Annotated in this window: 54 protein-coding genes; 28 read left to right on the forward strand and 26 right to left on the reverse strand. The window is 25.6% G+C overall.

What is annotated here, in order from left to right:
* The 11 genes from CRU93_RS09245 to CRU93_RS09295 all read right to left on the reverse strand — a co-directional run.
* A partial coding sequence (locus CRU93_RS09245; RefSeq protein ID WP_164967661.1) for a hypothetical protein occupies window positions 1-3510 on the reverse strand: 3510 nt, incomplete at its 3' end.
* A gap of 71 nt (window positions 3511-3581) precedes the next feature.
* Window positions 3582-4985, reverse strand: coding sequence for a CCA tRNA nucleotidyltransferase (locus CRU93_RS09250; protein WP_129103919.1), 1404 nt, complete (start codon window positions 4983-4985; stop codon window positions 3582-3584).
* The gene (locus CRU93_RS09255) at window positions 4957-5772 is read right to left on the reverse strand and encodes a mechanosensitive ion channel family protein (RefSeq protein ID WP_129103920.1); all 816 of its coding nucleotides are present in this window, start codon (window positions 5770-5772) and stop codon (window positions 4957-4959) included. The genes CRU93_RS09250 and CRU93_RS09255 overlap by 29 nt, the downstream gene beginning before the upstream one ends.
* An 8-nt stretch (window positions 5773-5780) precedes the next feature.
* Window positions 5781-7484: a proline--tRNA ligase gene (locus tag CRU93_RS09260; protein ID WP_129103921.1), complete on the reverse strand. Its 1704-nt coding sequence runs from the start codon at window positions 7482-7484 to the stop codon at window positions 5781-5783.
* Between the two features lie 7 nt (window positions 7485-7491).
* Window positions 7492-8799, reverse strand: a complete 1308-nt coding sequence (hemA, locus tag CRU93_RS09265) for a glutamyl-tRNA reductase (RefSeq protein ID WP_129103922.1) — start codon at window positions 8797-8799, stop codon at window positions 7492-7494.
* 1 nt (window position 8800) lies between these two features.
* Entirely contained in the window at window positions 8801-9697 is an 897-nt protein-coding gene (locus CRU93_RS09270) for a polyprenyl synthetase family protein (RefSeq protein WP_129103923.1), read from the reverse strand.
* A gap of 9 nt (window positions 9698-9706) precedes the next feature.
* The gene (locus CRU93_RS09275; protein ID WP_129103924.1) at window positions 9707-10006 is read right to left on the reverse strand and encodes a DUF2018 family protein; all 300 of its coding nucleotides are present in this window, start codon (window positions 10004-10006) and stop codon (window positions 9707-9709) included.
* A 2-nt stretch (window positions 10007-10008) separates the two neighbouring features.
* Complete coding sequence (gene hisD / locus CRU93_RS09280; RefSeq protein ID WP_129103925.1) at window positions 10009-11307, reverse strand: histidinol dehydrogenase; 1299 nt, start codon at window positions 11305-11307, stop codon at window positions 10009-10011.
* Window positions 11308-11315: 8 nt separating this feature from the next.
* Window positions 11316-11792: a shikimate kinase gene (locus tag CRU93_RS09285; protein ID WP_129103968.1), complete on the reverse strand. Its 477-nt coding sequence runs from the start codon at window positions 11790-11792 to the stop codon at window positions 11316-11318.
* A gap of 111 nt (window positions 11793-11903) precedes the next feature.
* Entirely contained in the window at window positions 11904-14777 is a 2874-nt protein-coding gene (locus CRU93_RS09290) for an ABC transporter substrate-binding protein (protein WP_164967662.1), read from the reverse strand.
* Between the two features lie 74 nt (window positions 14778-14851).
* Window positions 14852-15742 carry a 1-aminocyclopropane-1-carboxylate deaminase/D-cysteine desulfhydrase gene (locus CRU93_RS09295; protein WP_129103927.1) on the reverse strand — a complete coding sequence of 297 codons (891 nt, stop codon included), beginning with the start codon at window positions 15740-15742 and terminating at the stop codon, window positions 14852-14854.
* 64 nt (window positions 15743-15806) lie between these two features.
* Between CRU93_RS09295 and CRU93_RS09300 the strand changes: the two genes are divergently transcribed.
* Both CRU93_RS09300 and CRU93_RS09305 read left to right on the forward strand, forming a co-directional pair.
* Window positions 15807-16289 (forward strand): MotA/TolQ/ExbB proton channel family protein, encoded by a 483-nt coding sequence (locus CRU93_RS09300; RefSeq protein ID WP_129103928.1) that lies wholly within the window; start codon window positions 15807-15809, stop codon window positions 16287-16289.
* A gap of 2 nt (window positions 16290-16291) precedes the next feature.
* On the forward strand, window positions 16292-16675 hold the full coding sequence (locus tag CRU93_RS09305; protein WP_129103929.1) for a biopolymer transporter ExbD: 384 nt from the start codon (window positions 16292-16294) through the stop codon (window positions 16673-16675).
* A 9-nt stretch (window positions 16676-16684) separates the two neighbouring features.
* Here CRU93_RS09305 and fbaA read toward each other — a convergent pair whose 3' ends face one another.
* Together fbaA and CRU93_RS09315 are read right to left on the reverse strand one after the other, a co-directional pair.
* Window positions 16685-17752 (reverse strand): class II fructose-bisphosphate aldolase, encoded by a 1068-nt coding sequence (gene fbaA / locus CRU93_RS09310; protein WP_129103930.1) that lies wholly within the window; start codon window positions 17750-17752, stop codon window positions 16685-16687.
* A gap of 10 nt (window positions 17753-17762) precedes the next feature.
* Window positions 17763-18572 (reverse strand): peptidylprolyl isomerase, encoded by an 810-nt coding sequence (locus CRU93_RS09315; protein ID WP_129103931.1) that lies wholly within the window; start codon window positions 18570-18572, stop codon window positions 17763-17765.
* A gap of 224 nt (window positions 18573-18796) precedes the next feature.
* Between CRU93_RS09315 and hsrA the strand changes: the two genes are divergently transcribed.
* Both hsrA and CRU93_RS09325 read left to right on the forward strand, forming a co-directional pair.
* The gene (gene hsrA, locus CRU93_RS09320) at window positions 18797-19480 is read left to right on the forward strand and encodes a homeostatic response regulator transcription factor HsrA (RefSeq protein WP_129103932.1); all 684 of its coding nucleotides are present in this window, start codon (window positions 18797-18799) and stop codon (window positions 19478-19480) included.
* Window positions 19481-19523: 43 nt separating this feature from the next.
* Window positions 19524-20816: a HAMP domain-containing sensor histidine kinase gene (locus CRU93_RS09325; protein WP_129103933.1), complete on the forward strand. Its 1293-nt coding sequence runs from the start codon at window positions 19524-19526 to the stop codon at window positions 20814-20816.
* Here the strand turns inward: CRU93_RS09325 and CRU93_RS09330 are convergent.
* The gene (locus tag CRU93_RS09330) at window positions 20813-21241 is read right to left on the reverse strand and encodes a CoA-binding protein (protein WP_129103934.1); all 429 of its coding nucleotides are present in this window, start codon (window positions 21239-21241) and stop codon (window positions 20813-20815) included. The two genes, CRU93_RS09325 and CRU93_RS09330, sit on opposite strands and share 4 nt — an antisense overlap.
* A gap of 117 nt (window positions 21242-21358) precedes the next feature.
* Here CRU93_RS09330 and CRU93_RS09335 point away from each other — a divergent pair, with 117 nt between their 5' ends.
* The 4 genes from CRU93_RS09335 (at window position 21359) to CRU93_RS09345 (ending at window position 22811) form a co-directional block, all read left to right on the forward strand.
* A complete protein-coding gene (locus CRU93_RS09335) occupies window positions 21359-21808 on the forward strand; it encodes a cache domain-containing protein (RefSeq protein WP_258238883.1) in 450 nt (149 codons plus the stop codon).
* A gap of 196 nt (window positions 21809-22004) precedes the next feature.
* Window positions 22005-22280 carry a hypothetical protein gene (locus CRU93_RS09340; RefSeq protein WP_129103936.1) on the forward strand — a complete coding sequence of 92 codons (276 nt, stop codon included), beginning with the start codon at window positions 22005-22007 and terminating at the stop codon, window positions 22278-22280.
* Between the two features lie 19 nt (window positions 22281-22299).
* Window positions 22300-22455: a hypothetical protein gene (locus tag CRU93_RS14410; protein ID WP_375153648.1), complete on the forward strand. Its 156-nt coding sequence runs from the start codon at window positions 22300-22302 to the stop codon at window positions 22453-22455.
* Window positions 22456-22463: 8 nt separating this feature from the next.
* On the forward strand, window positions 22464-22811 hold the full coding sequence (locus tag CRU93_RS09345) for a hypothetical protein (RefSeq protein WP_258238881.1): 348 nt from the start codon (window positions 22464-22466) through the stop codon (window positions 22809-22811).
* Here the strand turns inward: CRU93_RS09345 and CRU93_RS09350 are convergent, their stop codons facing one another.
* The 3 genes from CRU93_RS09350 to rpsO form a co-directional block, all read right to left on the reverse strand.
* Window positions 22812-23867, reverse strand: a complete 1056-nt coding sequence (locus tag CRU93_RS09350) for a DHH family phosphoesterase (RefSeq protein ID WP_129103937.1) — start codon at window positions 23865-23867, stop codon at window positions 22812-22814.
* Complete coding sequence (locus CRU93_RS09355) at window positions 23864-24265, reverse strand: Rrf2 family transcriptional regulator (protein WP_129103938.1); 402 nt, start codon at window positions 24263-24265, stop codon at window positions 23864-23866. Before CRU93_RS09355 ends, CRU93_RS09350 begins: the two co-directional genes overlap by 4 nt.
* Before the next feature lie 163 nt (window positions 24266-24428).
* Window positions 24429-24701, reverse strand: a complete 273-nt coding sequence (gene rpsO / locus CRU93_RS09360; protein ID WP_129103939.1) for a 30S ribosomal protein S15 — start codon at window positions 24699-24701, stop codon at window positions 24429-24431.
* A 118-nt stretch (window positions 24702-24819) separates the two neighbouring features.
* On the opposite strand from rpsO, the gene CRU93_RS09365 reads away from it, so the two are divergent.
* Both CRU93_RS09365 and CRU93_RS09370 read left to right on the forward strand, forming a co-directional pair.
* On the forward strand, window positions 24820-25611 hold the full coding sequence (locus tag CRU93_RS09365; protein ID WP_129103940.1) for an ABC transporter ATP-binding protein: 792 nt from the start codon (window positions 24820-24822) through the stop codon (window positions 25609-25611).
* 12 nt (window positions 25612-25623) lie between these two features.
* Window positions 25624-26460 (forward strand): hypothetical protein, encoded by an 837-nt coding sequence (locus CRU93_RS09370; protein ID WP_129103941.1) that lies wholly within the window; start codon window positions 25624-25626, stop codon window positions 26458-26460.
* Between the two features lie 21 nt (window positions 26461-26481).
* On the opposite strand, the gene moaA is transcribed toward CRU93_RS09370, so the two are convergent.
* The 3 genes from moaA to CRU93_RS09385 all read right to left on the reverse strand — a co-directional run bounded on the left by moaA (window position 26482) and on the right by CRU93_RS09385 (window position 29072).
* Window positions 26482-27450 (reverse strand): GTP 3',8-cyclase MoaA, encoded by a 969-nt coding sequence (moaA, locus tag CRU93_RS09375; RefSeq protein WP_129103942.1) that lies wholly within the window; start codon window positions 27448-27450, stop codon window positions 26482-26484.
* Window positions 27451-27515: 65 nt separating this feature from the next.
* The gene (locus CRU93_RS09380; RefSeq protein ID WP_129103943.1) at window positions 27516-28142 is read right to left on the reverse strand and encodes a Crp/Fnr family transcriptional regulator; all 627 of its coding nucleotides are present in this window, start codon (window positions 28140-28142) and stop codon (window positions 27516-27518) included.
* A gap of 12 nt (window positions 28143-28154) precedes the next feature.
* The gene (locus CRU93_RS09385) at window positions 28155-29072 is read right to left on the reverse strand and encodes a glycosyl transferase (RefSeq protein ID WP_129103944.1); all 918 of its coding nucleotides are present in this window, start codon (window positions 29070-29072) and stop codon (window positions 28155-28157) included.
* 100 nt (window positions 29073-29172) lie between these two features.
* On the opposite strand from CRU93_RS09385, the gene CRU93_RS09390 reads away from it, so the two are divergent.
* Entirely contained in the window at window positions 29173-29838 is a 666-nt protein-coding gene (locus CRU93_RS09390; RefSeq protein WP_129103945.1) for a Crp/Fnr family transcriptional regulator, read from the forward strand.
* The gene (locus CRU93_RS09395) at window positions 29835-30824 is read left to right on the forward strand and encodes a type IV pili methyl-accepting chemotaxis transducer N-terminal domain-containing protein (protein WP_129103946.1); all 990 of its coding nucleotides are present in this window, start codon (window positions 29835-29837) and stop codon (window positions 30822-30824) included. Before CRU93_RS09390 ends, CRU93_RS09395 begins: the two co-directional genes overlap by 4 nt.
* Before the next feature lies 1 nt (window position 30825).
* On the opposite strand, the gene CRU93_RS09400 is transcribed toward CRU93_RS09395, so the two are convergent.
* Window positions 30826-31392: a bifunctional precorrin-2 dehydrogenase/sirohydrochlorin ferrochelatase gene (locus CRU93_RS09400; RefSeq protein ID WP_164967663.1), complete on the reverse strand. Its 567-nt coding sequence runs from the start codon at window positions 31390-31392 to the stop codon at window positions 30826-30828.
* Window positions 31393-31566: 174 nt separating this feature from the next.
* Here CRU93_RS09400 and napA point away from each other — a divergent pair, with 174 nt between their 5' ends.
* Genes napA through CRU93_RS09440 form a run of 8 tightly spaced genes read left to right on the forward strand, consistent with a single transcriptional unit; the run spans window position 31567 to window position 38918 of the window.
* The gene (napA, locus tag CRU93_RS09405; protein ID WP_129103948.1) at window positions 31567-34368 is read left to right on the forward strand and encodes a nitrate reductase catalytic subunit NapA; all 2802 of its coding nucleotides are present in this window, start codon (window positions 31567-31569) and stop codon (window positions 34366-34368) included.
* 14 nt (window positions 34369-34382) lie between these two features.
* Complete coding sequence (gene napG, locus CRU93_RS09410; RefSeq protein WP_129103949.1) at window positions 34383-35183, forward strand: ferredoxin-type protein NapG; 801 nt, start codon at window positions 34383-34385, stop codon at window positions 35181-35183.
* Window positions 35176-35988: a quinol dehydrogenase ferredoxin subunit NapH gene (napH, locus tag CRU93_RS09415; RefSeq protein WP_129103950.1), complete on the forward strand. Its 813-nt coding sequence runs from the start codon at window positions 35176-35178 to the stop codon at window positions 35986-35988. Before napG ends, napH begins: the two co-directional genes overlap by 8 nt.
* A 1-nt stretch (window position 35989) precedes the next feature.
* Window positions 35990-36595 (forward strand): nitrate reductase cytochrome c-type subunit, encoded by a 606-nt coding sequence (locus CRU93_RS09420; protein ID WP_129103951.1) that lies wholly within the window; start codon window positions 35990-35992, stop codon window positions 36593-36595.
* Between the two features lie 42 nt (window positions 36596-36637).
* Entirely contained in the window at window positions 36638-37114 is a 477-nt protein-coding gene (locus CRU93_RS09425) for a ferredoxin-type protein NapF (protein ID WP_129103952.1), read from the forward strand.
* A gap of 1 nt (window position 37115) precedes the next feature.
* On the forward strand, window positions 37116-38078 hold the full coding sequence (locus CRU93_RS09430; RefSeq protein ID WP_129103953.1) for a WD40 repeat domain-containing protein: 963 nt from the start codon (window positions 37116-37118) through the stop codon (window positions 38076-38078).
* Between the two features lie 2 nt (window positions 38079-38080).
* Window positions 38081-38467, forward strand: a complete 387-nt coding sequence (locus CRU93_RS09435) for a chaperone NapD (RefSeq protein ID WP_129103954.1) — start codon at window positions 38081-38083, stop codon at window positions 38465-38467.
* Between the two features lies 1 nt (window position 38468).
* On the forward strand, window positions 38469-38918 hold the full coding sequence (locus CRU93_RS09440) for a PAS domain-containing protein (RefSeq protein ID WP_129103955.1): 450 nt from the start codon (window positions 38469-38471) through the stop codon (window positions 38916-38918).
* 35 nt (window positions 38919-38953) lie between these two features.
* On the opposite strand, the gene CRU93_RS09445 is transcribed toward CRU93_RS09440, so the two are convergent.
* A complete protein-coding gene (locus CRU93_RS09445; protein WP_129103956.1) occupies window positions 38954-39583 on the reverse strand; it encodes a LysE family translocator in 630 nt (209 codons plus the stop codon).
* Between the two features lie 80 nt (window positions 39584-39663).
* Between CRU93_RS09445 and CRU93_RS09450 the strand changes: the two genes are divergently transcribed.
* Window positions 39664-40047, forward strand: a complete 384-nt coding sequence (locus CRU93_RS09450; protein WP_129103957.1) for a hypothetical protein — start codon at window positions 39664-39666, stop codon at window positions 40045-40047.
* A 391-nt stretch (window positions 40048-40438) separates the two neighbouring features.
* Here the strand turns inward: CRU93_RS09450 and serS are convergent, their stop codons facing one another.
* Window positions 40439-41683, reverse strand: coding sequence for a serine--tRNA ligase (serS, locus tag CRU93_RS09455; protein WP_129103958.1), 1245 nt, complete (start codon window positions 41681-41683; stop codon window positions 40439-40441).
* A gap of 142 nt (window positions 41684-41825) precedes the next feature.
* Between serS and CRU93_RS09460 the strand changes: the two genes are divergently transcribed.
* From CRU93_RS09460 to CRU93_RS09485, 6 genes are all read left to right on the forward strand, one after another.
* A complete protein-coding gene (locus CRU93_RS09460) occupies window positions 41826-42146 on the forward strand; it encodes a hypothetical protein (RefSeq protein WP_258238882.1) in 321 nt (106 codons plus the stop codon).
* A 2-nt stretch (window positions 42147-42148) separates the two neighbouring features.
* Window positions 42149-43711, forward strand: a complete 1563-nt coding sequence (locus tag CRU93_RS09465) for a PepSY domain-containing protein (RefSeq protein ID WP_129103959.1) — start codon at window positions 42149-42151, stop codon at window positions 43709-43711.
* A gap of 10 nt (window positions 43712-43721) precedes the next feature.
* Complete coding sequence (locus CRU93_RS09470) at window positions 43722-44210, forward strand: hypothetical protein (protein ID WP_129103960.1); 489 nt, start codon at window positions 43722-43724, stop codon at window positions 44208-44210.
* Window positions 44211-44260: 50 nt separating this feature from the next.
* Window positions 44261-44950, forward strand: a complete 690-nt coding sequence (locus tag CRU93_RS09475) for a response regulator transcription factor (RefSeq protein ID WP_129103961.1) — start codon at window positions 44261-44263, stop codon at window positions 44948-44950.
* Entirely contained in the window at window positions 44947-46650 is a 1704-nt protein-coding gene (locus CRU93_RS09480; RefSeq protein WP_129103962.1) for a sensor histidine kinase, read from the forward strand. The genes CRU93_RS09475 and CRU93_RS09480 overlap by 4 nt, the downstream gene beginning before the upstream one ends.
* A gap of 95 nt (window positions 46651-46745) precedes the next feature.
* On the forward strand, window positions 46746-48845 hold the full coding sequence (locus CRU93_RS09485; RefSeq protein WP_129103963.1) for a TonB-dependent receptor: 2100 nt from the start codon (window positions 46746-46748) through the stop codon (window positions 48843-48845).
* A gap of 9 nt (window positions 48846-48854) precedes the next feature.
* Here the strand turns inward: CRU93_RS09485 and CRU93_RS09490 are convergent, their stop codons facing one another.
* From CRU93_RS09490 to CRU93_RS09500, 3 genes are all read right to left on the reverse strand, one after another.
* Complete coding sequence (locus CRU93_RS09490; RefSeq protein ID WP_129103964.1) at window positions 48855-50558, reverse strand: sensor histidine kinase; 1704 nt, start codon at window positions 50556-50558, stop codon at window positions 48855-48857.
* Complete coding sequence (locus CRU93_RS09495; protein WP_129103965.1) at window positions 50558-51241, reverse strand: response regulator transcription factor; 684 nt, start codon at window positions 51239-51241, stop codon at window positions 50558-50560. The genes CRU93_RS09490 and CRU93_RS09495 overlap by 1 nt, the downstream gene beginning before the upstream one ends.
* Before the next feature lie 96 nt (window positions 51242-51337).
* Complete coding sequence (locus tag CRU93_RS09500; protein ID WP_129103966.1) at window positions 51338-53464, reverse strand: TonB-dependent siderophore receptor; 2127 nt, start codon at window positions 53462-53464, stop codon at window positions 51338-51340.
* Between the two features lie 179 nt (window positions 53465-53643).
* Here CRU93_RS09500 and CRU93_RS09505 point away from each other — a divergent pair, with 179 nt between their 5' ends.
* Window positions 53644-54222 carry a hypothetical protein gene (locus tag CRU93_RS09505; protein WP_129103967.1) on the forward strand — a complete coding sequence of 193 codons (579 nt, stop codon included), beginning with the start codon at window positions 53644-53646 and terminating at the stop codon, window positions 54220-54222.
* Window positions 54223-54244: the final 22 nt, after the last annotated feature.

Here is a 54244-nt window from a genome sequence, read left to right on the forward strand (position 1 = left end):
AAAAGTATTTAAAATAAAATAAGAATTCATTTGTGGAAAGAAATTAAAAATTCCATAATTACCACTTTTAGTTAAATATTTACGATTAAATTCTAAATATTCATCTTTATAAGGAGAAAAATATAGTTTAAACTTCTTATCTTCTACAATGACTTTTGGTATTTTTAATCCTTCATAAGCATAAAAATCAATCTCATATCCATTTATTGTTTTTACTTTTTGATGACTTTTTATTCTACCTTTTTCTAATTTATATCCAAATAATAATGATTTAAAAAAGCTTAGTTCATTTCTTAATGCAGTATCAAAATATTCTCTATTTTTATCATAATTTTTACCAATAAAATCTATTAAATATTTTGGTTTATTAAAACCATCAGAATTTATTGCTCTCAATTTTTCATTTTTATTTGTTATTTCAAATAAATATGGAGCTTGATACATCTTATCTTGAGGAATACCTCTCAAATTTTTCCACAATGAAAAATCAACTGTTTTATATAAAATTGATTTTTTTAAATATAAATCCAAATCACTATCAATAAATTCATTTAATATAAATCCCATAGCTATTTGCAATAATACACCAACAATAAGTATTGGCAAAGATGGTGAAGCTAAAATAATTGCTAAATTAAATGAACCAATAAATAAAGTAAGTGTTAAAGCATCATAATCTTCTCTTTGATACAGCCATACAATATCATATGAAGTTGTTATCACTACTGTTAATACTGCAACTTTTGTTACTACTTTTTTTTCTATAAAAGAGAGTAATCTTTTGCTTGAATTACTTATTTCTTTAGTAGCACTTTCTTTAAAAAACAACTCCAACACATGCATAGGTGTTTTTGGATATTTACTAATTAATAAACCTATATTTACAGTGACATCTGTCAAATCTTTTACAAACCCAATATGATTTTTAATATTTTTTTTACTATCATCAAAAAAAAGATAATCTGAAATATTTGCTATTGCTATTAGAGTGGAATATGTTTTAGAAGACATAATCAAATTTTTATTTAAACCTTTAATATCTTCTATAGAACTATCTTTTTGCTTTTCTAAAATTTTTTCTAAACTAGAAGTTACACCTTCTATATTTTTTAGTGTTTCAAAATATTCTCTTGATAAACTCTTTATATTTTGGTCACTGTCATTTATATATTTATATTTACTATCTTCTCTTGCATCTTCATCAATTTTTATTTTAAAAGTATTTAAAAAATTTAATGCTTTTTTACTAGAATTACTAAATATAATATCATTTAATATTAATCTAGTTTGCATATACGAATATGATTTTGCAATTTGATATTTTTTGTTTATTATATTTTTTTCATTATCTTCTAAAGCTATTCTCTTTTTTGTTAAATTCACAACAAATTCATAGATATGATTTAAAGTTTCATTAAAAAATGAAGTTTTATCACTCTCTTCATCTATAAAGACTCTAGGTGCAGATAATAAATATACAATATTCATACAAGATATTACATAAGATAAATTATCTTCTATGCTTATATTTTCATAAGTTTTTAAAAGTTTTTTTAGTTTATCATCTTGCAGTTGTTTTTCTATTTTTTCTAAAATCTTTTCAGGAGTTTCAATACTTTTATCTTTAAAATACGTTAAGTTATCATAATATAAATATTTTGAATTAAATTTTGTATTATCACCCTTTTGTTCAAAAGATTTGATTCTTTTTATATAATCTAAGTTTTCAAATTCCTCTAAAAACTTATCTCTAGAATTTATAGGTTTTACCATCATTTCATGATAAACTGTTTGATTTTCAACTATATCTTGTATATCTTCAATGGAATCATCATTAATATTTGGCTTTGGCACTATTTGTCTTAATTTTAAAAAGAAATTATTTCTCAAACTATTTAACTTTGAATACTGTTTTTTTAACTTTAATTCATCTTCAAACTTTTCACTGTAAAGTAATGTAAAAATAGTATTTGCCAAAACGTATGAAGCATTATCTTTTATTTTAGTAAAATCATCATTATTACTATTAAAAGTAAATTGTTTAAATCCCATCCTTGGTAAATTAGCTACATACCTTCTATTTGTTTTCTTAATAATATTTGTTAAATATATATATCTTACACTTAAATTATTTCCACTTGTTTTAAAATTTGTCTTACTATAATAAACATCGCCTAGTGTTTTACTTTTTTCTTCATCATTTAATTCTTTTGAAAAAAAATCTTTTTTTAAAAATTGAATTTGTTGAAAATATGATTGACCAACTTTTTTATCATCTTTTTCTATTATTTGAGATAAATCTTTATAATTTTTTAATAGTGTAATAAACTCTGAATCAGTTAAAACTAAAGAAACAATTTCGTTATATATCTTTTTTAATTCTAAAATTGTTTTTTTATAAGAAGTACTTTCTTCTTTTGAAAAATAAAAATAATCAACCATATTTGCAATTGTATATGTATAATTATTTTTCTTTCTTATATCTTCAATAATACTATTATTATAAGCATATGCAAGTTTATAGTTTGTATAGTATCTTTCGTACATATCTTCTATTTGAGCTAAAATATCTTCTATTATACAAAGAATATTTAATCTTTTATTTTTATCTTCTTCATTTACTTTATATTTTTTTTCAGTCTTTAAATCATCATCTGTCAATACTATTTTATTTATACTATTTGAGTCTTTAAAGTAAAAACTATTTTTATTATCTGGTTGTTTTGGATCTATTATTTGTCTTTTTAGTTTTAGAATATCTGCTTTATTTGTAAGTTTTATACTACTATATGAAATAGTTGTTTGTGTATCATCATACAGTGGAATATAGTTATATTTTATTTTTGTTTTTGTATTTTCAAAAAATATCTCTTGAAGTTTTTCACTATACAAAGTTCCCCTACTTAGTACTTTATACTCTTTTATTTTATCATTTTGAATAATATATACATATGCAAATGTATGTACATGCACATTATCTTTTATTTGAACAAACTCTTTTTTACCTACATATGTATCATCACTTTTTAAAAATGCTCTTGTTGGTCTAAGTGGTCTATATATATCTTCACTTTTTCTTATTAAATATAAAGAGTATTTCTCTGTTTGTTTTATCTGTTCTTCTTGTTTTATAGCCTCTTCTAGTGGTTCTTCTTCTTTTACTACACTACTTTCTATACTTGGAGGCGAGCTTATTTGAGATGTCCCTTGTCCTGGATCTACTAAAACTACTGCTCTTCCTTTATCTGTTTTAAATCCATCTGTTCTTAATAAAAAATATTTTGATGTTGATTTTACATTTGTTTCTGTTCCTGCAGTTGATACTGAAGCTACTTTTGTACAAGGATTTTTACTTCTTGGGCAATCTACTGGTGCGCCTATTATGTCAGTTAAATATAATGGCTTTGCTCCTGCTATTCTTTCTACTTTTGCTGTTGATGTAAGTGTTACTTTACCTCCACATGCACATTGTATTACTCCTGCTTCTATAACATTATATTTATTGCCCATTTTTATAACCTAATTATAATTTTTGATATTTTATACAAAAATAATTTAATTGGTTATTAAGTAATGATATTTTATTTGTATTTATTATTTATTGTTACTAATATTTCATCTTTTGTTAAGTTTTCATCTATTTGTAAATCCATTGCAAAATCCAAAATTTCTTTGAACTTTTTTGATGGTTTAAATCCTAGATTTATCAAGTCTTTTCCTTGAACAAGAGGTTTTAAAGCACTATTTTCAATATTTAATTCTTTTGCTTTATTTAGTAACCAATCTATTGCTTTTAGGCATTTTTCTTTATCTTTTATATCTCGCCCCAAACAATCTGCCAAACATACAAAACACAAATCTTCAATATTTACTTTTAAAGATAATCTTTTTACTGCTTTTAGTGAAGAATCTGCTAAATACAATTGAAAAGGTGCTAAATGAGATTTAACTAATGGCAATATCTTCTCCACAAATTTCTTTTCATTTGTAATTTTTGATAAAAAAGTTTTTGTAGGTTCAATACCTAAAGACTCATGTTTATGAGAAGTTATTCTTCCTTTTATCTCTTTAGTACAAAAAGGTTTTCCTAGGTCATGGCATAAAATAGCATAAAATAGATATAGTTTTCTATACTCATCTATTATATTTTTTTCTTTTAAAATTTTTGCTAATTCATCAATACACATCAAAGTATGAATCCAAACATCTCCTTCAGGGTGATATTGTTTATCTTGAATACAACCTATTAAGTTTTTTATTTCTGGGAAATATTTTAATATATCTATTTTTCTTAAAAGTTCAAAACCAATTGAAGGTTTAGTTGATTTTAAAAACAGTTTTTTAAACTCTTCAAAAACTCTTTCTTTTGGTAACTCTTGAAACTCTTGTGTATCAACAATTCTTTGACATAAAGTAAAAGTTTTTTCTTCTATTTTTAAGTTAAACCTTGAACAAAATTGTACTGCTCTATAGACTCTTAATGCATCTTCTTCAAAAGTATTTTTATTTACATATCTTAAAATACCATTTTTTAAATCATTTAGTCCATTATGAGGATCAAGTATTTTGTCTTCAAAATAATCATATCCAATAGAATTTATAGTAAAATCTCTTCTTAAACTAGCTTTTTCAAAGCTCATATTTTTACTTGTAATTACTTCAAAACCTTTATGTCCAGAAGATACTTTTTTTTCTTCTCTTGCTAGTGCAAAATCAAATTCAAAGTTATCAACACTTAAAGTTAATACTCCAAAAGATTTACCTACTAATTTTACATTTCCATATTTACTAAGTACACTTTGAATTTTTTCTAATTTATCAATATTAAAAATTTCAATATCATAATCTTTAGAATTAATATCTAAAAAATAGTCTCTAATACACCCTCCTACAAGAATTGGTTTTGCACCAATTTCTTGTAAAGAGTGTAATATCTTTATAAGAATTTTGGGAAGTTTAGTTTTTATGTTTGTAAACGTGTACATCTCTTTGAGGGAAAGGAATTGATATTCCTTCATTATCAAAAGTAGTTTTTATCTTTTCAGTTAAATCAAATTTAACAGTCCAATAATCAGGTGTATTTACCCAACCTCTTACTACAAAATTAACTGAAGAATCACCAAGCTCAGAAACTGCAACTGTATTTGCTTTGTCTTGTAATATTAATTCATTTGATTTTAATATAGATTCTAAAATCTCTTTTGCTTTTTTAATATCATCATCATAACCAATTCCAACAACTAAATCTACTCTTCTAGTAGGATTAGCATTTACATTTGTTATTGTATTTTGAGTAATTGAACCATTTGGAATAATTAACTTTTGATTATCTGGTGTTTTTAAAATTGTATTAAAAATTGAGATTTCTTCAACTGTACCACTTGAACCACCTGCAGTAACATAATCTCCAATTTTAAATGGTCTAAATAAAATAATCATAACCCCTGATGCAAAGTTACCTAATGAGTCTTTAAGTGCTAGACCTATAGCTAAACCAGCAGCACCTAATATTGCAAAAAATGATGTTGTATCAACCCCTAATTGTTTTAATGCTGTCAATGCAACAACAACCATCAAAATGTAATAAATTATGTTTCTAAAAAAACTTAAAAGAGTAGCATCTACTCTTTTAGTTTTAGTTAATATTTTTATACAAATATCAGTTAATTTTGAAGCTAGCCATTTACCAACAATAAAAATAACAATTGCAATTGCAATATTTAAAGCATAAGTACCAATTAAATCTGATACTGTCTGAACACTCTGATTCATAATAACTCCTATTTTATAAGTTTAATTAGCTCTGCTACAACTTCATCAATTAAAACATCAGTTTTTTCTAATGTTTTTCTATTTACTATTTCAACCATTCCATCTTTAAGTTTTTTCCCAATAACAACAGCATATGGGAATCCAATTAATTCAAAATCTCCCATTTTAAAACCAAATCTTGCATTTTTTCTATCATCTAAAATAGCTTCAATTTGATTATTTTTTAATTCATTATAAATTTTTTCACCAACTTCTAATTCATCATCTTTTTTAGCATTTGATACAATAACATCTACCATAAATGGTGCTGTGGATTTAGTCCAAATACAACCTTTTTCATCATGGTTTTGTTCAATAACTGCTGCTACTAATCTACTAACACCAATTCCATAACATCCCATTATGAATGGTTGAGCTTTTCCATTTGCATCTAAAAATGTTGCATTCATAGCACTTGAATATTTTGTTCCAAGTTGGAAAATATGCCCAGCTTCTATGCCTTTAGTATAAGATAATTTACCATCACAATGAGGACAATTATCACCTTCTTGTACTAAAATCAAATCTTTAAAAGTTAACTCTAATGAAGTTAAATCTACACCTGTTAAATGATATTCTTCTTCATTTGCACCACAAACTACATTATTATCATCTTTAAGTTCACTATCAACTACTACTTTAATATCTTTTGGTAAATCAATAACTCCACAATAACCACCTACTAAATTTGCACTTTGTAAATCTTCAGGTGTAGCATCTAATAACTCTAAAGCTTCAACTGCATTACAAGCTTTAGTTTCTTCTAATTCATCTGTTCCTCTTACAAAAAATACAACAACTTCAGAAGAGTCTTCATATAAAGCTTTTTTTATAACTGCTTTAATTGAATAATATGGATCAACATTTAAAAAGCTACTTACTTCATCTATTGTTTTACAATTAGGAGTATGTACTTTTTCTATCTGTTTTGTTTGCAATGATTCTTTTTTATTTGGTTTTCTTTTTGCAGCTTCTACATTTGCTCCATAATCACAACTATCACATACAGCAATTGTATCTTCTCCTGAATTTGCTAAAACCATAAACTCTTTTGAACCACTTCCACCAATAGCTCCACTATCTGCTTCAACAATTCTAAATTCTAAACCTAATCTTTCATAAATTTTTTTATATGTTTTTTCCATTAGGTTAAATTCTCTTACTAAATCTTCATGTGAAGAGTGAAAAGAATAACCATCTTTCATAAGAAATTCTCTACCTCTCATAAGTCCAAATCTAGGTCTAGCTTCATCTCTAAATTTTGTATTTATATGATAAAGATTTATTGGTAAATCTTTATAAGAAGTAATTCTGTTTTTTACAATATCAACTACAGTCTCTTCATTTGTAGGAGAAAGTACAAATCCTGCACCTTTTCTATCTTTAAATTTTAATAACTCTGGTCCCATTTGTGTTGATCTTCCAGATTGATCCCAAAGTTCAAGAGGAGTTACAAAACTCATAAGAAGTTCATTTGCTCCTGCATTATCCATCTCTTCTTTTACAATTGCTTTTATTTTATCTAATACAATTTTTCCAAGTGGCATAAAGTTATAAATACCTGCACCTGTTTGGTTTATAAATCCACCTCTAACTAAAAATTGGTGAGATGCTAAAGTTGCATCTTTTGGTGCTTCTTTTGTAGTTGGTATAAACATTCTTGAAAATTTCATTAATTTATTATCCTCTTTCATTTATATTCATTGCATGTTCGCATTTATATTTATTTAACATATTAGAATCATTTTTTAGTTCAAACATTGATTGAACTGCTCCTAATACTATATCACATTCCATATTTTTTGATAAATGTTTAATTTTTTTTGATGGTTGATGAAGATATTCATTTAGAACTGTTTGGCATAATTTTCTAATATTTTCTTCATTTTCCTTGTCAATAAATCCTTTTTTAATAGCATTATTAACTTTTTTATCAATTACAGCTTCACCTCTTAAATGAAGATGTTTTATAACTGGTTCTACTTCTAATGTTTTTAACCACTCAAAAAACTCTTTTGACATTTTACCTACAATACCAAATGCAGTTTTTGCTTGTTTTGCTTTTAGTTCCATATTTGCATTTACAATAAATTGTAAATCATCAACTGTAAAGATTTTCAAATCTGGTGATTCAATATCATCAATATCTCTTGGAACTGCTATATCAAACCAATATCTATCAAAATTACACTCTTCAACCATATTTTCTGTAATTATTGGATAAGGAGCAGATGTTGCAGTTATCATTACTGGAATTTCATTTAACAGTTTTTTTAAGTTTGCATAATCTTGAACTTCTACACCTGTTTCAAAAGTTTGTGCAAGCATAGTCGCTTTTTTTATATCTCTACTTGTTAAAACAACTTTAAAACCTTTTGAAAGTAGATGCTTAACTGTTAATTCACTCATTTCTCCTGCACCAATAACTAAAGCTTTTACACCTTCTTCATTCCCAATCTCTTCTTTTGCTTTTAATACAGCTGTACTAGCAACAGAAACAGAACCTGTTCCTAAAGTTGTTGCAGTTCTTACTGCTGCTGCACACTTAAATGCATAATGAAGTGCTCTTGGTAAGTTTTGGTGACAATAACCTTTTCCTAAAGAAAATCTAAAAGCATCTTTTAATTGTCCAACAATTTGCGTTTCACCAATCACTAAAGAATCAAGTGCTGAAGCAACTGAAAACAAGTGATGAATTGCACCATCATTATCATATACATCTGCTCTTTGCATTAAATCTTCAAATTCAATTGCAGAATATGAAGCTAATCTTTCTAAAATAAATTCTGTAGCATATGAGACACTTGAAGTAGAGATAATTATCTCTACTCTATTACATGTTGATAATAAAATTGCCTCTTTAATCGCTTTTTCTTTTGTAATTTGATTTAGAAATCTATCTTTATCCGCTTCATGGGGAAAAGCTAATTTTTCTCTCATTTGAATATCAGTATTTTTATGTGAAAAACTAATTACTAAATAGCTCATATCAAAACTCTCTTTCTATCATTGCAGTCATAATTTGAACTAAAGAATCATCATTTTCATTTTCTACTGCTTTTATAGCTTCATGACCCAATTCTTTTGCTTGTTTTATACTATCTTCTAATGCATTTGTTTCAAGCATCTGCTGTTTAATCCATAAAGCATCTTCATTTGATAATTGTTTTTTATATAATGATTTTAATTTATCTTTATGTTCAGTTCTTTCAAATAATAATAAATAAGGAATAGTAACTTTTCCTTCAACAAAATCTAACATTGCAGGTTTTCCTAGTGTTGTTGAATCTTGAGTGATGTCTAAAATATCATCAATCATTTGAAAAGCAAGTCCTAAATTTTTACCATATAATGCAAATTTATTCTCATCTTTTTGTGCTAAAAGAGCAGCAGCTTTTGCAGCAGCCTCAATTAATGATGCAGTTTTTTTATAAATCATATCAAAATATTTATCATATGAAGTGTTGAACTCTTCAGTTAAATCTACATCAAACATTTCACCAATACTTAAAAGTGTAACTGCATTTGAAATTGTATATGCAATATCTTTTGGCATTTGTGTTAACTCTGTGAAAGCTTTTGAATATAAGACATCTCCAAACATAATTGATGTTTTATTATCATAAAGTGCATTAACAGAAGGTTTTCCTCTTCTTGTATCAGCTTCATCAATTACATCATCATGTAAAAGTGAAGAGGCATGAATCATTTCAACAATAGCGCAAAGTTTTATTGACTCTTTATTTACACCTGCAATTTTTAAAATCAATTTACTTCTTAACATTTTACCTGTTGCAAGTTTTTCCAATAACTCAACACACTTTGCATCATTACATTCAACTATAAATTTTTGTATTTGTTCTTTTACTTTTTCTAACTCTATCAATTTAAAACCTTACGAGTCTAATCTTTGTATTACTTCACCAGTAAACTCAATATATAAACTCTTTTTCATTTCTTCAACTTGTTGACTATTTTTTAAACTATATTGTTCTAAAACTCTGTTTATGTCAAAGTCATCACCTTTGTTTTCACTCAAAAGTAATTCCATAATTGCATATTTTTCTATTATTCTATCTAATTCTTCGTCCACTATTTGTGTATTCGCATTTTTTATTGCATCTAAAAACTTGGATTTAGGTGTACCTGCAAATAAATCATCTTCATCTTCAAATAAAGCTTCATAATTAGGCATTACTATTTTTCCCTTCTTAGTCTAACCCTAACTGATTCTGCATGAGCTGTTAGACCTTCAGTATCAGCTAATATTGCACAAGCTTCACCTAATTCATCAATTGCATCTGAAGAGAAATTAATAATTGATGATTTTTTCATAAAATTCTCTACATTTAAAGGACTATAAAATTTTGCTGTACTTCCAGTTGGAAGAGTATGGTTTGGTCCAGCAATATAATCTCCAATTGGTTCAGGAGTATTCTCTCCTAAAAATATTGCACCTGCATGTTTTATTTTAGGAAGTAATTCAAAGGGATTTGAAGTCATAACTTCTAAATGTTCAGGAGCAATTTCATTCATTAATTTACATGCTTCATCCATATCTTTAGCAATTATAATTGCTCCTCTATCATTTATTGATTTAGAAGCTATTTCTTTTCTACTAAGAGTTTCTAAGTATTTATCTACTTCCATTGATGTTTGAGTAGCAACTTCTTCATCTACTGTAATCATAATAGAACTTGCCATTTCATCATGCTCTGCTTGTGAAAGTAAATCTATTGCTAAATATTTTGGTTTTGCACTACTATCACTTAATACTCCAATTTCACTTGGACCTGCAATCATATCAATATTTACTTCACCAAATACAAGTTTTTTGGCAGTTGCCACAAAAATATTTCCAGGACCAGTTATTACATCAACTTTAGGAATAGTTTCAGTTCCGTAAGCCATCGCTGCAATCGCACTTGCACCACCTACTTTAAATGCTTTTGAAATATTACAAATATAACAAGCTGCAAGTAATAATTCATTTACTTCGTTATTTGGAGTTGGAGTACATACAACAATCTCTTCAACTCCTGCAACAATTGCTGGGATTGCATTCATTAGTAAACTACTTGGATATGCTGCTTTTCCACCAGGAATATATAATCCTGCTTTATCAACTGCACTTACTTTTTGTCCTAATACAGTTCCATTTTTTTCAAAATCAATCCATGATTTTGGTAATTGTTTTTCATGGTAAGTTTTAATTCTATCATATGCAGTGTGTAGAGCTTTTTTTAGATCATCACTTATATTTTCATAAGCTTGTTTCATATCTTCTTTAGAAATAAGTAATTCATCATCATTACTAACTTCCCATTTATCAAATTTTAAAATATGTCTTTTTAAAGCTTCATTTTTCTCTTCAACTATTTCACTAATAATATTAGAAACAATTGTTGAAACACCTTTTATATCACTCTTTGCTCTTGCTAAGATTGAATCAAATTCTTCTTTAAAATTTTCTTGTTCTGTATTAATAATCTTCATTATGCCCTCTATATCTTTTCTAATATTTCTTTTGCAATATCAGTAGTATTTCTATTCTCCACATTAACTACAATATCGGCAACTTTTTTATATTCATGTATTCTAATATCATAAAGTTTTTTTGCTTCTTCTAAATTATTTAATAGAGGTCTTTTTTTAAGTTTTCTTTGAGCATTCTCAGAATTGTAAATTCTATTTAAAATACCCTCAAAGCTAGATTCTAGATAGATAACTTTTCCTATTTTATTCAAGTTTTCTTGTTTAAAAAAACCACCACCTGTAGAAATTAAAGTATTAAAAACATTATTTTCAAGCCAAATTGCGCATTTTTTTTCTAAATTTCTGAAATATGATTCTCCATCTTGTTCAAAAATTTTTTTTATTTTTCTGTTATCCATACTTTCAATTAAATCGTCAGTATCAATAGCAAATAAAGATGAATCTTTTACTATTTGCCTTGCAATAGTTCCTTTACCTACACCCATAAACCCTACAAGTATAATATTACCCTTCTTCAAAAAAATATCCCTTATGATTTTTATAGGGTAAGATTATAGCTAAATTTAAGTAAAACTCTAAATGATTAAAATCAATTTTTAATCTATTGGAATAGATATTTTAAAAACTGCACCTTTGTACATTTTTTTATTATGACTATATTTACTATTATATGCTTCTATATTACCGTGAATATGCTCATTTACTATTTGATAAGTCATATAAAGTCCAATACCTGTTCCATCACTTTTATGCTTTGTTGTGAAATATGGTTCAAATATGTTTTCTATAATATTTTCAGGTATTCCTCCTGCACTATCTTTTACTGTAATTATTATATTATTTTTGTGTTTATATGAATCAACAAAAATATATTTATCTTCTATAATATTTTGTTCTTTAAATGCATCATTTGCATTATTTAAGATATTTAGTAATGCTTGTGTTAGTTCATTTCTATAAGTATTTAATTTTAAATTTTTATCTATATTTACAATTACTTCAATGAAGTTAGTTTTAAAAATGCTATCTAATAAAACTAAATTTTGGTTGACCATATCTAAAACTGCAAAATCTTCTTTTCTTTTATCTGGAGCGAAAAAGTTTCTAAAATCATCAATAGTTGAAGATAAATGTTGAGCAGTTGAGTTTAACTTATCCAAATACTCAATTGACTCAGATTTTTCATCTAATCCAGTCTCTAATTTCAATTTTAATCCTGTGGAAATTGTAGAAATTAAACTAAGTGGTTGTCTCCATTGATGGGCAATATTTCCTATCATTTCACCCATTGAAGCAAGTTTAGACTGTTTAAATAATAATCTTTCTTTATTTTTCAATTCTGTTAAATCCATAATCGTAAATAACTTAACTTTTTCATCATTTATATGAATAAATCTATCTTTTACTAATGCAGGAAATGTTGTTCCATCATTTTTAATAAATTCTATTTCATAAAAATCTAAATTTTTATTTAGTGACTCTTTTAAAGTTACAATAAAATCTTCATGAACATGATGATATAAATCTTGTCCAATTACTTCATCTGGATTATCATATCCTAGAAGTTTACAACCTACTTTATTAATATCAATACAATTATGATCTCTAAAAACTAGTACAGCTTCCATTGTAGAATCCAACAATACTTCAAAACTTTGAATTGATTCTTGAAGTGCTGTTTGAGTCTTTTTTAATTCTTTATTTTTTTCTTTTAACTTCTCTCTTTCTTCTTGTATTTTTTTCTTATTATCTAATACTTCTTTATATCTATATGTGATTATAAATATAATAATAAAAAATATAATTAAAACTTTCCAAAAGAAGTTGTAATCTACATTATTATCATAATTAACATTAACCCACTTTCTTAAAATTTCATGTTTTTTAGATAACTGAAGTTTTTGAACAAGCTTTTCAAAAATTGAATAAAGTAATGCATCATCATCCCTTACACCCACACTTAAATTAAAAGTATCATCAAGTTTACCAGATATTTTTATCTCTGAAAAATAGCTATTTTGTAACTTATAACCAATTGTTGTAACACTATCAATAAAAGCAAATATTGAATTATCCATTACTTTTTGTAAGCCTTCATCAAGAGATTTTACATTAACAAAATTTATGTTAGGAAATTTATCTTTTAATTTTTTATAAAAAGCATAATCTTTTATTATTGCAATCTTTTTATTTCCGATAATATCATTTAAACTATTTATATATCTAACATCTTTTTTAGTAGCAATAACTAATGGGAAATTTAAATATGGTTTTGTAATATTCATATAAGTATCACGATCTTTTGTTTTGATAATTTCAGAAACAATATCACATTTTTTTTGTTTTATAGCAAGAAGAGTATCTTTCCATGATTTTGTAGGATATACTTCAAGTGGAACATGTATTTCATTTTCAAAAAACTTCATAATATCTGCAATTATTCCAATATAGTTACCCTTTTCAAATTTTTCATAAGGCATTCTATTTGGATCAATACACATTGTAATCTTATCTTTTTTATCTAAATATTTAATCTCATTTTTTGAAAAAGCATAATCTTTTGAATATTTACTTAAAGAAAATATCAAATCACTTATTTTTACATCTTCATCAATTTTTTTTGTTGCTTTTGCTTCTTCTAAAACCATAGTAAATAAGTCTTTTCTTATTTCACCTATTTTATAAGCACCCAATAGCATAAGAGTTTCTATTTTTTTAGCTTCATACATCAAAGCTTCTTTTGATTTATACTTTGAATATTTATTATAAATAATATCAATTAACTCTTTTTTGTGAGTTAAGGCATATTTCCAACCTTTATTTGTAGCATCAATAAAGTTTCTTATATTTTTTCTATTTTTCTTTACATAATTCAATGAAGAAAAAAGGCTTTCTCCTGAACTGTTAATCTCATAATTTCTAGGATTTATGATATTATAATCAATTCTATTTTTTTCCAAAATATAAGGTTCATTTGTTATAAATGCACTTATTGCATCAATTTCACCATCCATAAAACTTTGAACTGAACTAAAAGGAACTATATTTATATCTTTTTTGTCAATTTTAAATTTATCAAGTAATCTTTTTAAAGATGAGTTTTTTAATTCAAATGAACTTATGCTTATTTTTTTATTTCTTAATTCTAATGGAGAATAAATATCTTTTTTTGTAATAAAAACTAAAGGTGAAATTTTTAAATAATTTGCAAGTAATATAATAGGTTTATGTTTATCATAATAATCTATAATTGAAGTATCATAAATTCCAAAAGTAGATACACCATTTTCCACATCTTTTTGAATATTAATACCTGATTTATACTCTTTTAATGTTACATCAAAACCAGCATCTTTGTAAAAGCCTTTTTCAATTGCAGCAATATATCCAGCAAACTCAAATTGATACTTCCAATTTAATTGAATTGATACTTTTTTAATATCAGGTGTATTAGCAAATAATATATTCATAAATAATAAAAATAATAAACAAACTCTAAAAAAAACCAAAACTAACCTTTTAAATTTAGTAATAAATTATACCATTATTTTTTGAAACAAAACTTTCTATTATATCTTTCAATCATTGAAGGATTTCCTAGTATTCCACCTTGATGAATATAAACAATTGTTCTATTAGTTTTGATATAAGAAGAGTTAAATAAACTAATAAATCCTAAAGGATCATATAAAAGATCAAATTCAATATTTGTTTGTTTTTTTAATTGTTTATATATTTCATAAAACTCCAAATACAATTTACCAAAATGATAATTTTTAGGTTTTTCTAATATTTTAGGATGATACTTTTCATTTTCTTCTAACATAAAAAACTGCTTTTTTAGATATTCATCTTTGCCTACGCAAGAGCAAGTTACAACTTCACAATCTAAATATTTTTGTAAAAAAAGAGCTGTTGTTCCTGTTCCACTTGGTAAGCAAACAAGCAAATCTTTAATGTCATTTTCATGTTGCCATGTTTTTATCTCATTTGCTAATATTTCAATACCATAACTTGCTTCTTTTTCTCGTCCACCCTCTTGTATATATAAAGTATCATCACATTGATAGATATTCTTCTTTATAAAGCAGTTTAAATCTTCAACATTTTTTTCAATAATTTTTGCACCATTTTCTAAAGCTGCTTTATAATTTCCTTGGGGATTATTTTTTAAAAAAGATGCAATATGTTTTACATAAAATTCAAAATTCCATCCTCTAAGCTTTGCTAAAACAGACATTGAGTATAGTGAATTAGCTTGAGCAGAACCATATGAAACTAATTTGTTTATATTTTTAAAATCATTTTTATAAAAATAATAGAATTTTCTGGCTTTATTTCCAGAGAAATGTGTATCTAACAAATCATCTCTTTTTATATACAGTTTTCTATTATTAAATGTTACTTCTTGCATAGGTGAGTTTGTAAATTTCATATGTGATTGTAGCATTTATTAACAAAAGTTTTGTACAATATGGAAAAAATTAAAAGGTAATTATATGAATTTAATGCAATATATTGATAAAGGTGGAATAATAGTATATATTCTTATTTTTCTTAATATAATAGGATTTACAATTATTTTTTGGAAATTTTTCACACTTCCTAGAAAAAATGCAATGATAAAAAAGATTAAAGATAAAATTGATTTATCAAAAAATAATATTAATGCACAAATTGAATATGAAGTTCAAAAACTAGAAATTGGATTAACATATATAAAAAATATTGCATCAATTGCTCCACTTCTTGGATTATTAGGTACAGTTTATGGAGTTTTTAAGGCATTTGAAACAATTACAGCAAAAGGGTTGGGAGATCCAACTGTATTTTCAAGTGGAATTTCTATTGCACTTATTACAACAATTGCAGGTCTTATTGTTGCTATCCCTCATCATATTGCATATAATCACTTTATTTCACAAATTGATGCAATTGAATTAAAAGCAAAAAAAGATCTAATAGAAGATAAAAAAGATTAATAATGAAAAGAAGAGAAACATTAGGAGCAGATTTAACTCCCATAATAGATGTAGTATTTATTTTACTAATATTTTTTATTGTTACATCTGTATTTAAAAAAGAACAACTTGCACTTATGTTAGATCTTCCATCTTCAAGTGCAAAAGAGATGCAAGTAGAGAAAAAACAAGTTTATATAGAATTAAATGAAAAAACTCTTGCAATAAAAGGGAAAGAAGTCACTTTTAAGAATTTAGAAAATAGTTTGGAAAAAATAAAAGATAAACAAAAACCAATCGTAGTAAGAATAGATAAAGATGTAAAATATGAAAGAGTAGTAAAAGTTTTAGATTTACTTCAGAAATATAATTTAAATAATCTAGCTTTAATAACAAATAAAAACTAAGAAAATTTCTTAGTTTTTATTAAGTGCTTGCAAATCAGAAAATGCAACTTCTAGTCTTGCAATCATAGATTCTTGACCAGCTCTTAGCCATTTTCTTGGATCATAGTATCCTTTATTTGGTTTTTCATCACCATCTGGATTTCCTATTTGACCTTGTAAGTAATCATGGTTTTTTGCTTCAAATGCTCTTACACCATCCCAAAATGCCCATTGTGTATCTGTATCAATATTCATTTTAATTACACCATACTCAATTGCATTTCTAATATCTTTAAGATCAGACCCTGAACCACCATGGAATACAAAATCAACTGGTTTATCATTTGTATTATGTTTGTCTTTTATGTATTTTTGAGAATTTTCTAAAATTACTGGTGAAAGAATAACGTTACCTGGTTTATAAACACCATGAACATTACCAAAAGATGCTGCAATTGTAAAGTTTTTACCAACTTCTAATAACTTTTCATATGCATAACAAACTTCTTCTGGTTGTGTGTATAATAAAGAGTTATCAATTCCTGTATTATCAACACCATCTTCTTCTCCGCCTGTAATACCTAATTCAATCTCAATCATCATATCAATTTGATTCATTTTTTTGAAATATTCAACACAAGTTGAAACATTTTCTTCTAAAGACTCTTCACTTAAATCAAGCATATGAGATGTATATAAAGGTCGTCCTGTAGCTTCAAAATGTTGTTTACCTGCGCTTAGTAACCCATCAATCCAAGGTAAAAGCTTTCTTGCAGCATGATCTGTATGTAAAATTACAGGAACATTATATGATTTTGCCATAGCATGAACATGCATAGCTCCTGAAATTGCACCTAATACAGCTGCATCAGGAGTTTTAAGTCCTTTTCCAGCAAAGTATTGTGCTCCACCATTTGAAAATTGAATAATAATTGGAGAGTTAACTTTACTTGCAGCTTCTAAAACTGCATTTACAGAATCTGTTCCAACTACATTCACTGCAGGAATTGCAAAACTATTCTCTTTTGCATATGCAAAAAGTTTTTTTGATTCACTCCCACTTAATACTCCAGGTTTAACTACATCAAATACACCCACTTAAATCTCCTTATTTAATAACTATTTTAGCTTCTTTTTTCAATTTTTTCGAGATACTATCCATTTTTTCTTTAAATTTTGATTGAAGTAAAAATTGTTTAATTCTATTTTCAACTTTATTATAAGCTAATGGTTTAGAAGCTGTTTTTGATTCTAAATAAATAACGTGGTATCCAAACTGTGTTTTAACAGGTGATTTTGTATATTGACCAGCTTTTAGTGCTTTTGCAGCTTTACTAAATGCAGGAACCATTCTATTTTCAGGGAATTTACCTAAATAACCACCTTTTGAAGCAGTAGGTCCTTTTGACATCTCTTTAGCTAATTTTACAAATTCTTCTTTTTTATTTTTTGCTTTATTTAATTTAGCAATTACTTTTTTTGCATCTGCTTCATTTTTAAGTAAAATATGTCTAGCTTCTAATACAGTTGGTTGTTTAAATTTACTTTTATTTTTATTAAAATAATTTTTTGCTTCATTTTCAGTAACTTTAATTGATTTAAACTGTTTTTGCATCCAAATTTCTAATGCTAAATCATCTTTAATTTTAGATAATGCATCTTTAAACTCTTTTTCTTTTTCAATACCACTTTTTATAGCTTCTGATGTGAAAAGTTTCTTTTTAATAGCTTGTTGAATAATTTTATCTTTTCTATCTTTTGGTAAAGCGTTGATATCAACATTTTTATTTCTTAAAATAACTGCTAAATCATCCTTTGTTATTTTATCTCCATTTACTGTAGCATAATAATCAGTAGCAGCACTTAGTGTAGTACTTAATATTAATGTCGCTATTACGCTTGATACTATTTTTCTCATGATTGTCCTTTTTTATTGTTGTAAATTCTATTCTATCTATATTTAATTAACAGTTTGTTAATTCAATAAAATTTTGTAAAATTTAAAGTATATCTAAAGTTAGTTTATAAAATATAAAAATGATAAATTTTGAAATTTAACTTAAAAAGCCTTTAAATTTTGAAATTTTTATGGTACAATTCGCAGAAAATTTAAACTTTACTTAAATTTAAGGAACTATTAACATGAGAATTTTAATTATTGAAGACGAGATAACTTTAAACAGAACACTGCAGGAAGGGCTAACTGACTTTGGTTATCAAGTAGATGCAGCTGAAAATTACAAAGATGCAGAATACTTTATTGATATTAGAAATTATGATTTAGTACTTACAGACTGGATGTTACCAGATGGTGATGGTATTGAATTATGTAAAATAGTAAAAAATAGAAGTTCAAGAACTGCAGTTGTAATTATTTCAGCAAGAGATGATAAAGAAAGTGAAATTGAAGCACTTAAATCTGGTGCAGATGACTATATCAAAAAACCATTTGATTTTGATATTTTATTAGCAAGAATTGAAGCTAGATTAAGATTTGGAGGAACTAACGTTATTGAAATAGAAGACTTAGTAATTAATCCAGATGAAGAAAAAATTATTTATAATGATGAAGAGATTGAACTTAAAGGTAAACCTTTTGAAGTATTAACTCACTTAGCTAGACATAGAGATCAAATAGTTTCAAAAGAACAACTTTTAGATGCTATTTGGGAAGAACCAGAATTAGTAACTCCAAATGTTATTGAAGTTGCAATCAATCAAATTAGACAAAAAATGGATAAACCATTAAATATTTCTACTATTGAAACAATTAGAAGAAGAGGATATAGATTCTGTTATCCTGAAGCACACGAAGACGCAGAATAAAACTACTTAAATAATAAATTTAGACGCTATTTAAAGGATTAATATGAACACGAAGAGCATTTATAAACAGTTTTATCAAAAACTTATACTTGCAACTTCGCTGTTTATTACTACTTTATCTTTCATCTTTTATGGATACACTAAAGCTACAATTTATGAAGAACTAAAAGAGAGTTTAGTTGCTGATGCTCAACTTATATATAAAATAAGTAAGAGTAAAGATGCAAATAAAACAGACTTCAATATCATTACTCATACTGGTATTACTGTAGATTTAGTAACAAAAGAAAATTTAAATGAAATAAGCTTTAAAACTTTTGAAAAAGACTCAGATCATTATGTTGAACTACTTTATCCATTTGATATAAAAAGTAAAAAATTTATAAAAATAATTAAAAATATAAACTCATCTAGAGAAATGTTAACAAAGATATTTAATAATTTACTATTTTTATCATTAGGTGGACTTATATTAGTTGTATTATATGCATTTACTGTATCTAAAACTCTATTAAGACCTATTCTTTTAATAACTAAAAAACTTTCAAATATGAATGAAAATTATCTTACTCAGATAAAAAAAGATACTCTTCCTGTAGAGTTTCACCCTCTTGCAGATTCAATTAATTCCTTAACTAATAGAATTGAAACATATGTAAAATTTAAAAAAGAGTTATTTATAGGTGCTGCACATGAATTAAAAACACCATTGGCTGTAATGAAACTAAAAAATGAAGTTACTCTAATGAAACAAAGAGAACCAGAAAAATACCAAGATACTTTAAAACTAACTATTAAACAAATTGATGACATGAATAGAATGATTGGTTCTATTTTAGATATTGGTAGAGCAGAAGGTGCACAATTTGAAAAACCAACTGAGATTGATTTAGTTCAATATATGCAAAGAAAAACAAATGATTATAGAATGTTAAGTGCTCAAAAGAAAATTACAATTACATTTTATGCAAATGTAAATTATTATAATACACTTTTACAAACAACTTTACTTAATCAAATAATTCAAAACTTTGTTCAAAATGCAATTAAATTTACTCCTGAAAATCACAGTATTGCAATAAGACTTGAAAAAACGAAAGATTTTACTACAATTTCTGTAACAGACGATGGTATTGGAATAAATGAAGATATTGATCTTTTTGCACCATTTAAAAGAATAGGAAATGAAACTGGTGCAGGTCTTGGATTGTTTTTAGCTAAAAATGCAGCTGATGCAATGGGAGCTAAAATATCTTTAGAAAATAGAAAAGATGGAAAACTAGGATGTGTTGCAAAACTAATGCTTTACAATAATCCTGTTTGTAAATTATCTTAAAATAGTGCTTCGTGCTCTATTTTTGTACAATTATTTTGAACTACGTTCATACCAGCTTTTAGTGCTTTGTTTGCTGCATCATTATTTACTAAGCCAAGTTGAGTCCAAATAGTATTTATATCACCTCTTTTTATAGATTCATCAACAATTTTATCAATTACTTCAGGCTTTCTAAATATATCTACCATATCAACTTTAAAAGGGATATCACTTAAATGTCTATATACTTTCTCACCTAATATCTCATCTTCTTTAGGATATACAGGGAAAATAGTAAACCCAGCATTCTTTAAATATTTAGCAACTTTATTGCTTGCTTTAGAAGGATCAGGAGAACAACCAATAACTGCAATTGTTTTTGTATTTTGAAAAATGCTCTTAATTTCATCTTTATTTGAATTTATTGTTGCAAATTCACACTCCATTATTTCTCCTTAATCATTTAATTTGTCATATATTATAACATTTATTCAAAAAGATTAATAAATTAAACAGTATTATCTAAAGATTATAAATATTTAAGAACTATTGCTTTTACTCAAATACATTTTCATTTACCAAATAATCACTCTTTTTTAAGATTACATAAACCAAATATATATAATGATGATTTAACTAATTCAAGATACAGTGTAAATTATGTAAATAAATATAAAAAGAAAATATCTGGTTTAGAAATGGGAAATATTTTTCTAGGTTTTAGGTATGTATATCCATTATTTGAACATGGCAAATATATAGGAAGTGTTGAAACTTCTTTAGGAATAGAAGCATTTACAAATAGATTAGAAAAACTATACAATATAAAAGTAAAAAATGAAAACAAATTATCTCATAAAATAGTTACATTTTTACAATTAAAAAATATTGAAAACAAAAATATTGGATATTTTGTAATATACAAAAAGAATAATAAACTTGAGAAAATAGAAGAAGAAGTTACAAAAGAATATTTTGCATTTAATTTAATAAATATACTTGTTTTTTATTAATATATAGGGAAATGTCAAAAAAAAGTGTTTTAAGAAAAATTGTAAAAGAAAAAACTTTGGAACTTAATTTATTAAACTCCTATTTAAAATAAAAAATAAAAAATGAAGTTTTAAAGAGTAAAAAGCAAGAAGAAAAACTGCATGAATATGAAAAGATGGCCGATATGGCTGAACTCATAGGCAACATTGCACATCAATGGAGACAACAAGTGATATTTCTGTATCTGCTTCTGGATTAAAAATAGCAGATGAATTAAATATCTTAAAAAAAGAAGATATTAATGAATATACAAATGTAATAATTAAAAATACAAAATATTTATCAAATACTATTGATATATTTTCAGAATATATCAGTGGTAATTCAAAAGAAGAGAATATTAATATTCAATACTTTTTAAATCAAACATTAAATTTTGAAGAAGCTAATTTAAAAAATCATAATATAAAATTATTAGAGATAAGGAATTGATTCAAAGATTATAAATAAAATATTTGATCCATATTTTACTACAAAACACCAAGCGCAAGGTGTTGGATTAGGTTTACATATTGCAAGAAGAATTGCAATAAATAAATTAAAAGCAGAATTAAAAATAGAAAATAGTAATATTGGAGTTTGTGCTACTATAAAAATACCATATTAAGGATTATAATGAAAATACCAAATAATGCTAAAAAAATTAATTTAGAAAATACAACTGTTGATTTTTTTGAATTTGAAAAAGAGAATATTGTTCATGTATATTTTGATAGCTCTATTTGTGCTGTTCCTGAACCTATGATAAATGCAATGGCTGGACTAAAATATATTAATCATACAAACAAAAAATTGATAATGAAAAACCACCAAATTCCTACAGGATTATTTCCTAAAATTGACAATAGTTTTAACTTTGAAATACAAAGATTAGAAGATAATAATGTACTTGTAATATTTAGCTATATAGAAGATTCATTAGGGGAAGTAGACTTTAATAATAACAGTTGTTCAGGGATTTAGCTATAAATTAGCTAAACCTTTTAATTTTTCTTGCATATAGTTTTTTACTTGAAAATAATCAATAGTCTCTTTAAAATCTTCAAATTTTGCACCACTTGCATTTACATGACCACCACCATTTGCTAACTTTTCAGCCATATATGAAACATCAACTTTTCCATCTGCTCTAAATGAAGCATTTCCTTTTTTACTAATATCTATAAAAAAATCAAAATCAGGATTTGCTTTTAAAAATGCATTTGCAGGAATTGAGATTGAACCTAATGTATAAGTTAATAAACCTTTATGTTCTTTATAATATACAGTTAAATCATCTTTAATATTATCTAATGAATGTACTAAAAATGAAGCACTTAAATTATCTAGAGTATTATCAACTCCATTCGTATTTAAAAACTGTTTTTTTAATTTATGAATATCATCATCAAGTTTTATATTTGCATCTTTTTTATCTAAATATTTAGCTGATTGTTTTAATAAATATAATCTAAAATCTCTATTTAAATCAGCGAATAAAACATTATTAATTTCTCTTACTTTACTAATCATAGTTAATAAAACTTTTCCAAACTCAAAATTAAATGTTTCATCATCCAGCCAAATATCAATTGCATTAACACAAGCAATTAAAGGATTAATCCACTCATCATTTGATGAAAAACCACCATAATTTTTATTTAAATAATCATAAGTAATTTTAGCAGCACATCGAGTAGTATCTAAATAATACCAAGTAAAAGTATCTGCACTTTTTTGTCCTGATGCATGGTGATCTAAAACTTGAAGTTTTATTTTATATCCATTCTTATTTAGATTATCAATACTTTTATTTAAATCTTTTGATTCTTGATAAGTAAGATTTAAATCTGTAATCAGAAGAAAAATATCTTCTTGTTTATTCTCTTCATTTATTAATTCAAGTACTTTCTTTATAGTTAATTTTACTTCAAGTCCATAATTAGCATTAAAATAAATAGCATTGTTAAAAAGTTCTTTTGTTAATAATTGACAAGAGTATCCATCTAAATCTGTATGTGAGATGTGGAATAATTTCATGAAGCGATGTCCTTTAGAGTTAGATTCTCTAAAAAAACATTTATTTCTGATTGTAAATTATTTAGTAAAGGCCAAATTGTACAAGTATTTGCAAGATCAGAAGGACAAGATTTTTCAGAAGGAGAACATTCAAAAACTGAAGGTATTCTCTCTTCTGCTGCCTTTGTTATTTCTAATATTGTTAATTTGTCATATGCTTTTTTAAGAGCGAACCCTCCATTAACACCTCTATGAGATACAACAATATCATTTTTTGCTAAGTTTTGCATTACTTTTGCTAAAAATGATTTTGATATATTTAATTCTTTAGATAGCACATCTACATTTTTTGGTTTATCACTTTTTGCAATAGATACTAAAGAAAGAAGTGCGTATTCGCTCTTTTTTGTTAATAACATAATTTTCCTAACTAAATTTTAATAATCATATTCTACTAGAAGTAAAATTAATATTAATTTTTTTTGTAAACTAACTTTTCTTTTTATAAAAAATTTAAAAAAAAAGGTTGCAAGATAACTTGCAACCTTTTTTCTTTACTATAATAAATATATAAAATAATAATTATTTAGCTCTGATTCCTAATTCTGCAACTACTGCAGTAAATCTATCATAATCAGTTTTTTTAAGGTATTGTAAAAGTCTTTTTCTTTTACCAACCATTTTTAAAAGACCTAATCTTGAAGAGTGATCTTTTTTATTTGTTTTTAAATGTTCAGTTAATACTCTAATTTGCTCTGTTAATAAAGCAACTTGGATTTCTGAAGAACCTGTATCGTTATCTTGTCTTTTGAACTTTGCAATAATATTTGCTTTTACGTCCTGATCTAAAGCCATAATGACCTCCTAATAGGTATATATTCTCACAATTATTGTGGTCGTGAATTATATTGAAAATAATATTAAAGTTAGATTAAGCTAAATATGATTAAATTCTCTTATTAAGGGAGAAAAAATGAATATAATAGATTTTGAAAATATTCATGTTGGATATGATGAAAAAATAGTATTAAAAGAGTTAAATTTAAAAATAAAACAAAATGAACATTGGGCAATTTTGGGTTCAAATGGTTGTGGAAAATCAACACTTATAAAACTAATGTTATCTGAACTACATCCAAGAAAACAGTATAAATATAAAAAAGAAATTATGGGTAAAGAAAGATACTCAATCTTTGAATTAAAAAAAGATTTAGGAATAATAACAAATGATTTACATAACTATTTTGAAAAAAATGCTGGTTATTTATCTGGATATGAAGTGGTATTAAGTGGTTTTTATAGTTCTATTGGTATTTTTAAACATCAAGATTTCACTCAAAAACAACACGATAAAGCAATACAAACTATTGAATTTTTAGAAATTGAAGAATTAAAAAATAAATTAGTTTCTAAAATGTCAACAGGACAATTAAGAAAATGCATCATTGCACGAGCCTTAATTCATAATCCAAAGGCATTTATATTAGATGAACCAACAGTAGGTTTAGATATAAAAGCACAAGATAATTTTATTAAACTACTTAGAAAATTATCTAAAAATAGTTCAATTGTCTTAGTAACACACCATATTGAAGAGATTTTTAAAGAAATAAACAAAGTTGCATTAATTCATGATAATACTATATATAAAAGTGGGAATAAAAATGAAATTTTAACAAGTGAAAATTTATCAAAAATATTTGATATAAATATTACACTTGATGAACAAAATGATAGATATTTTATAAAAAGTATCAATAACTAAAATAGGAATAAAATGTTAAATATTACATTAAAAAAACAAATTATAAATAAAATATTTATGCTAGTAGCTTTTTCAATTTTTGCTCTTGTTATGTATCAAGGATATATAAAAGAAGGTGGGGTGTATACTATATTATTAATATTAAGTTTTTTTCTTATTGCTTTTCAAGTGGCATCAATACTTTATGTAATTTGTATAAAAAGAACATTAGAATTAAAAATTGACGAAAATATAATATCATGGGTAATTTTTGATAATAAAAAAGTTCATAAAGATATCAAAATAAAACTTGATGAAATAAAACAAACAAAAACAGAAATTAATTATCTAACTGGAAATATCTATTCAAATTTTACAATTACTTTTACATTAAAAGATAATTCAACCGTAGAATTAACAGATGGATTGTTGTATGATATTGGACTTGAAAAAGCAGAAGAAATTTCCACTTATATGTTAAATCATAATTTAGGTGATGAAATTGATGTGGAATTTGCAAATTTGATTAAAAAATTAAATATTGATGTAAAAAAAGAGCAAAAATTTAATAAGAAAGATGAAAATTATTATATTTTAGGAATAATCTCAAAAAATAGAAAAGAGTTTTTAGCATTAAGACTTCAAATTGAAGCGATATATTCACAATACACAAATGTTAAGAAAAATACTAATAACGAATATTTAGTAGAAAATAGTGAAAATAAAGATAGTTATATCCATCTAAAAGCTAATCCTATTGGGTATATGATAAAGTTTTATAAAGTAGATAAAAAGCCTGATTTTAAAATGTTAAATGAGTTTAAAGGTATCACTATCAAAAATAAGCTAGCAAATATAATTAAAGGCTAAGTAAAACTTAGCCTTTATAAATCAACCACCTGTTTTATAAAATGCTCTAGCAGATGTTTCACCATTGTCATCTTCGGACCATTTATTTTTTTCTGGTTTATTTTTTAATACTTTTTTCAAAATTTCAACTGCTTCATCTATATTATTACTTTCAACTGCATCTTTTATACTTAAAGCATCTTCAAAATATAAACAAGGAATCAAAAAACCTTCTGCTGTTAATCTAATTCTATTACAGTCTGAACAAAAATCTGCTTTGTGTGGTTCTATTATTCCAAATTCATATCCATCTTCTAGTTTATAATTTTGAGATGGCGAACTTCCATCTCTTATTACTGGTTCAAACTTATATTTTGAAGCTATAATCTCTTGAATTTGTTGTGAATTCAATCCTTTTGCACTATCTTTTGCATGATGATTTTCCATAAATTCTATATATCTAATAGTATAATTTCTTTCTTTGCAATATTCTAAAAGATCAACTAATTCTTTATCATTTATACCTTTCATAGGTACACAATTTATTTTTACTTTTAAGCCAGCTTTTGATGCTGCTTCTATTCCCTCTAAAACTTTATTTAATACATCTTTTTGTGCAATTTTATGTGCAACTTCAGGTATTAAAGTATCTAAAGAGATATTAACTCTTTTAAGACCTGCATCTTTTAATTTTTGAGCAACTTTAGGTAATAAAAATCCATTTGTTGTTATTGCTAAATCTATATCATTTTTATAATCATATATCATTTTTATAAAAGAGTCTAATCCTTCTCTTAATAGAGGCTCACCCCCAGTAATTCGAACTTTCTTAACACCTTCATCAATTGAAACTTTTATAAATTTAAATAAATCTTCATATGAAAGTAGATTCTCTTTTGGTACCCATGAAAATGGTTTTTCAGGCATACAATATTGACACCTAAAATTACATCTTTCTGTTACTGAAACTCTTAAATAATCTACAACTCTATTGTGTCCATCTATTAACATTATTTTCTCACTTTTTTTCAAAAATATTTTAAAAGCTTAATATAATTAAACTTAAATAAAAAAAATTAATTATAAATTAAAATTAATTTTTCTTGATTTACTTTTTTATTTTTTATATCAATATAACCTTTATCTTTGTAATTTCTAAGAACTCTTGATAAAGTTTCTGGCGTTATATTCAACATTTGTGCAATTAAAACATTTTTTGTTTTAAAAAACTCTTCTTGATTCTCTACTATATACTTTGCAACTCTTTCATGAGTATCTAAAACTAGTTGAGTGGAAATTATTCTTTCTAAATTTTTAATCTTTTTTATAAGTGAAGACTGTATTTTCATAATTAAATTTTCATTTGAATAAATTATTTTTCTAAAGCTATCAAAATCAATTTTTAAAATCTCACACTCATTATAAGCTAATGCAGTTGCTGGATAAGGAATTTTTTCAAAATTACTTAACTCTGCTATTAATTCATTATCATAAAAATATTTCATAACAATCTCTTTGCTGTTATTTGTACTTTTATATAATTTTACAACTCCTTTAACTAATAAATGCAAATATTTTGATTCATCGCCTTCATAAAAGATTATATTATCTTTTGAATATTTAGTTGAAACTGCAATTTTTTCTATTTTCTTAATTGTTTTATCATCTAAATCTTCAAATAGATATAATTCTTTTAAATTCATTTTTTACCTTTTTTAATTTAATCTTTCCCATGCTTCACTTAAAGAATCAACTCTATTTGCAAATAATAAATATAAAGCAATATTAAACTTACTTAACTTTAATATCTCTTGACTAGGATTATTAATTATTTTTTTTGATTCTTCTATAGTAATATTTTCATACTCTTTATTATATTCAATTCCAAAATCACAAAGCCGAAAACTTTTTTCAATAATATTATCATCTTTTACTTGCCAATATTTCCCATCTGAAAACACTTCTGGACTTCCTTCTGCTGCTTTTACAATAGTTATTTGTTTAAAATATTCACCAAAAATATCTATGTATTTTTGCACATATGGTTTATGAAAAGCAGTAGTTACAGCATATTCACTTTTAGCTACTCCTAAAAGTTTTTCAACTGTATTAAATACTGTTCTAAGTCCTAGTTCATGCCTTAAGTCAGTTAAATCACTCAAAGATTTCAAATATTCTTCTCTATCAAAAATATGTACATATTCATTTGTTTTTAACTCAGATGCTAAATCTTTTGCGCACATACCAATTTTTGCTGGTTGTAATTTATCTGTTGAAATTACTAAATTTAATTTTTCTATATCACTATTTTTTTTATAAAAATCTTTTAATATTTCCTCATATAGTGGGAATAAAAATGGATTTCTCACTCGGCCATCAAAAGAGTAGCCAAGTTCAATTGAATTTTTTATTTCATAAAATTTCATCATGTTTTTTAGTGCTTTTACACATGCTTTTAATTCATCATTTGTTTCAAGCTTTACTCTAAAACCTATTAGAAATGCTCCTATTTGTGCATCAGTAACTTCTCTATTAAGTATTTTTGTTATTGCATCCATAGTCTCATTTTCTAATAATTCACGATTTCCTTTAACACCCGTGCCTACTGCTTTTATATACTTTTTAAAACTCATTTTTAAGCCTTTTTTAATATAAAATATTAATCATTTAATTTAATTTTATAAAAGGATAATATAGAATTGCTTAAATGAAACATGGGAATGGGGTTTACATTTGAATTTACAAGAAACTATAAAAACAATCGATTTTTTTAAAAATTTATCAAAGGAACATATAGAAGTTTTATCTGATTTTTCAAGTATTACATCATATAAAAAGAATTCAATTTTATATTATGAAAGTGAAGAAAACAATAAACTTATATTTTTAGTAGATGGATTAATAAAAATATATAAAGTAGATAAATTTGGCAATGAAATTTTTTTATATCACATATATAAAAATAACATGATTTCAGAACTTTCAACAATGAATACCTCAAAAATTCATTGTTTTTCAAATGCAGAGTTTGTACAAGATTCAAAAATATTATCTATTGATTATGAAAGATTCAAGACAAATTTTTTAGATAAAAATATATTAACTTCGGAATTAATTGAAGTATTGTTAAACAAAAGTCAACAGTTCCAATGTATTATAAATAGAGAACTTGTATTTGATGCAACAGCAAAAGTAGCATTTATGATTAAACAAGATTTAGAAATGTTTAATAAATTAAAAAGACAAGAAGTATCTTTTATGTTACATATTCAACCTGAAACTTTATCAAGAGTTTTAAAAAGATTAGTAAGAAATAACATAATAAAAATTGAGACTTCTGAAGTTAGTATTTTAGATCATGATGCATTGACATCGATATTTAAAGGTATTGGGGTATGAAAAAAACACAAACAATAAGTAGTAAAATTAAAACTATTGGTTTAATTTTTATAATTTTAATAATAAGTGTAATTGGAACTACTATTTATTTAAATGCAAAAAATGAAAAAGATGCATTGATTATAAATATTGCAGGTAAGCAAAGAATGCTTACACAAAGAATTTCTAAAAATGTATTTTATTTATATCACAACAATAATAAAAGCTTTGTTGAGTTAAATAATGCAGCGCAAGAGTTTATATACAATTTAAACTCTTTAAAAAATGGTAACAAATTAATTGGAATAAATAAAGCACCAACAAATGATATTTCAAAACAAATATCAAAAGTTGAGATATTATGGAGTAATTTTTATAATAATATTAATACTTTTAAAAATCTTATACAAATAAGAGATACAAATGACAAAAAAAATGAAAAAATATTAAAAAGTATAGTAGAAAATATTTATGAAACTAATAATACTTTATTAACACAAGTAGATAAAATTGTTAGTTTATATACTGCTTATTCTGAGAAAAAGACTAACTATATAAAATACTTCCAATATTTCTTTGCAATCATAATTATATTATTGATTGTGTATAGTTATACACAATTAAAATCAATGGAACAAAATGCAAAAAAATTTCTTGAAATTACTAAAAAAATTAAAGATGGAGAAATTACAGAACCAATTGAATTGATAGAATTTGACGCAGAAGAAGAGATTGTAGAAGCAACTTCATCAATTAATTGTTTTATAAATAAAATTAATTCTGCAATGCAGTATTCAAATAATGCATCTAAAAAATTAGAAGACTTAACAAATGAATTTGATGAAATTTTAGATGAGATAAAAGACTCAAATGATTTATCAAATCAATTATTTAAAAGTGAAGATATGGTTATAGAATCCCAAGAAAACTTACTAACATTCACTCATAAACTAGAAGAATTAAAAAAAGAGTTAAACTCTCTTAGTCAAAACTGCAAAAGTAAATAATTTATTTTTTTAAGCTTTTGAAGTAGTTTTGAGCCTTTTGTCTCAAAAGGCTCATTCTTTTTTCTCCTTTTGGCAAAGATTGTCTTAAAGTTTTCATACTAATCAAAAATTCATTTATGTTATTTGGTAAAAGATCTTTTATATATTTTTTAAGCTCTTTTGTAACTGCAGGTGAATTTCCATTTGTAGCTATAGATACGGTCAAATCACCATCTTTAATTATAGAAGGGAAAATAAAATCACTATACTCTTTAAAATCTACAAAATTACACAATATTTTTCTGTTTTTTATTGATTGATAAATTTTTTCTTGTATTTTCAAATCATTAATTGCAACAATTAAAATATCAAATCCATTTAAATCTTTATAATTGTAATTATGTTGTAAATATGTTAACATATAATCATCAACTAAGGTATTGAGATCTTTGGTAATCTCTTTTGAGATAATTGTTATGTTTTTTGAAAACTGTAATAGACAAAGGACCTTTCTATGAGCAACTTCCCCTCCTCCTAAAACCAGTATTTTTTTATTTTCTAAATTTAATAGTGTAGGTAAATAGTTCAACTTAAACCTTTTAAAGTTTTTCTTATTGTACTTTTTTTTCATTTAAAAAGTATTTGTAGGATTCAAAGAGGACAATAATTATCTTAATTTAAACTTATAAAATTTGACTAAGGTCAATAATTATAGTTTTAATAAGTGATACAATTGTTATGAAACAAATTTAAAGGAGATAATATGTCGCTTTCAAGAAGAGATTTTCTTAAAAGTTCGGCCGCAGCTTCAGCAGCAGCAGCTGTTGGGATGAATATGCCAACACAATTAAAAGCAGCAGCTAATAAGCTAGAGGGTGACTGGAGATGGGACAAAGCAGCTTGTCGTTTCTGTGGTACTGGATGTGGAATTATGATTGCAACAAAACAAGGTAAAATTGTTGCAGTAAAAGGTGATCCAGCAGCACCAGTAAACAGAGGACTTAACTGTATTAAAGGTTATTTCAACGCAAAAATAATGTATGGTGCAGATAGATTAAAACAACCATTATTAAGAGTAAATGCAAAAGGTGAATTTGATAAAAATGGTAAATTTGCACCTGTTTCTTGGAAAAGAGCATTTGATGAGATGGAAGTTCATATCAAAAAAGCGCTAAAAGAATCAGGACCTGAGGGTGTAGCTAACTTCGCATCTGGACAATATACAGTGATGGAAGGTTATGCAGCACAAAAAATGATGAAAGCAGGTTTTAGAAGTAATGCAATTGATCCAAATGCAAGACACTGTATGGCCTCAGCTGTTGTAGGTTTTTATCAAACATTTGGTATTGATGAACCAAGTGGATGTTATGATGATATTGAGCTTACAGATACAGTTGTAACTTGGGGTTCAAATATGGCAGAAATGCACCCAATTTTATGGTCAAGGGTAACTGATAGAAAATTGTCTGATCCTAAAAATGTTAAAGTAATCAATCTTTCAACATACAGACACAGAACTTCAGATTTAGCAGACATAGAAATTATCTTCAAACCAAATTCAGATTTGGCTTTATGGAACTATATTGCAAGAGAGATTGTATATAATCATCCAGAAGCAATTGATTGGGATTTTGTAAAAGAACATATTGTATTTGCTGCAAGTCCAGTAAATATGGGTTATGGTATGAGAAGATCTGACGAAAAATCAATCGTTGATGGTAAATATACAGATAAAGAAATGGAAACTATCAAAAAAGAGATGAAAAAAGTAGTTTCTGAAGATGAAGCTCCAGCATTAGCAGCATATGGATATAAAGCTGGTGATGTTATGGTTAATAAACCAGCAGGACTTAAACACTGGGAAATCTCTTTTGAAGAGTATAAAAAATTCTTAGAGCCATATGATGCTGATTATGTAACAAAAGTATCAAAAGGGAATCCTGATGAATCTGATGAAACATTTAAGAAAAAAATTAAAGAATTAGCAGATTTATATATTGAAAAAAATAGAAAAGTAGTTTCATTTTGGACTATGGGTATGAACCAACACACAAGAGGAACTTGGGTAAATACTTTATCATATAATGTTCACTTTTTACTAAATAAACAAGCAAAACCAGGTTCAGGTGCATTCTCACTTACAGGACAACCAAGTGCTTGTGGTACTGCAAGAGAAGTTGGAACATTCTGCCATAGATTACCAGCAGATCTAATGGTAAAAGTAAAAAAACATAGAGATATTTGTGAAAAAGCATGGCAAATTCCAAGTGAAACTTTAAATCCAGTTGGAAATCAACACATTATGAAAATTCATAGAGATATTGAAGATGGTCTTGTTAAATTTGCATGGATTAGTGTATGTAACCCATACCAAGATAGTGCAAGTGCAAGTCACTGGATAAAAGCAGCTAGACAAATGGATAACTTTATAGTTTGTTCAGATGGATATCCTGGAATTTCTGCAAAAGTATCAGATTTAATTTTACCAACTGCTATGATTTATGAAAAATGGGGAGCATATGGTAATGCAGAAAGAAGAACTCAACACTGGAGACAACAAGTATTACCAGTTGGTGATTCAATGTCAGATACTTGGCAATGGGTTGAATTATCAAAAAGATTTACAGTAAAAGATTTATGGGGTGAATATACTCTAAGAAATGGTAAAAAATTACCAGATGTAATAGCAAAAGCTAAAGCAATGGGTTATGATGAAAATACATCAATGTATGATATCTTATTTGCAAATGAAAAAGCTAGATCTTATAAATTAGATGAAAATGATCCAATTCAAAAAGGTTTTGATAACTCTGAAGGATATGGAGATAGCAGAAATGTTGTAGGTAGTGACGGTGAAGTATTTAAAGGTTATGGATTCTTTATTCAAAAATATCTTTTTGAAGAGTATGCAGACTTCGGTAGAGGACATGGTCACGATTTAGCAGATTTTGATACTTATCATAGAGTTAGAGGGTTAAAATGGCCAGTTGTTGATGGTAAAGAAACAGCATGGAGATTTAATACAACATACGATCCATATGCTAAAAAAGCAAGTCCAAATAGTGATTTTGCATTTTATGGTAAAATAGCTAAAGCACTTCCTCAAGGTAACTTAAAAGGAATTACTAATAAAACTAAAAAACCATTAAAAAATAAAGCAAAAATCTTCGCTAGACCATATATGGATGCACCTGAAATGCCAGATGAAACTTATCCAGTTTGGTTATGTACAGGTAGAGTACTTGAGCACTGGCATAGTGGAACAATGACTATGAGAGTTCCTGAACTTTATAGAGCAGTTCCAGAAGCATTATGTTATATGCATCCAGAAGATGCAAAAAAATATGATGTAAAACAAGGTGAATTGGCTTGGGTTGAAAGTAGAAGAGGAAAAGTTAAAGCAAGAGTTGAAACAAGAGGTAGAAATAGACCTTCAAGAGGTTTAGTATTTGTACCATGGTTTGATGAAAAAGTATTTATCAACAAAGTTTGTTTAGATGCAACTTGTCCTATGTCAAAACAAACAGACTTTAAAAAATGTGCGGTTAAAATTTATAAAGCTTAAATTTTAAATATTTTATGAACAATAAAAAAGATCAAAAAATGAATAGAAGAGAATTCTTTTTAACAGGTGCGAGAGCTTTAGGGCTTACAGCACTTGGTGGACTTATTTGGAGTGCATATGTAGATGAAGTTACAGCTTCATCATTACTTCTTAGACCACCAGGAGCACTTGAAGAAAATGAGTTTTTAAAATCATGTATTAAATGTGGAATGTGTGTTGAAGCATGTCCATATGATACATTAAAATTAGCAAAACCAGGAGATAATAAACCTTTAGGAACTCCATATTTTGTTCCTAGAGATATTCCATGTTATATGTGTCCTGATATTCCATGTGTACCTGTTTGTCCAACAGATGCATTAGATGAAAAAAAAGTAACAACAAATAATAAACTTGATATTGAAAAAGCTTCAATGGGAGTTGCAGTTGTAGACCAAAGTAGCTGTATTGCATTTTGGGGTATTCAATGTGATGCTTGTTATAGAGCATGTCCTTTATTAGGAGAAGCAATTACAATTGAATATACAAAAAATGAAAGAACAGGAAAACATGCATTTTTAAAACCAGTAGTTCATACAGATGTTTGTACTGGTTGTGGATTATGTGAAAAAGCCTGTGTTACAAAAAAAGCAGCTATTTTTGTTCTTCCAAAAGAAGTTGCATTAGGAAAAGCTGGAGATTATTACATCAAAGGTTGGGATAAAAATGATGAAAAAAGATTGCAAAAAGCAACAAACAAAATAAATAAAACAAAAATTAGTGAGAGAAAAGCAGTAGATTCACTAAACGATATGGGAGGTCTTTTAGATGATTAATTTAATTTCTAAACATAGATTTCTTATAGCAAGAAGAGTTAGTCAAATCACTATAATGTTTTTATATTTTGCAGCAAATGCTTGGGGATTTAATTTCCTAATGGGAAATCTTAGTTCATCAAAAATATTAAATACAATTCCTTTAAGTGATCCATATGCAGTTCTTCAAATGCTTGCAGCTGGTGCAGTAATTGCAACAGATGTAATCGGTGGAGTTATTATAATTGTTCTATTTTATATGCTAATTGGAGGTAGAGCTTTTTGTTCTTGGGTATGTCCTGTTAATATGATTACTGATTTAAGTAATTATATTAGAAGAAAATTTGGATTTAACAAAATACAAAAAAGACAACCAGCAAGTAGAAATATAAGATATTACGTGTTAGTGCTTAGTTTAATAATTTCATTTTTTATGGGATATGCAGCATTTGAGTTTATCTCACCAGTTGCTATGATTCAAAGAGGAATTATTTTTGGATTAGGCTTTGGTTGGGCTGCTATTTTAATTATATTTTTATTTGATCTTTTTGTTTTAAAAAATGGGTGGTGTGGACATATCTGTCCTATTGGTGGATTTTATTCACTTATTGGAAGATTTAGTCTTTTAAGAGTACATCATGAGCATGAAAATTGTACTGCTTGTATGAAATGTAAAGAGGTTTGTCCTGAATCACAAGTACTTTTTATGGTAACAAAAAACTCTATTCCTGTTACATCAGGAGAGTGTACAAATTGCGGAAGATGTGTTGAAGTTTGTGAAGACGAAGCACTTAACTTTTCGATAAAAAATTTTAAAAGGAAATAAAATGAAGTTAACTAGTATAACTTTAGGTATTGCTACAGCTGCTGCTATATTTATTGCAGGATGTGCAACTAGCCAAAAAACTATCAGTGAAGAATCATTAGGTTTAAGAAAAACTGATTTATATACAGAACAATCAACTGTTGCAAGTAAAACTATGTATAAACAAGCAACTCCAGGAACAAGTGAAAGAATTGAGAGATCATATGAAAATGCTCCTCCAATGATTCCACATAGCGTTGAAGGTATGTTACCAATTACAATTAATAATAATAGTTGTACACAATGCCATTTACCAGGAATTGCTGAGTCTATGAATGCAACTCCAATTCCTAAAACACACTTTACTAATTATAGACCAGATACAAAACTGGATAAAAAAGGTGATATTATAAAAGATGGTAAAATTGTAAAAAATACTACTGATCTTAAATTAGCAAAAGAGAAAAAATTAGCTACACTATCTGGAGCAAGATTTAATTGTAGTCAATGCCATGCTCCTCAATCAGAAGGTCAATTAGTTAAAAATAATTTTAAACCAGATTTTAGAGAAGCAGGAAGTAAAAACTCATCTCATCTATTTAAAGATATGGACGAAGGTGTTAAATAATTAAAATAGAAGATTTTTCTTCTATTTTAAAAGGATCTATTAATGAAAAGAAGAGATTTTTTTAGTTCAATAAAATCGTCATTGAAAAAAGAAGAAAAAATAGCTATTTTAAGACCTCCATATTTTGAAGATGAAGATCTATTTTTCAAAGAATGTATTAATTGTGAAGGACTTTGTGCTAATGCATGTGAAGAAAAAATCATAGTTATTCAAGAAGATAAAACTCCAAAATTAGATTTTTCAAACTCAGGATGTACATATTGTGATGAGTGTGCAATTAGTTGTCCAAATGAAGTTTTAAAAGTTGATTTTAAAAAAAATATAAATGCAAAAATCTCAATTAATATTTTAAAATGTTTGAGCTGGAATCAAACAATGTGTTTTTCATGTAAAGACCCTTGTTTAGATGATGCAATTGATTTTTTAGCAATGTTTAGACCAGAAATAAATAGTAACTGTACAGCATGTGGATTTTGTATAAAATACTGTCCTGTTGAAGCAATAGAGATAGGAGCTTAATATGAAACTTTTAAAAATGATTTTTATTTTTTCATTGTTTTCAATCTTTTTAAATGCAAGTATGATTATTAAGCCTGATGCAAAAATGTCAACATCTGGTGGTGTTACAGATATTGTAATATCAAAAAACAGACTTTTTGCTTCTACTGTAAATGGAACAGTTGATATTTTTGATTTAAATACAAAAGAATTTATCAAAAAAATTTCAGTACCTAAAACAGTTGATTTTACAGGTGAAGAGATAAATGCAAAAGTTTATAGTGTCGATGTATTAAATAATAAAATACTAATTCTTGCACAAGGTAAAAAAGGTGGAAGAAATATATATTTATATGAAGATAATAAATTAACACAAATAATTAGTGATAAAAAAAGATTATTTATCTCAAAAGCAAAATTTATAGATAAAAATAAAATTATCTATTCATTACTTAGTAATCAGTTCTTTTTATATAACTTATCAACTAATAAAAATATATATGAAAGACAAATTTCACAATCAAGATTTTCTGATTTTAGTTTAAATGATGACAAATCAAAAGTGATATTAGCTGATGAGAGTGGTATTCTTCATGAATATGAAGTCTCAAATGGGAAGTTTATTAGAAACTTTAAAAATCAAAATTTAGATAATGTATATCAAGTTGATTGGAAAAAAGATACAATCATTACAGCAGGTCAAGATAGAAGAAGTGTTGTATATAATGAAACAACACAAAATGTTTATTATAAACAGAGTGATTTTTTAGTTTATAGTTGTGGGCTTAGCCCAAATTCCCACTATGCAGGTTATTCAAGTGATGAGTTAAATACAGTTACAATTTTTAATACATTAACACAAACAGCCATGTATAAACTTATTGGAAATAAAATGCTAATAACAAATATTGTTTTTCTTAATGATAATGAAATATTTGTTTCAAGTGATGATAGTAAAATAAATTATTATAAAATAAAGGAATAAAAATGAACATTTCAAGTATAGTTGTTCAAACTCTTCCAAAATATGTAGAAGAAGTTGTAGAAAATTTAAAGAAATGTCCAGAGTGTGATTATCATATCCATGATGAACAAGGAAGAATAATAATCACAATTGAAGGTGCAAATGTAGAAGAAGAGTTATCTAAATTAAGAGTTGTTGAAGCAATTGATCATGTAATAAGTGCAGATATGCAAATGGCTTATAGTGAAGAAGAGTTAAATGAACATATGGAAGTTTTAGAAAATTCTGATGTTGTTCCAACAGTATTAAATGATGATAATATTGATCCTAAAGATATTGTATATAGTGGTGATTTAAAAAAGAAAAATATTCATGGATTTGCAAAACACTTTGATAAAATAGGAAAATAAAATGCAAACACAATTTGATGAGAGTGAATTTCTAATTGAAACAATTGTTCCTAAAGATGAATTAATTGTTTCACGAACTGATTTGAAAGGTAATATTACTTATGCAAATGAAACATTTGCCAAAATAAGTGGATACAGTATTGATGAACTTATTGGACAACCTCATAATTGTGTTAGACACCCAGATATGCCAAAACAGATATTTGAAGATTTATGGAGTAGTTTAAAAAAGAATAATTTTTGGGAAGGTGTTGTAAAAAACCTTCGTAAAGATAAAGGTTTTTATTGGGTATATGCACAAATAAGTGTTGTGAAAAAAGACAATAAAATAGTTGAATACAAATCAATAAGAACACCTATTTCTTTTCAAGATAAAATAAAATATCAAAAACTTTATGACAAAATAAAAAAAGATACAAAAGACTTACAACGAATTATTATATATAAATAAAAATAGGTAATTAGTACTATTTTTATTTACTTTTTTTAACTCATCGCTAACCAAATACCTATAAGAATCATTAAACTTCCTGCTATTTTATTGATCAACCTAACATTTGAACTATTTTGTAATAATTTTCTTAATGTTACTCCACCAATAGCATAAATCATTAAACAAGAAAATTCTAAAACAAGTATTATTAATATTAAAACTGGCAATTGAGAAGCCATAGGTAGTTTATTATCAATAAAAGGAGGAAGTAATGATATAAAAAATGCCCAACCCTTTGGATTTGCTATTGCAGTAATAAATCCTTGACTAACAAGTGATTTTTTTGAGATATCAAATTGACAGTTTTTTTCAAAATTTAATGCCATTTTACCTTTAGAAAGCCACATCATAACACCCAAATAACCTAAATATGCACCACCAACATACTTTAAAACCACAAAAAATTCTGGGTATTTAAGCATAATAGTAGCGACTCCAATAACAGATAATGTTGCAACAATACCTACTCCAATTAACTCTCCAGCCATCATAAAAAAAGTTTTTTTTAATCCTATGCTCATTCCCATACTTAATGATAATGTCATACACATTCCTGGAGTAATTGAGACAAAAAAGAATGTTGGAATAAATACTAAAAGTAATGTAAAATTTATAAAATCCATAATATTTCCTTAAAGTAAAAATTATATCAAAAAATAATAAAACTAGGTTATACTTATATATATAAAATAGGAGTAGAAATATGAAAAAAATCATAATAATAAATATTTTAATTTTATCTTTTTTATCTAACTATTTATTTGCTTCAGAGGTAACTCAAGCAAGAGTGATTGGAATATTTGATAAAAATGGCAATGGTGAAAATGTTCAATACAAAAAACAAACAAATGCAAACTACAATGGTACTTGTTTTTCAAAGATAGTTGTAATTGGTAGTTTAAAAAATAAACCAAAAGTTTTTATAGGAAAAAGTGCAGGAGTTTTTATAAAAATGAAACCTTTATATAATAAATATAAAATAAAAATTGGTGATATTCTAATTTATAAACATGAAAATGTATCAAAGGGATATGTAAAAATCACCTTAAATAATAAATTATATGATTATAGAATTTTTGTAAAATAAATAATTATAAATATTATAAAATAACTTCTTATGAAAAATATTTCATTTTTTATAAAAAATTTATAAAAAAAATTCATTTTTATTCAAAAAAAACCTAAACATCACAAAAATATCACCTTGATTTGATATAAATCAATAATATAATTTTTTAAAGATTATATAATACGATTAAAGAAGTTTAAGTATTTATAATATGTCTCCTTCCCTACATAATAAATCAAACTTCAACTTCTTTTTTCTTCCCTTTCTCTCTTTATTTCTCATTCCTAATTAATATAAAGAGAGAAAATTTATTAAGCTCATTTATTATTTTGATAATAAAAATGCGAATACATTATAAAAAATACGAATTTCTTATAAAAAAAAGGAGACCAAGAGGTTTCCTTTTTTTTTACATATATTTTTCTAGTACTGCAGGGATTTTAATAGTTCCGTCTTCTTGTTGATAATTTTCCATAATTGCAACTAATGTTCTACCAACGGCTAAAGAAGAACCATTTAATGTGTGAGTTAAAATATTTTTCTTACCATCTTTATATCTAATTTTTGCTCTTCTGCTTTGAAACTCTCTTGTATTTGAGATTGAAGAGATTTCTCTATATTTATTTTGTCCAGGTAACCAAACTTCTAAATCAATTGTTTTTGCTGCACTAAAACCTAAATCTCCTGTACAAAGCATCACTTTTTGATGTGCTAATCCTAATGAAGTTAATAAATCACTTGCACAACCTACCATCTTCTCAAATACCTCATCAGATTGTTCTGGTTTTGTAATTGAAACCATTTCTACTTTGTCAAATTGATGTTGTCTTATTAAACCCCTTGTATCTCTTCCTGCACTTCCTGCTTCTTTTCTAAAGCAAGGTGTATAAGAAGTCAACATTAAAGGTAGTTCATCTTCTGAAATAATTTCATCATTATAAAGGTTTGTAAGACTTACTTCTGCTGTTGGAATTAAATATAAATCTTCACCATCAATTTTAAATAAATCATCTTCAAATTTTGGTAATTGCCCTGTACCTTGTAAAGTATTTGAATTTGCCATAAATGGAACATACCACTCTTCAAAACCTCTTTGTCTATTAAAATCAAGCATATAGTTAATTAATGCTCTTTCAAGTCTTGCTGCTGTTCCTCTCATTGCAGAAAATCTAGATTTTGCAAGTTTTACACCTCTTTCAAAATCTAACCAACCATTTTGTTCACCTAAATCCCAATGCTCTTTTGGTTCAAAAGTAAATGTTGGCTTTTCACCTATTGTATCAATTACAACATTTTCCTCTTCATCTTCTCCATTAGGAACTTCTTCATCAGGAAGATTTGGAATAGATAGTGCAATTGAAGTTAATTGCTCTTCTAATTTTCTCACTTCTTCTTCAAAAACTTGTTTTTTGTTTTTTAACTCATTGATACTTGCTTGCAATGGTGCAATATCAAGTCCCTCTTTTTTATATCTTCCGAACTCTTTTGATAATTTATTTTGTTCAGCAGTAACATTTTCCATCTCTTGTCTTTTACTTTTTGCTTCTTCAGAGATAGTCTTTAAATTATCTAAAATCTTTTGATCTACTTTTTTTCTAAGTAGTGCAGTTGCAGTTGCTTCAAAATCCTTTTGTAACGCTTTTATATCAATCATAATTAATCTTTCACCATTAAATTTTCGCAATTATATCTAAATTTTTCTTTGTACTTTTTTTGATTGTCATGATTTATAATGTTTTAAGTATCTACTTAATATTAAATGATTATAATTCTCAAAATTAAGGATAAGGTTAAAATTGTTAGATTTATTAATCAAAACATACATAAAACTGTCATTAGAAGAAGAAACTGGCAATAAAATTGGTTTATTTAGAGCTATTTGTTCTATCTTTGGCGGGTTATTAGTATCATATTTATCTATGTGTTTACTTGTATTTATTATACCAGGCTCAGCTGGAGAATCAATTGTGGTACCTTTAATGTTCAATACTTTTGCTTGGGCAGTTGTAGCATTATGGATATCTTTGTCAAAATCAAAATTAATTGCATTAAAAAGAGTATTTATCCCTTCACTATTTATATGCATATTATTAACAATTTTTATTATAGGAATGTAAATATGTCAAATACTGAATCGAAACTTTTCAAACAAAGATTACAAAGAGTACATGTAATTGTAGGTGTATGCACATCAATATTTATGTATATTGCAGTATTTTTTGGAATATTTGCTATTTTACTTCCATATATTCAGACATGGGAAAAACCATCAAGACATTTTAAAACTGCAAATATAAAAAATATAGATTACTCTGCTATGATTGATCCTGTTATTTCAAATCCTGATTTTCCTAAAAATAATATAATTATCACACTTCCAGGATATAAGAATGACCCTGCATTAAAAATTTCACATGAGTTTGTAGAGCCTATTGTTTTTAATCCAAATACAAACAAGCAAATAAAAGATGAAGAACATATCTCTGAACTAGCTTGGTTTTTAAATAGTATGCATTATGGAGCACCTCTAAAAACATTTGGTTATATACTTTTTGGACTTGTTGCAGTTGCAGTTATGTTTTTAATAGTTGGTGGATTAATACAAGTAAATATTATAAAATATAAAAATAAAGGTAAAAATCAACAAAGTAAATTTTCTAAATGGCATAGAAAAATTTTTACATGGCTTTTTGCTCCTTTTATTATAGTGACTCTTACAGGAGCAATGATGAATATTGGTTATAGTGGTTCATCTTTAATGACATACATTTCATCAAAAGGTGAAACATCAAATATTGGTGTACTTTTAGCACCTGTTTTAGAACCACAAAAAGAACAAATTGTAAGAAAAAATGATAATGTAAAAATGCTTGAGATAAATAAGCTTATACAAAAAGCACAAAAAATAAATCCAAATATAAACTTTGAAAAAATTGAACTTATAAACTGGAAAGACTCAAGTGCACAAGTTGAACTTAGTGGATATAATCCAAAACTTCCATTTTTAAATGGAGTATTTAATAAACCTACTGTAATTCTAAGTGGAGTTGATGGCAAACTTATTCAAAATATAAATGTATTAGATAAGCACTGGTCAGTTCTTTTTACGGATAGTATGTATTTTTTACATCTTCTTTTTGGAGTAGATATTTTTATTAGACTGTTAATCGCCACTATTATGGCAATTTGTGCCCTTGCAATTGGATTTGGAACAATGCTATTTTTAGAAAAAAAAGCAAAAAAATTTGAAGGCAAAACAACTTTTTATCATTGGTATGGAAAGTTTTGCCTTGCAAGTATGATTGGTGTAATTCCTGCAACTGGATTTATTTTCTTACTTCAATGGATTTTACCATTTGATTTAGAAAATAGACTTATTATTCAAAAAGGACTATTTTTTATATTTTGGATAGGAACATATACATGGTCATTTTATGAAATCAATTCATATAAAACTGCTAAAAAATTCTTCTATTTAGCAGCTATATTTTTTATTTTAACTCCATTAATGCACTCAGTTTTTAGTGGATACTCTCCCATGAATTTATTACAAAATAGTATGAATACTATTTTAAATGTAAATATCGCTCTATTTATTGTAGGTATTTTATTTCTAATTTTAGCAATCAAACTACCTTCAAATAGACAAAAAGCAAAAGTTTTTTTTAAAGCAAAAGTATAAAAGGAAAAAAATGAATTTAATAAAAGTCTTACTATTTATATTTTTTATATATAATAATTTACAAGCTCATACACTATTAGTTGATATAACAAAAAATGACAATAACACAATTACTGTGAATGCTCAATTTGACACAAAACAAAAAGCTTCTGGAGCTATGCTTAGACTTGAATCTCTTATTTCAGGTGAAGTTTTATATAAAAAAAGATTCCCTTATGAAAGTAAATTAATAGTTGATATTCCAAAAGAACAATATCAAATTGTAGTTGATGCAGGTGAAGAACAGATTGTAAAAAAAGGTATTGAACCAAATGAAGGTTTTACTAAACTTGCCTCAAAAGAGATATTAGATAAATTATCAAAAAATAAAGAAGACCACCATGAGTTAGGAATTACACTTATTATATTTTTATTTATTGGTTTTATATTAATTATTTTAGCCATATATTTTAGTGCAAAAAATACAAAAAAAATTATTGAAGAATTGAAAAAATCTTAACATATAATAACAATTATCAATATTAAGTATTTATTGGTTAAAATTTGCTCATGAGTTTAAATGAGTTTAAAAATATAAAATTATTGTATGTTGAAGACGAAGCAGATATAAGAAAATATGCTATGTCTTATTTTAAAAGGCTTTTTAATAAAACCTATGAAGCATCAAATGTTTCAGAAGCATTTGAAGTATTTTCAAAACAAAAACCACAAATTATTATAACTGATATAAAAATGCCTAAATCTTCAGGCTTAGATTTTATAAAAAAAGTAAGACAAGTAGATTCTAAATGCCAAATAATTGTTCTGTCTGCATTTTTAGACACTAAGTATCTTCTTGATGCAATTAGTTTAAATCTTGTAAAATATTTAACAAAACCCATTAAACATGATGAACTTTATCTTGCATTGTGCGATTGCGTAAAAAATATTTTAAACCAAGAACAGAAACTAATATATTTCTCTAAAGAGTCTTACTTTGATACTATAAATAAAAATCTATATTTAGAACAAAATCAAATGAAAATAACTCCTAAAGAGCTTAATTTTCTTGAACTTTTAATAAATAACAAAAATAGAACTATATGTTACCAAGAGATTGAAAATCATATCTGGTATGATTCTGTAATGAGTGAAAATGCACTAAGAATTTTAGTAAAAAAATTAAGAAAAAAACTCCCACATAACACATTGGAAAATGTTGCAAGAATGGGATATAAAATCAACTTATATTCACAATGAGATTTTTTTTACTATTATTTATATTTTTATTATCTTTAGATGCTAAAGATTTACTAATAAAAAATAGATATATTTCAGTAGATAATAAAGCTTTTATACAATTAAAAAATTTTGATTTTCAAAAAGATACTTTAAAAAAAGCGATTGTAAAAATAGAATTGAATCAAAATATTTTAAAAAAAAGAAGTTTTTATTTAAAAATAATATGTGATACTAAAAATATAAAAAATATTAATATGAAATATAAAGATTTATCTACTTTTATTATAATAAAAGTAGATAAATCTTCACCCAAAAATATATTATTAAATATTAATTATCAAAAAAAAGAAAAACTAAAATTTGCAATACTTCGATACAATAAATTTGAATATAGCTATATAGAGAAAAAAGAGAATTTACTTTATGGTTTAGCATATGGAATAATTTTTTGTGCATTTTTATATAATTTTGCAATATTTTTATATACAAAACAAAAATCTTTTTTATACTACAGTCTAATGCAACTTTGTCTAGTGTTTATTTTATATTATGCAGTAACCCTTGCAGAACAATCATATATTAATAAAACTCAAGAAATATTATCAGATTTTTTTGAAACAACATGCATTTTGATGATGATACTATTTTCAAAAGAGATTTTAAATAGTAAAAAGAATCTCAAACTTATAGATAAATTTTTAAATTTACTAATTTATTTGAGTTTAGTAGATTTGTTAGTTATATTAATAACTGGATACTCTCAACTTTATAATTACATTCCCCGTTCAATTATTGTTTTTATTTTAGTTTTTGCTGGTTTTGTATCTATTTTAAAAGGTCAAAAGGTTGCAATATTCTATTTTCTAGGGTGGCTTGTAGTTTTTATATGTTTAACCATGATGGAACATGATATTTTTTATATAAATAACTTATATATTATTCACATTGGATTACCACTTGAATCAATTATTTTAAGTTTTGCATTAGCCTATAAGTTAAAGCTAAGTAGCGATGAAAAAAAGCAAAAAGAGAATATGTTAATACAACAAAGTAAACTAGCTTCAATGGGTGAAATGATTAATAATATTGCTCATCAATGGAGACAACCATTGACAAATTTATCTTTTATTAATATGGATTTAAAAATGGCAATAAAAAGTAATGATGTAAATAATGACTATTTAAATGAGATAGTAAAAGACTCAAAAAAACAGATAAATTTCATGTCTGAAACTCTTGATAATTTCAAGGGCTTTTATCAGCCAAATAGGAAAAAAGAGAGCTTTTTTATAAGTGAAGCTATCAACTCTTCTATAAATATAATAAAAAATAGTCTATTACAAGATAATATAAAAATTGATGTTCAAATTATAAAAGACAAAAAAATATCTGCTTATAAAAATGAATTGATTCAAGTAATTTTAAATCTAATAACAAATGCAAAAGATGTGCTAACACAAAGAAAAATTTCATCACCTAATATTATTATTAGATTAAATACCAATAAAAAAAATGAGGCTATTTTACAGATAAGTGATAATGCACAAGGAATTGACAAAAAAATTATCAATAAAATATTTGAACCTTATTTTACTACTAAAAATAATGGAAGTGGAATTGGCCTTTATATGAGTAAAGTTATTATCCAATCACATTTAAAAGGTGAAATAACTGTACAAAACAATTCAGAAGGAGCATGCTTTAAAATTTCTATATAAAACAAAAAAGACATAACTAGGACACTAATTTTTATTAAAATCATCAAACAATATCAATAGTGATTATTAATATATAAAGTAACACAAGGAAATTTATGGGAAAACATTGCTTTAAAAATCTATTTGCTACAGCACTAATTAGTGTTTGTACTGCAAATAGTATCTATGCAAAAGATAATCAAAATTTAGGTGAAGTAATAATACAAGGAAGTAAATTAGAAAAAAATTTACAAGAAGAGACTTCAAGTATTCAAGTTTTTAATGATGTTGATTTTTTAAATAGTAGTAGTTTAAATGATATGTATGATATCTTTGAACAGACATCAAATATTAACCGTTCTGGTAAATATGGTTTTAATATTAGAGGAGTAAATACGGTTGGTATAGCAGGAACATATATGGGTCCTAGAACTATTGATGTATCAATTGATGGTGTTTCTCAAGGTTCAAATGCCTCAAAACAAGGTGCAATATCAACTTGGGATATGCAACAAGTTGAAGTTATAAAAGGACCTCAATCAACAACACAAGGAAGAAATGCCTTAGCTGGAGCAGTAGTATTAAAGACAAAAGATCCTGAATTTATTCCAAATGGTGCAGTTCAAGTTGATTATGGAACTCATAACAATAGACAATTTTCAGTTATGCAAACTGGACCAATTACAGATAATTTAGCATTTAGACTATCTGTTGATCACAAATATTCAGGAGGATTTGTAACTAATAGTAATATTAGAGGTGACAAATTTAATGAAAGTAAAATTACAAATATAAGAGGAAAATTATTATATAAATTTGATAATGATGCAACTGTTTTATTAAATTTGAGTAAATTAAATTATGATGATTCTGGAAATACAAATGTTACAAAAGATAGACAAAGTCTTTGGAATACGGATGGTCATTATAATACTGATGCAATTTCTCACTCAATTGAAGTAAACTATCCAATAAATGAGAACTGGTCAATGAAATCAATTACAAGTTTTACAGATGAGACTTTAGATAGATTAAGTGATTTTGATAAACTTGATGGAAATTCACTAGCAGACATGGATAGAAGAAATAAAAGTTTTAATCAAGAAATAAGATTTAACTACAAAGCAGAAAACTCTAAAAGTGTAATTGGTCTTTATCACTCACAAGGGAAAGGAACAGATGATAGAAAAGTTACAGATTTAAATGGTACTTCAACTTTTGGAGTTCCTGGACTTTTATTAAGCTACCAACAAGACTTAGAAGAAAAATTTAAAAATAGTGCGATATATTTTAATACAGATTACTATTTAACTAATGATTTAACTTTAATATTAGGAGCAAGGCTAGATAGAGATACAAGAGAAAATAGTAGTGATATAGATGCACAAAGAACTACTAATTTAGGTGGTTTAAATCCTATTATTGATTCTAGGTTAGCTTCACTTGCAAATGGGAATATTGATGCAAAAAAACATAGCACTAACTTTTTACCTAAAATAGGATTTAATTATAAATGGAATGAAAATATTCATACAGGTTTTGTCTATTCTAAAGGTTATAGACCAGGAGGAATGTCTGTAAATCCAATTAGTGCATTAGCAAAAGATTATGAAGCAGAGTTCACAAATAATTATGAACTGTCTTTTAAATCACTGTGGTTAAATAAAAAACTATCTTTAAATGCAAATATTTTCTATACAACTTGGAAAGATCAACAAGTTTCAGAACAAGGTAACTCTAGTAGCCCATTTGATATAAATGTAGTAAACGCTGGTAAATCAACTCTTAAAGGTATTGAACTAGACTCAAAATATCAAGTTAATAATGAAATAGATTTATATGGGAATGTTGGTTATTTAAAAGCTACATATGATGACTATGAAGATGGAGCAAATGATTATAAAGGCAAATATTTAATAAAAAGTCCAAATATTACAGCTAATATTGGTGCAAATTATAGAAATTCAAGTGGATACTTTATTGGTGGAAATATAAACTATATTGGCTCACAATTTGGAGATAGTGCAAACAAAAGAAAAATTGATGCATATTATGTAGCAAATGTCAAAACTGGTTATGAAAAAGATGACTGGGCTTTATATGTTTATGCAAATAATTTATTTGATAAAAATTACGAAATAAACAACTATGGTTCAGATGAATATGAAATGGGAGATCAAAGAGTTGTAGGATTAAACTTTAGATATTATTGGTAATATCTAAAGTTAAACAACTACATAAAAACAAGCACCATCATTAATATTTTCAACAAGTACTTCACCATTAAAATGGTTATTTATGATGGTTCTTGACATATAAAGCCCTATTCCACTTCCATTATCTTTTGTAGTGAAATATGGTTCAAAGATTTTATTAATTATCTTTTTATTTATTCCACCGGCATTATCACAAACTTTTACTATACTTTTTTTATTTTCAAGATTAATGCAAATATTAATATTAGGATTTTCAATTTGTTTTTTAATTAATTCATCTTTTGCATTTGATATTAGATTTAATATAACTTGCGAATACTCGTTTTCATAAGAGTATAATTGTTTATCATCATAAACTTCTAAATTTATTTGTATTTTTTGAAGTTCAAGAACTGGTCTTATTATCTCTACTGCATTTTTTATTGCGGTTGAAATATTGAAATATTCTTTTGCTTTTGTTGGTTTGTAAAAATTACTAAAACTCTCAATTGTATTTGACATAAAATCAATCTGTTCATTTGATTCTTTGACTTTTATTTGTACATATTTTGAATCTAATTCATTTAATTGTGCAGCAACTTGTAAATTCATATTTATATAATTTAGATGTGTTAAAGGCTGTCGCCATTGATGAGCAATATTATTTATCATCTCTCCCATTGAAGCAAGTTTACTTTTATGAATTAACATTTTCTCTTTTTCATTTTTTTCTTTTACTATTTTTTTTAAAGTAAAAGCTAATGCAACACTAAATATTATAGATTCCATGGGAGCCACCAAATGAATAATATATATTCCACTAATTGAAAAATACATCTGTTCTGCAAGTCCTATAAAAATAGCCATAAAACTCCAACCAATAGTATAAATAATTGCATTTTTATCACCTTTTAAAACAGATAATATTCCTAAAACTGCAGGTATTAAAAAACTTACATAAAAATGCATATACTCATACAAAATTGAATATTTAAAAATTACAATAAGAACTAAATCAAATATATTTAGAAAAATAAAGAAATTAACAAATTTATTAATTATAGGCATTTTTCTTTTTATATTTAAAATCTCTTTTGCAAAAAGAAGTGTAAATAAAAATCCACTAGTTTCAAAAATATCAACTATTGCTTGACCTAATATTGAAGGATAAGGTTTATAAGAAAAATATACAAATCCCATCAAAGATAAGAGTACAAAAAACTGCATAATAGAGTAATACAAAAAACATTTTTTATTTGTTGAAAAATATATTATAAAATAGTACAAAAAAGCACAAAAAATTATTCCATATGCTAAACCATAAATCATGCCTTCATAAGGTAATATATATTTATATTCAAAATCAGTAATCATTTTTAACCTAAACCCAGGTCTTTTAGGTTGTTTATACTCATATTTAAAATACAAAATTTTTGGTGTATTTTTATCTATTTTACTAATTAAAAGATGGTTATATTTTTTTAGTTTTATATTTGAAAAAACTAAATTTTTATCATCGCTTACAATATTTAAATATAGTGCTTTTTTAGTCAAATTCTTTTTATTTAAAACAACTTTAATTAAAAATTTATCAACTATTTTATGCCTATATTCAAAATAATTAGCAGGTTTAAAGCTTTTATAATCTTCTGAAATATATACATTTTCAATAACATTAAATTTAGAAGCATATAAATTTACTATAAAAAGTAAAATAAAAAGCAAAATTTTCATTATAATAACTCTATTTTATAGCCGATTTTTGACTGATTTTTAATACAATGTACTGGTAGTTTTTTTCTTAAATCTCTAACTAATAATCTAATTGCATTTTCACTCATATATTCATCATACCAAATATAATTTTGTATTTGTTCATAAGTTACAGCTCTTGAAGAGTTTTCACATAAAATCTTTAAAAAAAGTATTTCATTTTTTGTTAGTTTTATATACTCATCTTCTATTTTTAATTCATTTGTTACAATATCAAAATAACAATTTTTGGTAAAATATTTTCTGTTATTAACATCTTCAAATATCTCTTTTGCACACTGAATTAATAAAGGGAAAATTATTTCATGTTTTATTGGTTTTGTAAGATATTTTACCAAATGTAAATCAATTGCATCTAGTAAATAGTTCTTATCTGTAAATGCAGTCAAAACAATAAATTGTATATTTTTATTATTTCTTCTTACTTTTCTTATCATCTCTAGGCCACTTAATTTAGGCATTTTTATATCTGATATTACAAGATGAGGAGAATATTTTTCTATTTTTTCAAGACCTTCAAATGCATCTTTTGCTTCATAAACCTCATCAAATAATCTTTTTAAATAAGAAACGGCATTTACTCTTATGTTCTGTTCATCTTCAATATAAAGTATTTTTAATTTTTTGTACTTATTTTTTAACATAAAAATATTATACAATATTTTTAATAAATAGTAATAGTGATTATCATTAGTATATTTAAGAGTAGAAACAAAACCACTTTTGTGGTTTTGTTTTAATTAAAAAGAGTATTGTAATGTTAAAGTTGCATTTCTTGGATCTGCATAAACCATACTATTATCTGAACCGCCCTCTCCAATTCCAGAATAGTATCTTTTATCAAATATATTATTTACATTTAATTGAAGATTTAAATTTTTATTTATTTTATAGTTTGCCATTGCATTTGCAATCACAGTTGAACTTTGTTTAATTGTTCCATATTCTGTTTTATTCGACTGTTTACTATTATATTTTACGCCTGCACCTAAACTTAAATCTTTTAATTTATATTTTGTAAATAAATTTGCAGTTGTTCTTGATGCGTATGTTGCAAATTTATCTCCATTTGCATCTTTTGCTTCAAAGTTTGCTAAACCAAAATTGATATTCCAATTATCTGTAATTTCACCTGCTAATTCAAACTCAAAACCTTTACTTGTCACTCCTTCTGCTGCTTTAAATGCATCTTTTGATGAACCAATTACTTTTTTATCTCCATCTTTTTGAGCTACATTATCTTGTTCTATTCTAAAAATAGTTAAAGAAGCATTTAATTTCCCATCAAAATATTCACCTTTTATACCTACTTCATAATTTTTCCCTTCAATCGGATCTAAATAACTTCCACTTGTTGTTTTTTTATCTTGTGGATTAAATATTTCTGTATAACTTGCATAAATTGAGTGATTTTTATTTATATCATAAACTAAACCAACATAAGGTGTTACTTCATTATTAAACTCCCTATTTCCTACTCCATCAGCACTTTCATATTCCCAATCTGAAAGTCTTGCACCTGTAATAAGTTTTAAAGTATCTAAAAGTGAAAATTTACCAACTAAATACATACCCGTTTGTACTGTTTTATTAGTAGCTGTATCACTTGAATAATCAAATTTTGGTTTTTGTATATTTATATGATTAAAATTCATTGAAGAACCAGCTAAAGAAGGATATCCCCAGTCATTATAAACTGTTTGTTTTTTGTTATACATATATCCTAAAATAACCTCATGATCTAAACCACCAAGAGTAAATGGTGCAGAGATATATGCATCAATATTATCCTCTTTATCATACTGGTCATTTGTATATGCCAAAGGAGTATATTCTACACCTAGACCTGTACTTTTATCAACTCTTCCACCAAAATATAATAATGCAGTATCACTATAAATCTTTTTATGAGAATATGATAAATTAAAAGTAATATCATCATATAAAAACTGTTTTAAATCTACAAAATAGTTTTTTGTTTTACTATTCCAATATGTCCAATCTTCAGTTACCGTATCTGATTTGTCAAAGTGTGTTCTACTTCCATCTGTATAAAAAGCAGGTAATCCTCCCCATCTTATCCCATCTCTATCTAATTTTTGATAACTTGCACCTAAAGATAAAAATGTAGTGTCAGTTAAATCCATATCAATTACACCATAGAAAAAGTCATTTTTCTTTTGATATTTATCCATAAATGATTTTTTATCTTCATGTTTTGCAACAATTCTTGCTCTTACACTACCATCGCTATTTAAAGGTGTTGAAATATCTGCAATTGCACTATACCTATCCCAAGAACCACCTGATAAAGATATATTTCCCTTAAAATCTTTACTTGTTGCATGTTTTCTTACAAAATTTAAACTCAATGCAGGATTTCCTGCACCTGTTGTTAATCCATTTGCACCTTTTACAACTTCAACTCTATCAAACATTGCTAAATCAAAATCATTATCTGCAATTGTTGCATGAGAAGGCATTCCATCAACTTTATAATAATCAATTTTAAAACCTCTTGCATAAGGATAGATTCTTTCATCCCATCTATTAATAGTTACACCTGATACATTTTCCATTAAATCTTGAAATGAAGTAATATTTTGATCTTTCATTTGCTGTGTTGTTAAAATAGATACAGATTGAGGTGTGTTTCTTATTGATAAATTTAATTTACTTGATGTTCTCATACTATCAACAGTATATGATTTTGTGTCTTCTGTATTATTTGAAGAAACAATCTCAACAGAACCTAATGATTTACTATTTTTTACTATTTTATTTTCTTCTTTTGCATATAAACTATTAGTTAAAATAAAAGCTGTGCATAAAGAAAGTTTAATGAAATTTTTTCTATTAAATTTCATATATTTGCTCCTTGTGTATTTTTGCGATAATAATTATCAAAATTAATCTTTTGGAATTATTTCTTAATTTTACTTATTAAAACATAAGAAATTTTGCTATCATGACAAGCAAAAATAGTTTTAATAATTTTTATATTTTCCACATTTTTTGCACATATTTTTTGAATATGATTATCATTATGATACTTAAAAATTTAAATTCAACAAAAATAGAACTAACTAAAATAGAAGAAATTTACAAATATTTTATATATGATTTCACAGCAAGCGATACTGCAAAAAAAGTAAACCTTAGTAGACAAACAATAAATAAATATTATAAAGATTTTAGAAATTCACTTCTTAATAAAACACAAAATAGATTTAATATAAAAAATGTTGAACAAGAATGCATTATATTGAATTCATACAGTTTTAATAAAATAAACTTTTATTATATTGAAGATAAAAACAATTACTATTTTCTAGATATAGATGATTCAAAAAACAAAAAACTATTCATACTAATAGAAGAAGAAATTGAAAATAAACTAAAAAATCATAAAAAAGCAAATGCAGTAAAAATTCTTTACAATAAAAATAGAGATTCATACTTTATACTAGGATATATAAACTCTTCAAAAAATATAAATGATTATATTTCCCAAAGATTAAAAAAATTTAGAGGTATAAATAAAAATAATTATAAAAGGTATATAGAAGAAACTTTTATAAGATACAATACAAATAAATCTCATCTTCTTAATAATCCATTTTAAATTTATAAAAAAAATATAAATT

It is taken from the genome of Arcobacter sp. CECT 8985, from assembly GCF_004116495.1.
Taxonomy (GTDB): domain Bacteria; phylum Campylobacterota; class Campylobacteria; order Campylobacterales; family Arcobacteraceae; genus Malaciobacter.

Excerpts from the sequence above, each read along its gene's own strand:
- CRU93_RS09355 (WP_129103938.1), bottom strand. The coding sequence starts at position 24,265 with ATGTTATTAACAAAAAAGAGCGAATACGCACTTCTTTCTTTAGTATCT.
- rpsO (WP_129103939.1), bottom strand. The coding sequence starts at position 24,701 with ATGGCTTTAGATCAGGACGTAAAAGCAAATATTATTGCAAAGTTCAAA.
- CRU93_RS09295 (WP_129103927.1), bottom strand. The coding sequence starts at position 15,742 with ATGAAATTTACAAACTCACCTATGCAAGAAGTAACATTTAATAATAGA.
- moaA (WP_129103942.1), bottom strand. The coding sequence starts at position 27,450 with ATGTTAATAGATGGACACAATAGAGTTGTAGATTATTTAAGAGTTTCA.
- CRU93_RS09325 (WP_129103933.1), top strand. The coding sequence starts at position 19,524 with ATGAACACGAAGAGCATTTATAAACAGTTTTATCAAAAACTTATACTT.
- CRU93_RS09465 (WP_129103959.1), top strand. The coding sequence starts at position 42,149 with ATGTCAAATACTGAATCGAAACTTTTCAAACAAAGATTACAAAGAGTA.
- napG (WP_129103949.1), top strand. The coding sequence starts at position 34,383 with ATGAACAATAAAAAAGATCAAAAAATGAATAGAAGAGAATTCTTTTTA.
- CRU93_RS09350 (WP_129103937.1), bottom strand. The coding sequence starts at position 23,867 with ATGAAATTATTCCACATCTCACATACAGATTTAGATGGATACTCTTGT.
- CRU93_RS09345 (WP_258238881.1), top strand. The coding sequence starts at position 22,464 with ATGAAAATACCAAATAATGCTAAAAAAATTAATTTAGAAAATACAACT.
- CRU93_RS09330 (WP_129103934.1), bottom strand. The coding sequence starts at position 21,241 with ATGGAGTGTGAATTTGCAACAATAAATTCAAATAAAGATGAAATTAAG.
- CRU93_RS09470 (WP_129103960.1), top strand. The coding sequence starts at position 43,722 with ATGAATTTAATAAAAGTCTTACTATTTATATTTTTTATATATAATAAT.
- CRU93_RS09440 (WP_129103955.1), top strand. The coding sequence starts at position 38,469 with ATGCAAACACAATTTGATGAGAGTGAATTTCTAATTGAAACAATTGTT.
- CRU93_RS09380 (WP_129103943.1), bottom strand. The coding sequence starts at position 28,142 with ATGAATTTAAAAGAATTATATCTATTTGAAGATTTAGATGATAAAACA.
- CRU93_RS09300 (WP_129103928.1), top strand. The coding sequence starts at position 15,807 with ATGAATTTAATGCAATATATTGATAAAGGTGGAATAATAGTATATATT.
- CRU93_RS09340 (WP_129103936.1), top strand. The coding sequence starts at position 22,005 with ATGGAGACAACAAGTGATATTTCTGTATCTGCTTCTGGATTAAAAATA.
- CRU93_RS09420 (WP_129103951.1), top strand. The coding sequence starts at position 35,990 with ATGAAGTTAACTAGTATAACTTTAGGTATTGCTACAGCTGCTGCTATA.
- napH (WP_129103950.1), top strand. The coding sequence starts at position 35,176 with ATGATTAATTTAATTTCTAAACATAGATTTCTTATAGCAAGAAGAGTT.
- CRU93_RS09490 (WP_129103964.1), bottom strand. The coding sequence starts at position 50,558 with ATGAAAATTTTGCTTTTTATTTTACTTTTTATAGTAAATTTATATGCT.
- serS (WP_129103958.1), bottom strand. The coding sequence starts at position 41,683 with ATGATTGATATAAAAGCGTTACAAAAGGATTTTGAAGCAACTGCAACT.
- CRU93_RS09370 (WP_129103941.1), top strand. The coding sequence starts at position 25,624 with ATGTTAAATATTACATTAAAAAAACAAATTATAAATAAAATATTTATG.
- CRU93_RS09500 (WP_129103966.1), bottom strand. The coding sequence starts at position 53,464 with ATGAAATTTAATAGAAAAAATTTCATTAAACTTTCTTTATGCACAGCT.
- CRU93_RS09430 (WP_129103953.1), top strand. The coding sequence starts at position 37,116 with ATGAAACTTTTAAAAATGATTTTTATTTTTTCATTGTTTTCAATCTTT.
- CRU93_RS09285 (WP_129103968.1), bottom strand. The coding sequence starts at position 11,792 with ATGGGTGTAGGTAAAGGAACTATTGCAAGGCAAATAGTAAAAGATTCA.
- CRU93_RS09290 (WP_164967662.1), bottom strand. The coding sequence starts at position 14,777 with ATGAATATATTATTTGCTAATACACCTGATATTAAAAAAGTATCAATT.
- CRU93_RS09385 (WP_129103944.1), bottom strand. The coding sequence starts at position 29,072 with ATGAGTTTTAAAAAGTATATAAAAGCAGTAGGCACGGGTGTTAAAGGA.
- hsrA (WP_129103932.1), top strand. The coding sequence starts at position 18,797 with ATGAGAATTTTAATTATTGAAGACGAGATAACTTTAAACAGAACACTG.
- CRU93_RS09315 (WP_129103931.1), bottom strand. The coding sequence starts at position 18,572 with ATGAGAAAAATAGTATCAAGCGTAATAGCGACATTAATATTAAGTACT.
- hisD (WP_129103925.1), bottom strand. The coding sequence starts at position 11,307 with ATGAAGATTATTAATACAGAACAAGAAAATTTTAAAGAAGAATTTGAT.
- CRU93_RS09445 (WP_129103956.1), bottom strand. The coding sequence starts at position 39,583 with ATGGATTTTATAAATTTTACATTACTTTTAGTATTTATTCCAACATTC.
- CRU93_RS09365 (WP_129103940.1), top strand. The coding sequence starts at position 24,820 with ATGAATATAATAGATTTTGAAAATATTCATGTTGGATATGATGAAAAA.
- CRU93_RS09305 (WP_129103929.1), top strand. The coding sequence starts at position 16,292 with ATGAAAAGAAGAGAAACATTAGGAGCAGATTTAACTCCCATAATAGAT.
- CRU93_RS09480 (WP_129103962.1), top strand. The coding sequence starts at position 44,947 with ATGAGATTTTTTTTACTATTATTTATATTTTTATTATCTTTAGATGCT.
- CRU93_RS09275 (WP_129103924.1), bottom strand. The coding sequence starts at position 10,006 with ATGCCTAATTATGAAGCTTTATTTGAAGATGAAGATGATTTATTTGCA.
- CRU93_RS09495 (WP_129103965.1), bottom strand. The coding sequence starts at position 51,241 with ATGTTAAAAAATAAGTACAAAAAATTAAAAATACTTTATATTGAAGAT.
- CRU93_RS09475 (WP_129103961.1), top strand. The coding sequence starts at position 44,261 with ATGAGTTTAAATGAGTTTAAAAATATAAAATTATTGTATGTTGAAGAC.
- napA (WP_129103948.1), top strand. The coding sequence starts at position 31,567 with ATGTCGCTTTCAAGAAGAGATTTTCTTAAAAGTTCGGCCGCAGCTTCA.
- CRU93_RS09505 (WP_129103967.1), top strand. The coding sequence starts at position 53,644 with ATGATACTTAAAAATTTAAATTCAACAAAAATAGAACTAACTAAAATA.
- CRU93_RS09255 (WP_129103920.1), bottom strand. The coding sequence starts at position 5,772 with ATGAATCAGAGTGTTCAGACAGTATCAGATTTAATTGGTACTTATGCT.
- CRU93_RS09395 (WP_129103946.1), top strand. The coding sequence starts at position 29,835 with ATGAAAAAAACACAAACAATAAGTAGTAAAATTAAAACTATTGGTTTA.
- CRU93_RS09250 (WP_129103919.1), bottom strand. The coding sequence starts at position 4,985 with ATGTACACGTTTACAAACATAAAAACTAAACTTCCCAAAATTCTTATA.
- CRU93_RS09260 (WP_129103921.1), bottom strand. The coding sequence starts at position 7,484 with ATGAAATTTTCAAGAATGTTTATACCAACTACAAAAGAAGCACCAAAA.
- CRU93_RS09435 (WP_129103954.1), top strand. The coding sequence starts at position 38,081 with ATGAACATTTCAAGTATAGTTGTTCAAACTCTTCCAAAATATGTAGAA.
- CRU93_RS09450 (WP_129103957.1), top strand. The coding sequence starts at position 39,664 with ATGAAAAAAATCATAATAATAAATATTTTAATTTTATCTTTTTTATCT.
- CRU93_RS09425 (WP_129103952.1), top strand. The coding sequence starts at position 36,638 with ATGAAAAGAAGAGATTTTTTTAGTTCAATAAAATCGTCATTGAAAAAA.
- CRU93_RS09485 (WP_129103963.1), top strand. The coding sequence starts at position 46,746 with ATGGGAAAACATTGCTTTAAAAATCTATTTGCTACAGCACTAATTAGT.
- hemA (WP_129103922.1), bottom strand. The coding sequence starts at position 8,799 with ATGAGCTATTTAGTAATTAGTTTTTCACATAAAAATACTGATATTCAA.